Here is a 57,671-nt window from a genome sequence, read left to right on the forward strand (position 1 = left end):
GTAACGTGTATGGCGCAACAAAAGCGTTTGTTCGCCAGTTTAGCCTGAACTTACGTACCGACCTGCATGGCACAGCCGTGCGCGTGACCGATATTGAACCGGGCCTGGTTGGCGGTACGGAGTTCTCTAACGTGCGTTTCAAAGGCGACGATGATAAAGCCGTCAAAGCCTACGAAAACACCACCGCGCTGACGCCGGAAGATGTCACTGAAGCCGTGTGGTGGGTGGCGTCATTACCTGCGCATGTCAACATTAACACCCTTGAAATGATGCCTGTTGCACAGTCTTTTGCAGGCTTGAGCGTCCACCGGGGTTAATTTTTATACCCGGCCTTGTGCCGGGTATAGATACCACCGAATAAGTGATAAAGTATTCGGGTTAACTCTCTAAAAAGTAAGAATGAATGACCGTAGAAACGCAACTCAACCCTACACAGCCGGTAAATCAGCAGATTTATCGTATTCTTCGTCGCGACATCGTGCAGTGTCTGATTGCGCCCGGTACGCCGCTTTCGGAGAAAGAGGTTTCCGTCCGCTTTAATGTATCACGCCAGCCAGTACGCGAAGCATTCATCAAACTGGCTGAGAACGGCCTGATTCAGATCCGTCCTCAGCGTGGCAGTTACGTGAACAAGATTTCGCTGTCGCAGGTGCAAAATGGGTGTTTTGTTCGCCAGGCAATTGAATGCGCGGTTGCCCGTCGCGCCGCGTCGATGATCACTGACAACCAGTGTTATCAACTCGAGCAGAATCTGCATCAGCAGCGCATCGCTATTGACCGTAAACAGCTTAACGATTTTTTCCTGCTGGACGATGAGTTTCATCAGAAGCTGGCGTTAATAGCGGATTGTCAGCTCGCCTGGGACACCGTGGAAAACATCAAGGCAACCATCGATCGCGTTCGCTATATGAGCCTCGATCACGTCTCCCCGCCGGAAATGCTCCTGCGTCAGCATCACGACATTTTTGCCGCGCTGGAGAAGCATGACAGCGATGCCGTTGAGCGCGCGATGATGTTGCACCTGCAGGAAATCGGTGAATCTGTTCAGCTGATTCGTCAGGAAAATAGCGACTGGTTTAGCGAAGATTAATCACTCCCTCACCTCGTTCCGGGGTGAGTTTATGCATCCCTTTATCTCCCCCTCTGAACCGCCAAAAAAAAGCTGTGATTTTGATCGAAAACAAAAAAATTCTTTAACGAGAAGCGTATTTATATTGCGCCCGTTACGTGGGTCTAAAAGCCCACGGGCTTTGACGGTAAGTTGGAGAGGAGAAACCACCATGAAAACATACGATCGTAACCGTAACGCAATCACCACCGGCAGCCGCGTCATGATCAGTGACACTGGCATTACTGGCCGCATCAAGGCTATTGATTCCGATGGCCTGACCGCAGAGCAAATTCGCCGCGGGAAAACAGTGGAAATCGAGGGTTGTGAAGGTAAATACGCCCCTCTGGAATTGATTCGTCTGGGTATGAACTGATTGGTGTGAGTACCAGCATATAATTCGCCATCTGGCTGCAGTATGAGCCGGATGGCGACCTCATGAACACCTAACGTCCTGAACGCCCCCTTACCCGCTGACAGATACAAAATCTAAAGGCTTGCATGCTCTCGCTGTAACAGCCCCCCTTTAACCTCGAACTTGTTGAAGTTTACACCTCGCTCACTGTGTGGTTTTCCAAAAAAAATCCAATAATAGACAACTTGTCTATTATCGTATGATTCCAGAAAAAGCATCGCAATATAAAATACTATTTCTACAAGGACTGGAACATGTACCTAATAAAGGAGCAACATGGTGCGCACACTGATAATTTCGGATAATCGATTCGAACGCGAAGGCATTTATAATGCACTCACAAACAAGCATCCCGGTTACACGCGTTGCCAGGCTATGGGTTATCAAGAAGCTATGCGTAGCCATTTAATCACTGAGGCCAGCATGCTTTTCATCTGCATGCCAGAATCAGGCAGTGCCGCTGCTAATTCCATCGACTTTATGCTGTGGTTAAAAAATATTGTTGGCAGTAAAAAGATCGTTATAATCGGTGCTGCAGGAATTGATTATCAATTTCTATTTAAAATAAGAATAGGATGCGTCATCCTGCAAAAAGACTCCGTTGAGAACATAATAACAAAAATGGGGAATTTTCTGTTCCCTCAAACACCTTCATCAAATGAGTTAACCGAACGCAGTGTCCTGACATACAGCGAACAGAAGTTATTTTTCGCGCACATAAAATCAACAAGCAACATTACTCACCTAAGAAAAACAAATACAGTTAAAAACCATGTTTGCTCGGCAATTAGAAAACTTGGTTTGACAAAGAAATCTTATGTACAACTTCTCAGACTATCCAATATGAGATATCTGAATGAAAGTCTCAAATAGAGAGATAGTTTAGCAATGCATATCACTAACAACAAACCATCAGCAGTCATTCAGAAAATAATTGATGCCTGTACCTGCGCGTCAAAAAAAATCATCGTTAATGAAAATGAAGTTATACACTTTAACAATAAAAACAATGAATGCTATTTTCTAACATCTGGTGAAGTAACCATCAGGAAAAGTGGAACGGGGAAAATGATCACCAAAATTAAATCTCCATATATTTTTGGCTTTAACTACTACCCTGATTCCTATATTCACACCTTTTCCGATGCTGAATTTTTTGTTATCTCAACCAATAAGGCCATTGACATTATTGAGACAAAAAAACTATGGAAAGACATGTATTATATTGCAAACTGGCATGCTAACCGCTGCTATACCATGGTGCATATTCTGAATCAAAAATCATCGAAAATGATAATTATTAATTTATTAAAAAAACTCTATCTGGAGCCTGTTGAGTACCGGTATACCATCACTGCATTACAGTATGTGCAGGAGAACTCCTCCCTTTCCCGAAGCTGTATTTACAGTACACTGGCAGAGTTAGGGAGTAAGGGGACTATCTTCATCAGAAGAGGCATACTAATCTCAATGCACAACTTATAGCTAAACAATCACACAAAAAGAGAGTTGCACCACAGCAAAAACTTGTTTCTAGAATTTTTCTGGTAGCTTATTAAGTTTTATCAAGATACCGCGTTTAACTTCAATATACTGTCCATTTTTTAATTCTGAAATGATGTTATAAATAGCACTTCGAGAAAGCGATGAATTATCCTGGATATAGGTAACCACTGGTGTGGTGTAACGCACATCGTCTCGCTCTTCGTCGAGCGAATGTAGTAACGCGCTGATTATTTGATATGCAGAGGACGCATTTAATATTCTTTCACGTCTAAAGACATAATATGCGTAGCGCCTTAAAATATAATACATGTGTTCCCATAGATTTTTTTCTTTGATTATCGACATCATGGTTGTTGCTGGAATTATATTGAAAATTGTCTCCGATGTTGTCTGCAAATAAATATCCTGATTCATGTTAAGACCAAAAATAAATGGAGCATCTACGCGGGCAATTATTTTTTGACTGGTAACTGAACAGATAACGGCCTCACCTTCTGTCATTAGATAACAATTATTATCATCATTAAAGTAGATCTTACTGTTTCTCACAAACACCGACTGTTTTGAGTGAGGAAGCATAGCATCAATAATAGCAGTTATATGCATAATGGGTTTTTCATTGCTAAAAGAGTCCATGATATTTCCTTTGTATCCTTTTGAATATACTGAACAAGTATAGCTCAGATTTCAAATTTTACAAATGGAATTAAATAGTAACATTTTCCCGACATGAGTTGTAAGCACTCATGTTTTTTCAGATGCCCGACAAACAAGGTCCATTATTGGACAACATGACCAAAAAAGAACAGAAGCGGTAACAAGCGCAGGGAGTGACATATAATGAAACCCACATCCAATTAATATGAGATGTTAGTTTCAATATCATAAAAGGAAACTGAAAATATGGCGCATCAACATCAATAAGTGTTTAACGGGATGTTATTTTATTTACCTCCCCCCTTAAAATTATGCTGGATAGATATATTTAAACACGCAATTATATGGAGACTTATATATGAAATCAACAACAGCTATGTGCATTGGCACGGTTCTGGCACTAAACATAGTTAACCTGCCTTATGCCTCGGCAACGAATACCATTACGTTTAACGGGCAGATCACGGACGCAACGTGTAATGTTTCGCTTGAATACAAAGGAGCTGCAGTCGGCACTGACGGTACGGGTAGTATTGCGCTTGATGAAGTATCTATGGGAGCACTTGCAGGTGCCGGATCATCAGCTGGACAAGTCCCGTTCTATATAGTGGCAAAAGATTGTACGCTGGGAACGCCGGCAAAAACCAAAATTGCAGCCGATTTTAAAAGCGAACATGGCGATAACCAGGGTAATCTGAATAACATAGCAGCAAACCCAGCAGAGAACGTGCAATTACGTCTTCTGGATTCCGCCCGCAAACCAATCAGAGTCAACGACCCAATGCAGACGGCAACAACAGCTTTTACGGATATTAATAGTGATTTAACAAAAGATACAAAAATGCTTTATTTTGTTGAGTATTATTCATCAGCGGGTACTGCAGGTTCAGGTGCGGTATCGAGCGATGTTCAATATGAGTTAATGTACCAATAAGACTTTTATTACCTCCTGTTTTAAACTTAGGTATTCTCTATATGAAATTTTGTAGCAAAAAAAAAGCACTGGCATATTGCATGCTTAGCATCAGCATGCTGATGAGTCAGGAAAATCATGCAAGCATCATCATGGATGGAACCAGAGTTATATACCAGGGCGGTAAAAATGAAGTCACTATTGGTTTAACAAATAAAAATGCAAGGCCAGTATTGATTCAAAGTTGGATCGATACTGGCAATGAAGGTGAAACACCGGAAAAAATATCGGTACCCTTTGTTTTAACACCACCGATTAACCGTGTAGATCCCAATAAAGGACAAACGATACGAATCAGTTACACGGGTATTCCTGCTCTGCCCACTGACAAAGAGTCGGTGTACTGGCTCAATGTACTTGAAGTTCCGGCAAAAGACAAAAACAGTGGCTACAACCAGCAGAAACTGAATGTTGTGTTTCGCACCCGAATTAAATTATTTTACCGGCCGGAAGGTTTACCAGGTAACAGCAACGATGCACCTGACGAATTGCACTGGCATTTAAATGGTCAGAATATCACCGCACAAAACAGTTCAAAATATAACATCACTATTTTTACGATCAGGTATCAGGGAAATGGTACCTCCTCTGAGGTTAACGGCAGGATGATCGCCCCTGGCGAGTCTCAACAATTTCCCCTGAAAAATTCGGGTAATATCGATGGACTGTCCTTTAGCACCATCAATGACTATGGAGCGCTTATTAATCATAAAGCAAAAAACTAACGTCCGCAGAGGGTAATAGCTGTGTCTATAAAGAATGTTTTTCTTCCTTGCATCTATTTATATGGTTTTGCGTCATGTGTGTTTTTTACCCCCTTCATTGTCCGTGCCAGTGAAACAACGAGTAACGTCACAGATGCTAAACCAGCCTCATCTGAGGATACTGCAATAGAATTTGACACACAGCTATTACGCCAGCAGGGGCCGAACCAAATCGACGTCAGCCGCTTCGCCTATGGTTCAAACGTGATGCCCGGCAAGTACCGCATTGACATTATGGTTAATGAGAAACTGGTTTCGCATGAGGAGGTGACGTTTAAAGACAGTAACAAACACGGGGCTGAACCCTGTTTAACACCTGACATTATTAAAGGCATAAACCTCAGTATCGAGAAGGTCCCTTTCGATGCCCGCAAAGACCTGACTCAATTAGCCACCTGTAACGATCTTGTGCATATCATTCCGGATGCCACGGTTACATTTGATGCGGATAAACAGCAACTCAATATTACGGTGCCACAGATCTATCTGCAGCATACCGCGCAGGGAAATATTGACCCCGCCCTGTGGGACAGCGGCGTTCCTGCATTAATGCTCGGTTATTATATGAATGGCTATGACTCGCATTACAGCGATGCAGGGACGTCTCGTTCCTTCTACTCTTCACTGAATGCCGGATTAAATATTGGCAAATGGTATTTCCGCCACAGTGGCTCTTATAACTGGGATCAGGACAATGGTGGCGGCTATCAGAGTACCAACACCTATGTGCAAAGAGACACCGAATTTGTGCGCGGCCATCTTTACCTTGGGCAATACTATACCTCCGGCCAAATGTTTAATTCGGTGTCGTATACCGGCGCACAACTGGCCAGTGACGATCGCATGCTGCCAGCATCCCAGCGCGGCTACGCCCCTGAAATCCGGGGCGTCGCAAAAACAAATGCTAAAGTGACGGTCCGTCAGTCGGGGAATATTCTTTACCAGACTACCGTCGCGCCCGGTGCGTTCCTGATTGACGATCTCGGCCCCACGGGTTATGGCGGCGATCTGGATGTCACTATTGAAGAAGCGGATGGCAGCATCCAGCAATATTCACTGCCCTATTCATCACTGGCGCAATCCTTACGTCCCGGAACCCAGCAGTTCACCGCCACGGCAGGCAAGCTGCGCGATTACGGCGCATCCGAAAAACCGCTGTTCTATGAAACAACCTATATGCGGGGGTTAACTAACATCCTGACAGCTTACGCGGGGGCGCAGTACAGCCAGAATTATCAGTCTGCTCTCGCGGGGGTGGCTGTGGGTACCCCGGTCGGGGCAATCAGCGCGGATGTGACACAATCCCGAAGCCATATTGGCGGTAAAACCGGTGATTTAACGGGTCAAAGCTATCGCCTTAGTTACAGTAAACTCATTGATGCAACGAACAGTAATATATCGATCGCGGCGTATCGCTACTCCAGTTCCGGATATATGGATTTACAAACTGCCGTGCAGACACGCGATGCGGTTGAGCATGAAGACGACCCTGATACCGTCTGGCGCTCAAAGAACCAGTTTTCCCTCAGCCTGAACCAGGGCTTGCCCGCAGGTTTGGGTAATATTTACATCAGTTCATCGATGCAAAACTACTGGAATAACGGCAACGGCTATAACACGCAGTATCAGGTTGGGTATTCCAATAGCTATAAATGGCTGAACTACAGCATTAATGCCAGCAGGAACAAATCTGGCAATGGTCAGGATCAAACGAGCTGGTATCTCACCCTTTCCATGCCGTTGTGGCCGGAGCATGCTGGCAAAACACCGTACGTCAGCATGCGTTATAACCAGGATAGCGGCGGCGGGCGCGGCGAACAGGCCAACATTTCCGGTTCGTTTGGTGACGACAGCCAGTACGGCTATAACGTCAGCGGAGCACATGATAACTTTGCCGGAAGCTCCGGTAGCGTGAGTGGTTCATGGGAAAACAGCAAAGCGACGGTGAACGGGAGTTACAGCACCGGTCAGGGTTATAACAGTTCCTCCTTTGGTATGACCGGAGGGGTCGTCGCGCACTCCGGCGGGGTCACCTTCTCGCCGTATAACAGCGATAACTATGCCCTGATTGAAGCCAAAGGGGCCGAAGGCGCTAAAGTATCTGGTTTTGCAGGTACGGCTGTCGATTCTTCGGGCTATGCCTTGTCTCCTTCCTTGGTGCCCTACCAGCAAAACCATGTGGCGATTGATCCAGAAGGCTCAGACCTGGGCGTAGAGTTTGAAAACACCGCGCAGGATGTTGTTCCGCGGGCCGGCTCCGTAGTGAAAGTAACATTTACGACCCATACGGGCACCCCGCTGCTGATCGTTTCCAGCTGGAAAGGCAAGCCATTACCCTTTGGTGCCGATATTTTTGATGATGACGGCACCCATATTGGTGAGGTGTCTCAGGGCAGCATCATTTACGTCAAAGTCAGTAAAGCGAAGGGAATATTAACTGTTAAATGGGGTGACGATGCGACCAATCAATGCCGGGTTGCTTATCAATTAAAACCCAATGCATCCGCTGGAAAGAATACAAATACTATCCAGCGTTTTACCAACATTTGCCAATAGGTACGAAATGTCCATTTCGATATATTTCATTAAAAGTCGTAACGTATTTTTTTATATTATGTTTTTAGTTTTAATTTATTCATTATCATTTGCAGCTCATGCCAAAACAATCACCTGCAGCCCTAGCACCGAAACAGGAGGAAATAATTATGGTCAATGGTCAGAATATCATATTCCTTTTGAATTAAGCCCTTCCAACGTACATGTAACCACAGGTTCGGGATTGGGTGACTGGGCCATCATCTATACCATTACACGGATAAATATCGGTGTGTCATCAGGTGGATGCTCTCCCAAGAGCGGTGGGCAGGGCGATATGTCAATGAATTTTTCCATTATCAACTCTCCCAGCATTGCAGGTAAGCAAGGTAATGATATAATCTATAAAACGAATACTCCGGGAATAGGAGTGTCAATACTTCAGACAGTTAATAATTTAGGTTCCATGCCAACCTATCCTTCAGTGCTGTATTATGCAAATGGAGAAAATCATGGCATAGGTTCTTGGGTAACAATAAAGTTCTGGAAAATCCCTGGTGAAAACATACCAGTTACAAACGGTGTCATTTCAGTTATTGGACCAGAGGTTGCAATGTTATTCATGCCTCATTCTGGTGATAACATAACATCAAATGATTTAGGGCGAGTGATAGGGGGTAATGCAGCCTATATTGATGGTTCTCGAATTATTCAGGCTACACTTATGTTTCAGAGTGGCACTTGTAATATTGAAGGTGATAATATCCGTGTAGATATGGGGAATTACAACGCTGATGATAAAAATTCAGCCCCATGGAAAGATGCACGCTTCAAATTAGTATGCCCAGATGGGTATGGATATGGTGGTACTGCCCATAATGATACAGGTTATAAATACCCATACGGGATTGGGCCTAATTCAGGAGTTTCCGCCAATAGTAACAAAAATGGTCGCGTCACAATCAGCATTGTCCCCTATACTGAAGTCATTGACGCCAACAGGGGTATTATTGCGCTGGATGGCACAGGTGCACAAGGTTATGGTATTCAACTTGCCTGGGGTGACTACAGCAGCCAAAACGCAGTTGAACCTGCAAACCCTGTGATATTAAACAGCTATGTTGATGCCAATAGCCTTAACTCGGGATTCGGGGCGGGTGATACACCAATTGGTAGCAACGCGTTTACCGGCACAGATAACACCATAAAAATGGCAGCCCGTTACATTCGTACCACGGGTGACACCGCTCCGGGGCCGGCGAATGCGGTGGTCCAGGTAATTGCCAACTATCAATGAACCTTTCTTTACACGTGTTGAGATGGCAACTCAAGCCTGATGTCATTAGCCTGACGTTATACTTTTTCATGTCCACGACATATGCTCAGACAATAACCTGTACACAGCCCGACGATCCCTGGCCGAGTGTTAACACTTCTATTGAATTAAAACCGTCAGGTGTAACCATTACCGTGGGTTCAAAGATACCTGATTATACAGTCCTCTATACGCAAAATAATGTCACCCTGGGGAAAAGCCTGACAGCATGCGACTCGTCGGTATTTTTATATGAAACGATAGTAGACCAGGGAATTTTACCGGTTAAGACTATTGCGAATGACAAAATTTATCCTACTGATGTTCCCGGCATTGGCATTTCAATTTATAGCCTTGAAGCCAACGCCTCGTTTCCTGTCTTTCCAAATACGCTAATAAATGGATGGCTGGGTGCGCATGTCGGTGACGCCATAATAACAAACGTTAAACTCTGGAAGATTCCTGGTACTATTCCAATGACATCTGGCACGTTATCAGTGAACGGTCCTACCGTTGGCCAGTTATTGAATAATACGCCCAGCACCTTTGTCAGTTCTGATGGACATACCGACAGGATTTATTCAGATGGCAGGAACTACCTCGCCAGCTCCCGCAAGCTACACGCGACGTTAATCTTTAAACCCGGCACCTGTGAGATTCAGGGAGGGAGCATAACCATACAAATGGGCGAGCATCCCGGCGTTAATGGCAAAAACTCATCGTGGAAAGATGCCAGCTTCAGGCTCATTTGTCCGGATGCGCACGGTTACGGCGGTACATCAGCAATGAATAACGAAGGGGAATCGCCTTTTGGTCCTGGTCCCTCAGCATCCGTTACATCGAATAACAGTAATCAAAATGGCCGGGTCAGGGTAACTATCGAGCCTTATACCGCCATCGTTGACGCAGGAAAGGCCATCATCGCACTGGACGGAACCGGTGCAACGGGATATGGCATCCAGTTAGCCTGGGGGGATTATTCGTCGCAAAGTGAAGGCGCCCCTGTCAAGCCCGTGAGATTTGGCAGCGGCAACGCCATTTATGTCAGTGACCTGAACGCCAATTTCCGCACCACACCCACGCCGATTGATGGCAATGCGTTTACCGGCGGCGACAACACGATCCTTATGGCAGCTCGCTATATCCGTACAAGTGGTGACATAACACCAGGCCCGGCTAACGCATCAGTAGAAGTCATTGCGAGCTACGAATAATCAATATTCGCCGGCCCACATGGGAATTAGCCTGGCGGTGGATATATCCCCTTTCCAGGCGAATCTGTTTTACTCCATTACTTCAATTTCGCGGCATACTTCGCCACCGTCGTCTTCGCCCCTTCTGCCAGCAACGTAAGATACGCTTCGGTAACGTTGATTCTGAACAACTCAACCTGCGGCAGTTCGTGGCCAAAGATGGCGTCGATTGCCAGCAGCGCCTGAACACGTTCTTCGCCTTCTTTACTGCCCTGCACTGCAGTCTGGATAACCGGCAGCAGCGGATCGCTAATCTCGATCGCGTTACCCTGCTCATCCACTCCGCCCACGTAGCGCATCCAGCCCGCTACACCCAGCGCCAACAGGTCAAAACGACTGCCTTGCACAATGTGCCAACGTACGGAATCGAGCATACGCTGCGGGAGTTTTTGGCTGCCGTCCATCGCAATTTGCCAGGTACGGTGACGCAGTGCCGGGTTGCTGTAACGTTCAATCAAACGATCGGCATACTGCTGTAAATCAACGCCTTTCACTTTCAGCGTCGGGGCCTGCTCCTGCAACATCAGCGCACGGGCGGCAACACGATAATTGTCGTCCCCCATACAGTCGTTAATGTGTTGGTATCCCGCCAGATAGCCGAGATAGGCGAGGAAAGAGTGGCTGCCGTTAAGCATACGCAGCTTCATCTCTTCGAACGGGATAACATCGGCTACCAGCTCAGCTCCTGCTTTTTCCCATTGTGGACGACCGGCAACAAAGTTGTCTTCAATCACCCACTGACGGAACGGTTCACACGCCACGCCCGCCGGATCGCGCACGCCGGTAAGCTGTTCAATTTTATCCAGTGTATCAGGCGTTACAGCAGGAACAATACGGTCAACCATGGTCGACGGGAACGTCACATGCTGTTCGATCCAGTCTGCCAGCCCGGCATCCACCGCACGCGCGTACGCAGTAACCACGTTACGCATGACATGACCGTTTTCAGGCATGTTATCGCAGGACATCACGGTAAATGCGGCCAGACCGGCAGCTTTGCGGCGAGCAAGCGCTTCAACAATGACGCCCGGCGCAGATTTGGGCTGATGCGGATTTTGCAGATCGGCGGCGATCAGCGGGTTTTCCAGCATCAGTTGTCCAGTTGCCGGGGAGTGGCAGTATCCTTTCTCGGTAATAGTGAGAGAAACGATAGCCACCTGCGGTTCGCACAGGGCGGCAAGAACAGCCTCAAGACCATCAACCTGCGCATGCAGCGCGTTTTTGACAACGCCAACCACTCTCGCCGTCCAGGCATCGGCCGACATTTCCGCGACGGTATACAGATTATCCTGCTGTTTCAGGTCGGTAATCTGCTGCTCGCCGCCGATCAGGTTAACTTCGCAATATCCCCAGTCACTGTTGTGCTCGACCGCCAGGATATCTGCGTAAACGCCCTGATGCGCACGGTGAAACGCACCAAACCCCAGATGAACAATACGTGGGACCAGTTTGCTACGATCGTAGTCAGGAAGTGCAGCCTTAGCTGCCAAGAGTTTGTTTTGCATGGTATGACCTACTTATCAATGAAATCAGGACTGTCTCAGAGTAACGCCTGTATGGTTGTATGTTTTGATTTGCATTAAACTTTTTACTATTGGTATGACATCATTTGAAGTTATGTGACAGCATGGCCGAATTCCCGACCATGCTGATTAGCGCATCAACTGACCTGAGTCGCACCGGCACGGATCTTCTCGGTTTTACTCACCTCAGCCGCATCTTCCAGAACACTCAGGTCACGATCTTTAACTTCAGGCATCAGGAGTGCTGAAACTAAACCGATCAGTGAGTAGATAATGACCATCACTAAAATAGGCCACCAGGACTGGGTCATGTTACAGAAAATACCGGCTAACACGGGACCAAAACCAACGGCCACTAATCCGCCAGCCTCTTTTGAAATGGCCATGCGCGTAAATCGATTACGAGCACCGAACATTTCAGCCATGGTGATATTTTCGAGGGCAAATAACCCCAATACGGCAAAGTTATGGATAACAATCAGCGCGGTCATGATGACGCCAGGACTATACGAATTATCAACCACAATAGACAGCATTGGATAAGCCAGAATGATGGCTGATATATTCAGGATGATATAAGGCAAACGACGACCATATTTATCAGACAACCACCCCAGAAGCGGTATAGTAATAAATCCAATAACCGAACTTATCATCAACGCATCGGTGGGTATTGATTTATTAAATAACAACGTCTGTACCAGATAACCGGCAAGAAAGGTCTGAATTAAACCTGAGTTACCCGCCTGACCAAAGCGTAATCCGGTTGCCAACCAGAAAGATTTACTGCTGAACATCGCACCCAGCGAACTCTCTGAAGGGTCATTCAATGCAGGTGCATTTTCCCCATCATTTACTTTCTCAAATACCGGGCTTTCTTTGAGATTCATACGTAACCAGATGGCGAAAATCATCACCACCACACTAGCCAGGAACGGAATACGCCAGCCCCAGGCTAACAACTCTTCGCGATCAAGCGCGAAGAACATCACCGCCCAGATGGCCGTGGCGCTGAGCGTCCCACAGTTTGTTCCCATCGCAACAAGGGAGGAAATAATGCCGCGTTTTCCTTTTGGCGCATACTCTGCAAGCATGGTTCCCGCGCCAGAAATTTCAGCACCGGCACCCAATCCCTGCACAATACGCAGCGTCACCAGCAACACTGGCGCAAAGATACCAATCTGCGCATAGGTCGGCAGCACGCCAATTAGCGTGGTACAAATCCCCATCATGGTAATGGTAATGAACAGCACCTTTTTACGCCCGATGCTGTCACCCATTTTTCCAAATATAAATGCCCCAACGATACGAGCAATATAACCAGCTCCGTACGTGCCCATCGCTAAAATGAGCGCCATGGCGGCTGATTGTTCCGGAAAAAATATCTCATGGAATACCAGTGCGGCACCCAAAGAATATAACTGAAAATCCATAAATTCGAGAGCCGTGCCTAACCATCCTGAAACGGCGGCTCTCACCAGATCTTTCGTTGATCTTTCGTGTTTTTCTTGATTCATATTGGCTATCTCTAAGAGGTAAGATGCGTACCACTTACTCGCAGTAATTAATATTATTCAGCGAATGTGAGTAAAACTTTGCAGCAGTGCTGCTGGTCTTTCTCAAACAATTCGATTGCGTCTGTAACGTGGTGATAGTCAAAAGTGTGGGTAATCAATTTATTCGGATCGATAAGCCCTTTAACCAGCCAATCAATAACCACCGGGAATTTATTCGCGTTTAACCGTGATGAATAAATGGAAAGTTCTTTCCCGGTAATGCCCTGCTGTACAATCTGGCAAGGTTCGCTGGAGAATCCCATCAACACAATCCGTGCCGCCGGCGACGCCAGCGTAATAGCCTCCTGTAAAATAGATGGATGACAAGCTGCATCCACGATGATTGTGGGTTTTAACCCTTTTTCAGCCAGAAAATCCTGTAGCGATTGCTGACCATTATTTATGGTCCAGTCAGCACCACACTGTTTAGCCATTGCCAGACGTTCTTCAATCCTGTCGGCAATCACCACCGTTTTTACGTTATAAACACGTTTAAGTGCCTGAACGGTCGTCAGCCCCATCGGCCCCGCACCGTAAATCAGCGCAATGTCTTTTTCTGTGGGTTTAACTTGTCCGGTCACGTTTGCCGCAATAGTAAAAGGTTCAACCATAACGGCATGTTCATCTTTCACTGAGTCCGGGATCGGCCAGGCATTTTTTGCCGGTACAACAGCAAATTCACTGAAACCGCCATCACGATGGACGCCCAGCACCACCAACGACGTGCAGACGTTCGGTTTACCTATTGAGCAGGGGTAACAGTGTCCACAGCTGATCACGGGATCAACAGATACTCGCTCGCCTAAACGCGAACGATCAACACCCTCGCCTACCGCATCAATAATGCCAAAAAACTCGTGGCCGATGACGCGTGGATATTTTGCGAAGGGATTATGCCCACGATAGATATGACTATCGGAGCCACAAATGCCTGCCAGCTTAATCTTGACCCTGACTTCGCCCGACGCTGGAGTAGGAATTGCTCTTTCTTCAATCACCAGCGTATTCGCTTTTTCAATCACAATACTTTTCATAGCAAACCACTCCTTACCAGTTCCACAAAGTGCCATCTTCCAGGCGCGCAACGGGCAGATAGGCCGGATCGTACGGATATTTCGCCGCGAGTTTTTCGTCGAATTCAATACCCAGACCCGGTTTGTCGCCAGGGTGCATATAGCCGTTATCGAACGTCCAGTTATGCGGGAAGACCTCCAGCATCTGCTCGGAATACCCCATATATTCTTGTACGCCGAAATTTGGCACCCACAGGTCAAAGTGCAGCGCAGCAGCCATGCAGACAGGTGACAAATCAGAAGGTCCGTGAGAGCCAGTGCGCACCTGGTACAGCGACGCAAAATCCGCAATGCGACGCATGCCGGTGATGCCGCCCGCATGGGTAATGGTGGTGCGAATGTAGTCGATCAGCTGTTCTTCGATCAGCTGTTTGCAATCCCAGATACTGTTGAAGACTTCCCCTACCGCAATCGGCGTCACCGTGTGCTGGCGAATCAGTCGGAAACATTCCTGGTTTTCAGCTGGCGTCGGATCTTCCATCCAGAACAAACGATACTGCTCAATGCTTTTGCCAAACCGCGCGGCTTCAATCGGCGTCAGGCGATGGTGCATGTCGTGCAGCAGGTGTTCATTGAAGCCGAATTTGTTACGCACGGCGTCAAATAACTGAGGGGTAAAATCAAGGTACTTTTCCGTCGACCACAACTGCTCTTCCGGCCACTGCCCTTTGGTCGCTGGCTCATAGGCCAGGCCTTTGCCTTTTGACATACCGTAGGTGGTTTTCATACCCGGCACGCCGCACTGGACGCGAATCGCTTTAAAGCCCATCTCCTGATGGCGCGCGTAATCTTCCAGCACATCGTCAATGGTACGGCCGGTGGTGTGGCAGTAAACCATCACGCCTTCGCGGGACGCGCCACCCAGCAGCTGATAAAGCGGCATATTCGCGGCTTTCGCTTTGATATCCCACAGCGCCATATCAACGGCAGATATCGCCGACATCGTGACCGGACCACGACGCCAGTACGCGCCTTTGTAGAAGAACTGCCAGATGTCTTCAATGCGGTGCGCGTCGCGGCCAATAAGTTGCGGACACACATGGTCCTTCAGATAGGACGCAACGGATAACTCACGTCCGTTCAGCGTGGCATCACCTAACCCCGTGATCCCGTCCTCAGTGGTAATTTTTAGCGTGACGAAATTACGCCCTGGACAGGTGACAAAAACTTCAGCCCCTACAATCTTCATTCTCTATTCCTTACATCGCTATGTCTGATGCAGGAAATTTACTCAACTGAGCTACTACCATACAAGTATAATGATCGTAAAATCGCTAGCTGATCACAAAAAAAGGCGCTATGCGCGCCCCCATCCAGCCACGATGATCAACATCCCGCACAGCGCGATCAACGCGCCAGACCAGTCGTACAGGCTCAGTTTTACACCATCAACAATGCGCAGCCACATCAGTGCGGTTACCACATACACGCCGCCATACGCCGCGTATACGCGCCCGCTCGCGGTCGGGTGCAGCGTCAACAACCAGACAAACAAGGCCAGTGACACCCCTGCCGGAAGAAGCAACCAGGCCGTTGCGCCTCGCTTTAACCAGAGCCAGGGTAAAAAGCAGCCGATAATTTCGCACAGCGCGGTGATAAAAAAAAGTAATGTCGTTTTAAGCATGGACAGTATTCAGTGACGTTTGGTTTAAACATGATACGACAGAATGCGGGCAGTTTATCCATATCCGCCAGGCGGGTATGACCCGGAACAGGAATGGTGTAGAATTTAACCCTGTTTTATCGTTTTTTGCCTTTCTCATTAAAGGAATTCACCATGAACAACACACTGAGCAAACGCCTGTGCCTGACGGCCATGTTGACGCTGGCGGCGGTTGTATACACCTCCTCCGCCTTTGCTGAAACCAGCAAACTGGTCATTGAGTCCGGCGACAGCGCCCAAAGTCGTCAACAGGCGGCGATGGAAAAGGAACAGTGGAACGACACGCGCCAGTTACGCCAGAAAGTGAATACGCGCACCGAGAAAGAGTGGGATAAAGCCGACGTGGCCTTTGACAGCCGCGATAAATGCGAGCAAAGCGCCAACATTAATGCCTACTGGGAACCGAACACCCTGCGCTGCCTTGACCGCCGCACCGGCCGTACCGTCGCGCCATAATTTTTATGCCCAATAAAGGAAATGGAAAGGATACGTTATGACAAGCGCCCTCAGTGTTAAGTTGCGCCCGCTGGAGCGTGAAGATTTACGATTTGTCCATCAGCTTGATAACAATGCCAGCGTGATGCGTTACTGGTTCGAAGAACCGTACGAAGCGTTCGTTGAGCTGTCGGACCTGTATGACAAGCATATTCATGACCAAAGCGAACGCCGCTTTGTGGTGGAGTGCAACGGTGAGAAAGCCGGTCTGGTGGAACTGGTGGAAATTAACCATGTACACCGCCGTGCCGAATTCCAGATCATTATTTCGCCAGATTTCCAGGGCAAAGGTCTCGCCACACGCGCGGCAAAACTGGCGATGGATTACGGTTTCACCGTACTCAATTTATATAAGCTGTATCTGATCGTTGATAAAGAGAATGAAAAAGCCATTCACATCTACCGCAAACTTGGTTTTATGGTGGAAGGCGAGTTGATTCACGAGTTCTTTATTAACGGACAGTACCGTAACACCATCCGCATGTGTATCTTCCAGCATCAGTATCTGGCGGAACATAAAACACCCGGTTCCAACCTGTTGCAGGCTACTGCACAGTAACGCGGTTAGTAGTAATCAATGGTGTTTTTAATCGTGTAATGGTGTTCAACTGCCGGCTTCACGCTATCATCAACGATGACAAGCTGGCAGTTGAGCGGATTCGCATGATCATCGTATTCACACGTTTGCGTGACGTTTCCCAACGAACGATCGTTCAATAGACTCTCTGCCGTATAATCCAGTTTTTTCAGCGGATCGGCTGACGGTTTCGCATTAACACGTAACGTGTTGTCTTTACTGATGGTGGTTTTTCCCAGCGGATAGCCCTCCGCGTCGTACCGGTACTGCACCTGCATTTCTTTCCCTGTTCCTGAAACAACGAAGCCGTTATCATCTGTGTCCCACACCACCCCGGCAGCAGGTAATTCCGCCAACTGGCATTTCCCCTGTAAACGGATCTTTTTTTCCAGCGTCTCGGCGTCCAGGTAATAGTTAGCATCCAGCACTAACGCCATTCCGCTGTTGCTCTCAGTATCGTGTAATTCCAGCGTATCAAAGCAGCCTTCTTGCGAGAGAGTGCCACGCACACGCTTGGCCACTTCACCGTTCTCATTCAGCAGTGTCTGGCTGAAATCTTTTACCGGACCACGCAGCGGATCAAACTCGAATTCATTGGAAAAACTGGCCATTTCCGGCGTGAAGGAAACCAACTCCTTGCCGTTATCACAGCCGATCAACACGACGCACAGGAAACCTAACAAGGTCTGTTTCTTCACATTTTTCACCGGCATAAAGAGATTATTCTCAATCATATTAGCAAATACAGTTATTTACACCAGAAATGCTAATCTTAATAAATGTCTGTCATGAAAGGAGTTGGTGATGAAATTCTCTACAGGAATTGTCGCAAGTTTGCTTATCCTCGCCTCCCCACAGGTTCTGGCGGCGCCTGAATCGTGCGAGAGAGTCAGGAGCGATATTGAGCAGCGTATTATTAATAATGGCGTTGCACAAGACAGCTTCACCTTAAGTATCGTGCCAAACGACCAGGCCGATCGACCGGATTCTCTGGTCGTGGGACATTGTGCCAACGACACGCATAAAATCCTTTACGCGCGTACCAGCAGCGGCAACGCCCCCGCCAATAGTACGCCATCTCAGGACGGTCACCCCGCCGAACCGCAATAAACCTGCCCTCCGTTCGCGGAGGGTTACGCTTAATTTGATATGCATTAATAAGCCCTACCCCAGAATAGGTAAACTCAGCCCATCATTAGCATGCTATTAATTTCGTTGTGACACGTAATATATAGCGATAACTATAATGGAGTGGGTTATGTCTGAAGTTGACCAATATGGAGGTATTAGCCGCAGGACGTTAGTGAAGTCCTCGGCTATCGGTACACTCGCGCTTGCCGCAGGTGGCGTATCACTGCCTTTCGGGATGCGTACCGCCGCCGCTGCGGTACAGCAATCAATCTCGCCGGTTGAAGAAAAAATCGTCTGGGGCGCATGCTCAGTTAACTGCGGCAGTCGCTGTGCTTTGCAGTTACATGTCAAAGATGACGAAGTTTGTTGGGTAGACACCGACAATACCGGCGATGACATCTATGGTAATCACCAGGTCCGCGCCTGCCTGCGCGGTCGTTCTATCCGCCGACGTATTAATCACCCTGACAGGCTTAATTATCCTATGAAGCGTGTTGGTAAACGTGGTGAAGGTAAATTTGAACGTATTAGCTGGCAGGAAGCCCTGGACACCATCAGCGCCGGTCTAAAAAATACCATACAGAAATACGGCAATGAAGCGGTATACATTAACTACACCTCCGGCATTGTCGGTGGCAACATTACCCGTTCTTCCCCTTATGCCTCGCTAGTGGCGCGCCTGATGAACTGCTATGGCGGCTTCCTCAGCCACTATGGGACGTACAGTACGGCCCAAATTGCAGCCGCAATGCCCTACACCTACGGCTCAAACGACGGCAATAGCACTTCAGACATCGAAAACACGAAACTGGTCGTTATGTTCGGCAATAATCCTGCCGAAACGCGTATGAGCGGTGGCGGTATTACTTACTTCCTGGAGCAAGCCCGGGAACGCTCAAATGCCAGAATGATTGTTATCGACCCTCGTTATACCGATACCGCAGCGGGTCGTGAAGATGAGTGGATCCCGATTCGTCCGGGCACTGACGCCGCACTGGTGGCAGGAATTGCCTGGGTACTGATTACTGAGGAGCTTGTCGATCAACCGTTCCTCGACAAGTACTGTATTGGTTATGATGAGAAAACCCTTCCGGTCGACGCTCCCGCAAACGGACATTATAAAGCTTATATAATGGGTGACGGCGACGATGGCATTGCAAAAACACCAGAATGGGCATCGCACATCACCGGGATCCCAGCCGCGCGCATTATTAAATTGGCCAGAGAGATTGGGAGCGCCAAACCAGCGTACATCTGTCAAGGATGGGGGCCACAGCGCCAGGCAAACGGTGAGCTGACTTCCCGCGCCATTGCCATGTTACCCATCCTGACCGGTAATGTGGGCATCAACGGCGGTAACAGTGGCGCACGCGAATCCACCTATACCATTACGATTGAGCGCATGCCGCTGCCCGACAATCCCATCAAGACGCAAATATCCTGTTTTAGCTGGACCGACGCTATCGCACGTGGAACCGAGATGACTGCCACCCGCGACGGCGTGCGCGGAAAAGAGAAGCTGGATGTACCGATTAAATTTATCTGGAACTATGCGGGCAATACCATTATCAATCAGCATTCGGATATCAATAAAACGCATGAGATCCTGCAGGATGATTCGAAATGCGAAATGATTGTGGTCATTGAGAATTTCATGACCTCCTCCGCCAAATATGCCGATATTCTGCTGCCCGACCTGATGACCGTTGAACAAGAAGACATTATTCCGAACGATTACGCCGGGAATATGGGATACCTGATTTTTATTCAACCCGCGACTTCCGCAAAATTCGAGCGTAAACCCATCTACTGGATAATGAGCGAAATCGCGAAACGTCTTGGAGACGACATCCACCAACGGTTTACCGAAGGACGCACGCAAGAACAATGGCTGCAGTACCTGTATGCCAAAATGCTGGCTAAAGACCCTGCACTGCCTTCGTATGATGAGCTAAAAAAAATGGGGATCTATAAGCGTAAAGATCCTAACGGGCACTATGTCGCCTACAAGAAGTTCCGCGAAGACCCTGATGCCAATCCACTGAAGACACCGTCAGGCAAGATTGAGATCTACTCGAGTCGACTGGCAAAAATTGCCCGTACCTGGGAACTAGAGAAAGATGACGTGATTAGTCCGCTGCCTGTTTACGCATCGACCTTTGAAGGCTGGGACGATCCCAAACGCAGTCATTTCCCACTACAGCTATTTGGTTTCCACTATAAATCTCGAACCCACTCAAGCTACGGCAACATCGACGTTCTCAAAGCGTCCTGTCGCCAGGAAGTCTGGATTAACCCACTGGATGCGCAAAAGCGTGGTATTTCCAATGGCGATATGGTGCGTGTTTATAACGATCGTGGCGAAGTGCGTATTCCCGCAAAAGTGACCCCGCGTATTCTCCCCGGCGTTAGCGCAATGGGCCAGGGTGCCTGGCACGATGCCGATATGTCTGGCGACAAAATTGACCATGGTGCCTGTGTTAACACGCTGACCACCCAGCGCCCGTCACCGTTAGCCAAAGGTAACCCGCAGCACACTAACCTGGTTGAGATTGAGAAGGTTTAAGGAATAGCTCATGAATGCGCAGTACGGATTTTTTATCGACTCCGCCCGTTGCACCGGTTGCAAAACCTGCGAACTGGCCTGTAAAGACTATAAAGATTTAACCCCGGATGTTAGCTTCCGGCGTATTTACGAATACGCAGGGGGTGACTGGCAGGAAGATAACGGCGTCTGGCAGCAAAACGTCTTCGCCTATTATTTGTCGATCTCATGTAACCACTGCGAAGATCCGGCCTGCACTAAGGTGTGTCCGAGCGGAGCCATGCATAAACGTGAAGATGGCTTTGTCGTTGTTGATGAGGACGTGTGTATTGGCTGCCGCTATTGTCATATGGCCTGCCCTTACGGCGCACCGCAGTACAACGCGACCAAAGGACATATGACCAAATGTGACGGCTGCCATGACCGCGTTGCCGACGGTAAAAAACCCATCTGCGTTGAGTCCTGCCCGTTACGCGCGCTGGACTTTGGCCCCATTGATGAACTGCGCAAAAAGCACGGGACGTTGGCGGCGGTGGCTCCACTACCGGGTGCACACTTTACCAAACCGAACATTGTGATTAAACCCAACGCCAACAGCCGTCCAACCGGGGATACCACCGGTTATCTGGCAAACCCGAGGGAGGTGTAACATGGGCAATGGATGGCATGAATGGCCGCTGGTACTGTTTACGGTACTAGGACAATGCGTCGTTGGCGCGCTGATTGTGAGCGGGCTATGTTGGCTCTCCGCCAAAGATGATGCGACAAGACAGCGCCTCGTTCGCAGCATGTTCTTTCTGTGGGTGGTGATGGGCATCGGGTTTCTCGCCTCGGTAATGCACCTGGGCTCTCCACTGCGGGCACTTAATTCACTAAACCGGGTCGGTGCCTCGGCGCTGAGTAACGAAATAGCCAGCGGATCGTTATTTTTCGCCATCGGTGGCGTCTGGTGGCTGGTGGCTTTTCTCGGTAAAATGCCCGCAGCGCTGGGTAAAATCTGGCTGCTGGTGAGCATGCTCCTCGGCGTTGTATTTGTCTGGGCGATGACCCAGGTTTACCAGATAGAGACCGTGCCGACCTGGTATAATGGTTACACCACCGTGGCCTTTTTCATGACGGTGTTGCTGAGTGGCCCGCTGTTTGCTGCCCTGCTACTGCGTACCGTTCGCGTCTCATTTAACGCCGCGACATACGCCAGCATTAGCGTTCTGGCCCTGTTGGTTTGCATTGGGGTTATTGCTCTACAGGGCGTGTCGCTCGGTGAAATTCACAGTTCGGTGCAACACGCAACGGCGCTGGTACCCGAGTATGGCCGTTTGCAGGTTTGGCGCATCCTGTTGCTCGCCGCCGGTCTGGGTTGCTGGATTTGCCCCCTGATCCGCCGCAAAGAATCTCATGTTACAGGTCTGGCGCTCGGCTTAATTCTCGTGCTTGCCGGTGAAATCATTGGCCGCGGATTGTTTTACGGTCTGCATATGACAGTCGGTATGGCTGTTGCAGGTTAACTCACGAGTGCGGGGAATCCCGCACTTTTCAGGATTGTTTGCATGACCTCTTTTTCTCAACGTGACAACTTCTCCACCGCCGCGCGCGTGCTGGGTGCACTATTTTACTATGCGCCAGACAGCGCAGAAGCGGCCCCGCTCATTAGTGCGCTAAGAGCCAATGGCTGGCAGACGCAATGGCCACTGTCTGACGATACGCTGTGCGAACTGGTTAGCCAGTTTCAGATTGAAGCCGATGAATCACTCTCACAGGCCTGGCAGCGTTTGTTCGTTGGTCCGTACGCACTGCCTTCTCCGCCATGGGGTTCCGTCTGGCTGGATCGTGAAAACGTCTTGTTTGGTGAATCCACGCTGGCATTGCGTCAGTGGATGCGCGACAACGGTATCCAGTTCGACATGCAGCAAAACGAACCCGAAGATCACTTCGGCTCTCTGCTGCTATTAACCGCCTGGCTTGCTGAAAATGGCCATCACAACGCGTGCGAACAACTGCTGGCCTGGCATCTGTTACCCTGGTCGGGCCGTTTCCTCGAAGTCTTTATCGAGAAAGCCGAACATCCGTTTTATCAGGCCCTGGGGGAACTGGCCCGACTCACGCTGGCGCATTGGCAGTCGCAGTTGCTGATCCCCGTCGCTGTGAAGCCATTATTTCGTTAATGCATCATTTGCACGCCTATCCCGACCTGCGCGCAATGCTTCGCCGTCTGGTGTTCGCTGCGCTGATTGGTATCCTGGCAGCACTGGCGGTGGCCGGGTTCCGCCACGCCATGCTGCTCCTGGAGTGGCTTTTCCTGAGTAATGATACCGGCAGTCTGGTTAATGCGGCGTCCAGTCTGTCACCACTGCGACGCATGCTGACCCCGGCTCTGGGCGGCCTTACCGCAGGCTTACTGCTGTGGGGCTGGCAGAAATTTAACCGGCAGCGCCCGCAGGCGCCTACGGATTATATGGAAGCACTGCAAACTGACGGCCAGTTTGACGTTAGCGCCAGCCTGGTGAAGTCGTTGGCGTCATTGCTGGTGGTCGCCAGCGGGAGTGCCATCGGACGTGAAGGCGCCATGATCTTACTGGCGGCGCTGGCAGCATCCTGTTTTGCACAACGCTTTACCCCACGCACGGAATGGAAGTTATGGATTGCCTGCGGTGCTGCCGCCGGCATGGCCGGTGCGTACCATGCGCCACTGGCCGGCAGCCTGTTTATTGCTGAAGTCCTGTTTGGCACGTTAATTCTGGCATCGCTGGGACCGGTTGTCGTCTCCGCCGTTGTCGCCTTGCTCACCACTCATTTACTCAGTGACAGCAACGCGCTGCTTTATACCGTGCATTTGTCGCGAGAGCTGCACGCGCTGGACTATCTGATGATTGTCAGTACCGGCGTGGCGGCAGGGATCTGCGGCCCTCTCTTTATGTGGCTGATGACCACCAGCCACACCGGTTTTTTACGCCTGAAACTTTCACCACCGTGGCAGTTGGCGCTGGGGGGATTGATCGTTGGCGTGCTGTCGTTATTCACACCAACCGTTTGGGGAAATGGCTACAGCGTGGTGCAGTCGTTTTTACTCTCCCCGCCGCTGCTTTCGGTTATCTCCGGGATTTTTATCTGCAAATTACTGGCTGTACTGGCCAGCAGTGGTTCTGGCGCGCCGGGCGGTGTGTTCACACCGACCCTGTTTGTCGGCCTGTCGGTTGGTATGCTGTTGGGTCGCCTGTGGGGATTCTGGCTTCCCGATACAGATGAGATTGCGGTGCTGCTGGGATTAACCGGGATGGCGACGTTGTTGGCGGCGACAACGCACGCACCGATTATGTCTACGCTGATGGTCTGTGAAATGACCGGGGAGTATCGTCTACTCCCCGGCTTATTGATTGCTTGCGTCGTGGCTTCCGTGCTGTCGCGAACGTTACGCCATGACTCTATCTACCGACAGCACGCTGCCGAGCATTGACAGTCGGATATACTGAGACAGCTCTCGCTGCTCTGCGCGCGGCAGGTACGGTAACTCGCCGATCAACGGGGCAGGTAATTTCTTGCCGAGCACGTCGATGATTTCAGCGTAATGCGCCAATCCGGGGTTAATGCGGTTCGCTACCCAACCAATCAGCGGCAGTCCGTCACTGGCAATCGCCTGCGCCGTAAGGATGGCATGATTAATGCAGCCTTCCTGAATCCCCACTACCATCAGCACGGGTAGCTGTTCCTGAACCACCCACTCCGACAACGGACGCAAATCGTTCATCAGACTGCGCCACCCGCCGGTCCCTTCGACCACCACGTGATCAACCTTTTCGCTCAGGCTGGCGAGTCCATTGGACAACAGGGTGTAGTTGATCGGGCCGCTATGCGCCACACTACTTTCGTCTTCGCTCAGCGCAATAGGATTGACCGCCTCGTAAGGCAATTCCAGGGAAGAAACGCTTTGCAGCACCAGCGCATCTTTGTTCCGCAAGCCTTCCGGCGTCTCTTTGCTGCCTTTAGCCACGGGTTTATAACCCGCAACACATTTACCCCCTGACGCTAACGCTTGTAGTAATGCGCGGGAAACCACTGTCTTCCCAACAGAAGTGTCTGTACCTGTAATAAAGAAACGCTTCAGCATCACTAACTCCACCGTTATGCTTTGAAAATATAAGCCAGGAAAATAATACAGTGGAGAAAGTCTAAGGTAAGAGAACCTGAATCAGCTTGAGATAGCGCAATTTTTTGTACAACAGTTAAAAAATGTTAACCCTGTAATAGACGAATCAACAAAGAACCGTTATACATCGCGTCCTTCACGAGTGCGGCCCCCGCCATCGTTCCCTGATTGGTAAACTGTGTGCTCTCAACAACAATGTGCTTACTGTAGGCTGGCAACGCCTGTTGGCGAATACTGTCAGCAATGGTCGGAAACAGAATATCTGCGGCCTTGCTGAGCGGAGAACCGATCAAAATCTTTTGCGGGTTGAATAAATTCACCATGATGGCCAGGATGCGTCCCACATGCGTACCGACGCCGTTAATAATATCTTTCGCCAATAAATCGCCCTGCATGGCGGCAAGGCATATTGAATCCACCGTCAACGGTTGGCCATGCAGTGAGGAGCTCATCGACTGCTTCAGACGCACCTGTGCGAGTTCAAGAACGCTGTCTACACTGGCTATCGTTTCCAGACACCCATGATTCCCGCAGTAACAACGCTTGCCATACGGGTCCACCTGCGTATGGCCAATCTCGACCAGACTGCTGCTGCCCGCATGCAGTAAATGGCCGTCGGTGATCACCCCCGCGCCCACGTTGTGGTCAATCACTACCTGAATCACGTCGCGGGCACCGCGCGATGCACCAAAAAGCGCTTCAGCCATGGTCCAGGCGCTGATATCGTGCTGAATGTATACCGGTACCCCGGTATGACTCTCCAGCGCGTCACCCAGTGGCATCTCTTTAACGTCATCGTAAAACGGCATGCGATGAACGATGCCATTCTCGGTATCGATAATGCCCGGCATGGTGATGGCAATGGACGTTAAGCGTTCAAGCTTTTGCTGATGACGAATGAAGAATTGATCGACCTGCGCAATCACACGATCGAGCAGCGGGATCTCGGAGACCAGCGCCATTTCAAGGCAATCTTCAACCACCAGTTTGCTGCTGAGATCGCGCAGTGCGAGAAAAATTTCGCCACGACTGATACGAATAGATAAGTAGTGCCAGGCTTCCGTCTCGACAACCAGGCCAACGGCCGGACGCCCACGACTCCCGGCTTCTTTGATTTCCAGTTCTTGCACCAAATGTGCTTCGAGCATTTCGCGGACAATCTTGGTAATACTGGCAGGCGCTAATTGCGCCAGGCGAGAGAGATCAATACGCGATACCGGTCCGAGCTGATCTATCAGGCGATAAACCGCGCCCGCATTGGTCTGCTTAATTTGATCGATATGCCCAGGCTGACTATCAGCAACCACCACTTACTCCCTTTATTTTCGCGCTCCGAAATAATCTGTAGGCTATGGTGAAGTACTTCAATGGTTTCCGTCAACTTTTTACTTAGCCGTGTGATTTACCGCACATTTTCACCGGTTTTTAAACTAATTTAAGCACGCTGTACCGCCGCTAAAAGCTGCTGGCGAAAGCGTTGCGCAGCATGGCTTTGCTCGCGATGTTTAGGCCACACCAGCCACATTTCAGATACAGCATCCTCTTCTGCTATCGGTACCCAACACATTTCATACAGCTGTACCCGTTTAAAGGAGGCTGGCAGAATAGACACCCCCAACCCCGCCGCCACCAGGCCGATAATGGTCATCGCCTCCCCGACCTCCTGAGTTATAGTCGGCTTCAGGTCGTAGCGACGCATCAGGCCAAGAATATCGTCATACAATCCGGTCCCCACGTGCGGGTCAAAAAAGACAAACGGCTCGCGGGAAAGTTCCGCCAGAGTAACAACCGGCTTTTGTGCCAATGGATGCGCTCGCGGGATCATCGCCATCAGCGGTTCGTGCAGGATAACCTCCCGGTGCAGAGTGTCAGGCAGTTGCGTATTGCGCAGCAGTCCCATATCCAGCGTCCCTTCGCTTAATGGGGCAATTTGCTCGCGGGTGTTCATTTCACGGGTTTGCATATGCACATCGGGGTAAGCCTGGCGAAAAAAGGACAGCGTATCTGACACCGCCTTAATAAACGGTGCTGAGGAGGTAAATCCGATACGCAACTCACCCGCTTCGCCCAAATGCAGACGTTCAGCTCTTGCTGCGGCTTCATTCACCAGCCCGAGGATCTGCCGACTGTCGGCCAGAAACTGCCTGCCTGCGGCGGTCAGCGCCACGCTGCGGTTGGTTCGCGCCAGCAATCTGGCACCCACCTGCTGCTCGAGGATTTGGATCTGTTGGCTCAACGGAGGTTGGGAAATGTTCAGCCGCGCCGCCGCACGGCCAAAATGGAGTTCTTCCGCAACCGCCACAAAGTAGCGCAGGTGACGCAGTTCAATATTCATATTTTTAAAATATTATTTGAGATTATTAATATATTAGACAGAATATTGTGATTTTCATACTCTAAAGACTAGTCCTGTATACCCAATGGATTTCATGTGAGCCGTACAACTACTGTCGATACTGCCCCGACAAGCGATGTTGATGAACAGATTATCTCCCCGCCAGATGCGTTTATAAAACGCGGCACCGCCTCTTTTATGCGCGTCACGCTGGCTCTGTTTTCCGCCGGGCTGGCGACATTTGCCCTGCTGTATTGTGTACAACCGATCCTGCCGGTACTGTCCCATGAATTTGGCGTATCGCCTGCCAGCAGCAGTATTTCACTGTCTATCTCCACCGCCATGCTGGCAATCGGTCTCCTGTTTACCGGCCCGCTTTCCGACGCCATTGGCCGCAAGCCGGTAATGGTCACCGCGCTCCTGCTGGCTTCCTGCTGCACCTTACTTTCAACGATGATGACCAGCTGGCACGGTATCCTGATCATGCGTGCATTGATTGGCCTGTCATTAAGCGGGGTCGCCGCGGTAGGTATGACCTATCTCAGCGAGGAGATCCACCCTAGCTTTGTCGCCTTTTCGATGGGGCTGTATATCAGCGGTAACTCGATTGGCGGCATGAGTGGCCGGTTGATCAGCGGAGTATTTACCGACTTTTTTAACTGGCGTATTGCGCTGGCGGCTATCGGCTGTTTTGCGCTGGCCTCCGCGCTGATGTTCTGGAAAATCTTACCCGAATCCCGCCACTTCAGACCGACGTCACTGCGGCCTAAGTCATTGTTTATTAATTTCCGCCTGCACTGGCGTGACCCCGGATTGCCGCTACTTTTCGTGGTCGGATTCTTATTGATGGGGTCGTTTGTCACGCTGTTTAACTACATCGGCTACCGCCTGATGCTGTCGCCCTGGGAACTCAGTCAGGCGGTGGTCGGCCTGCTGTCCGTGGCTTACCTTACCGGTACCTGGAGTTCCCCCAAAGCAGGGTCAATGACCACCCGCTACGGTCGTGGCCCAGTGATGTTGTTCTCGACTGGCGTGATGCTCGTAGGCTTGTTGATGACGCTGTTCACCTCACTGTGGCTGATTTTTGCCGGGATGCTGCTCTTTTCCGCCGGTTTCTTTGCCGCACATTCGGTGGCCAGCAGCTGGATTGGTCCGCGCGCTAAACGCGCCAAAGGTCAGGCCTCGTCGTTGTATCTGTTCTGTTATTACCTGGGATCGAGCATTGCGGGTACGCTGGGTGGCGTTTTCTGGCATAACTACGGCTGGAACGGCGTCGGCGGGTTTATTGCGTTGATGCTGATCCTTGCGCTACTGGTGGGGTCCCGTTTACATCACCGTTTGCACGCCTGATTGTGATGCCCGGTATCGCCGGGCACACCGCATTACGTGGACGGCACGAATGCCTGAGCCGCGATTTGCATGCCCACCACCGTCCCGTTCATCAAGATATGCAGCATAATTGGCATCAGTATGCCGTTACTTTTAATTCGGGCATAAATCAGAACCAGTGACACGATAAACAACAGCAATAACGTCCTAAAATCCACATACTGCGTGTGCATCAGCGCGAAAATGGCGGACACCACCGCAGACGTCAACCAGGTTTTATCCTTGAACCAGTACTGAAAGGCATTGAACAGGCAGCCGCGGAAAATCATTTCCTCATAAACCGGGGCAATAAATATCAGCGACAAACTCGACAGCCACAGCGCGTAACTACGTAGTGATACCTGGGTTGTCACCCATTCTTCATTTTGTCTTATTCCCAGCAGCCAGGGCCCGGCAAACTGCACCAGCAAAAGCGCGACAAATAAAATACCAAACCACGTCACGTTAAACGTGCCCTTTCCCAGACCTGCTCTTTTGCTAAAAAAGAAATAATACAGCGGTACCAGCACAACGAACTCCGCAGCAAACAGCAGTGGGAACAGTAATCCCTGCGCCTGTAACAGCGCGCTTTCAGCAAAAAAAAAGGGGACAAACGTGAGGCCAAACATCAGAATAAACATCGAAAAACAACCGGATACTGCCCGAGTTCTGGCGATATAGTCACTACTGATTTCCTGTTGCATACCGGCTCCCTGCTAAAAGATTACGCCATAGTTTAAAACATCAAATTTTGTTTATGATAAAAAGTATCATTATCACTTACAAGCTACCAACATTTCGCATTCTCTGCCGAGGAATGGGTAAATGCGGTAAATCACGTTAGACTCACAGGTCTGGTCCAACAGAACGAGAACGAAAATAATGAGTAACAGTACGAATTACCAACAGCTCACCCGCACGTTCCAGCGGCTCTCTCGCTTCTCCCACCTCTCGGCTATCGCCAGTTGGGACATGTTCACCATGATGCCTCCTGGTGGCAGCCAGGCCCGTGGCGAAGCGCTGGCGGAACTGAACGTCCTGGAACATCAGCTGTTAACCGATCCTAAGGTCGCCACCTGGATTGCCGGCGCGCAACACGAAGAATTGAATGATGTTGAACAGGCCAATTTGCGAGAAATGTCGCGTCTGCATCATCAGGCATCATTGTTGCCGGAATCACTGGTTGAAGCCAAATCCCTTGCGGGTAGCCGCTGCGAACACGCCTGGCGCAGCCAGCGCCCGGCCAATGACTGGGAAGGTTTTGCTGAGAACCTGAAGGATGTGGTGAAGTACAGCCGCGAAGAGGCCAGGCTGCGTGTCGAGGCCAAAGGTTGTTCACCGTATGATGCGCTGCTGGATGTGTTTGAACCAGACATGACCAGCGCCCGCCTGGACGTGTTATTCGCCGACCTCAAAGGCTGGCTACCGGACCTGTTAAGCAAGGTGGTCGCCAAACAGTCCCGGCAATCGTTAATCGCGCCGGTTGGCCCTTTCCCGACGGCGGTGCAGCGCGAGTTAGGCCTTGAGACCATGGCGCAGTTGGGATTCGACTTTGCGGGCGGACGGCTGGACATTAGCGCCCACCCATTCTGCGGCGGCGTACCGGAAGATGTGCGTATCACCACACGGTATGATGAAAACGAACTGCTGAGCGCACTGTTTGGCGTTATCCATGAAACCGGCCATGCCCGCTATGAGCAGAACCTGCCGCGTAACTGGTCCGGTCAACCTATCGCCCAGGCACGCTCGACCGCGATTCATGAATCCCAAAGCCTGTTCTTTGAAATGCAGCTGGGTCGAAGCAGCGCCTTCCTGACGCGGCTAATCCCGGCGGTGAAGCGGCATTTTGGCGATCAACCCGCCTTTGAAGAAAGCAATTTTATCGCCTGGAACCAGCAGGTGAAGCCGGGCTTTATCCGCGTTGATGCCGATGAAGTGAGCTACCCCGCCCACGTGATCCTGCGCTACGAAATCGAGCGAGCGTTGATTAACGGCGACATTGAAGTCGATGATATTCCGGCCTTATGGAATGAGAAAATGCAGGCGTGGCTGGGGCTGTCAACCATCGGCAATTACCGTAATGGGTGTATGCAGGATATCCACTGGACCGACGGTGGCTTTGGCTACTTCCCTTCCTATACCCTTGGTGCCATGTATGCAGCACAGTTGTTTAGTGCGGCAAATCGCGCGTTGCCGGGGTTAGAAACGGCCATTGCTCAGGGTGATTTCAGCGCTCTGTTTGACTGGTTACGCCAGAACATCTGGCAGCACGGTAGCCGCTTTACCACCGAACAGCTGATTACGCAGGCCACCGGTGAACCACTCAGTAGCCGCTATTTCCGCGCACATCTGGAAGCCCGTTATCTATAATTGCTTACCGTGAGTCATTGTACATATGGTTACACGCCGAAACCAATGACTCACGGAAGCCTTGATATTACAGCGATATAGTTATTTCAACGGCCCCGCAGTGGGGTTGAATGAAAAACCAAATCGAGGGTATGACAATGAAAAAAGTATTAGCTCTGGTTGTTGCCGCTGCTATGGGTCTGTCTTCTGCTGCATTTGCTGCTGAAACAACGGCCACCACGACTCCGGCCGCTGCAGCCACCACCAAAGCAGCCCCGGCTAAAACCACACATCATAAAAAACAGCACAAGGCGGCACCGCAGAAAGCGCAATCTGCCAAGAAACACACCAAAAAAACCACCGCTAAACCTGCAGCAGAACAAAAAGCACCAGAGCAAAAAGCACAGGCAGCTAAAAAGCACAGCAAAAAAGCCGTAAAACACGACGCAGCTAAACCTGCGGCTCAGCCAGCGGCATAATCCGTCAGAAATAACGCTGGCGTCCCCCACGCCAGCGCCTACGGCGCTAGCTCTTGTCGGTTTAGCGCCGCGTTTCGGAGGGTAAAAGGGTGTCCCATTACCGCTTTGAGTTCATTCTTATTACACTGATAATTTGCGGCCTTATTGCCACGCACTTTTATCTTTCCTGAGTGTAGTTACCTGATTTTACTCCCACTTTCCCACCGTCCCGTCTATAGTATTCATTGAGGGTTTGCTTTTAATAATCATAATTCCCCACCAGAGTGTGATATGCATAAAACCATTGCGGTATTACTGGGTTCTATTTGTCTTTCTCCTGTCGTTGCGCATGCGGATCGGCCAGCAACGCCTGCTACTGAAGCTGAAGACATTAAAACGCTCTTCTTTGGTCATGACGATCGCGTACAGATCCCAGACCCGACTCAATCGCCCTGGGACGCCATCGGACAACTGGAAACCGCCAGCGGTAACCTGTGTACGGCCACGCTCATTTCTCCGCATCTGGCCTTGACCGCCGGGCACTGTCTGTTAACGCCCCCTAAAGGCAAGCCGGATAAAGCCGTTGCGCTGCGCTTTGTGTCAAAAAAAGGCGTCTGGCGCTATGAAATCCACGGCATTGAGGCACGGGTTGATCCTTCACTTGGCAAGCGCTTAAAAGCGGATGGCGACGGCTGGATTGTGCCCCCTTCTGCGGCACCCTGGGATTTTGGTCTGGTGGTGTTGCGTTACCCCCCATCAGGAATTACACCGCTTCCCTTGTATGAAGGCGATAAAACCGCATTAACCGCTGCGCTGAAAGCCGCCGATCGCAAAGTCACTCAGTCAGGCTACCCGGAAGACCATCTGGACGATCTGTATGCGCATCAGGATTGTGTAGTGACCGGCTGGGCGCAAAACACCGTCATGTCTCATCAGTGCGACACGCTCCCAGGTGACAGCGGTTCCCCATTGATGCTGAAGACAGATGCGGGCTGGCAATTGATTGGTGTGCAGAGTTCCGCGCCGGCGGCGAAAGATCGCTGGCGGGCCGATAACCGCGCGATTTCGGTCACCGGTTTTCGCGATAAACTGGACGCGTTAGCGAAGGGATAACAACATGCTGCCCGCAGATACAGGCAGCATTTTTATCAGGCGAGTTTAATCATTATCATACCGGCCAGCAACAATGCCACGCCGATCCAGCCTTTATTATTCAGGCGCTGACCAAAAAGCACCCAGCCTGCGGCCAACGTGGCGGCAATCCCGAATCCCCCCCACAGGGCATAAGCAACGGAAAGGTCGATGCCTTTTACCGCCTGAGACAGCGCACTAAAGGCTGCCAGCACGGCGACCAATGACAGCACGCCATAGGCTTTACGACGAAAACCATCGGAAAATTTCAAAAAAACGTTAGCGACAATTTCCAGCACAATGGCCATCCCCAACCAGGCGCCGTGAACCCATTCAAACTGCTGCATGGGTCACCTCGCCCCTCGCTTTTGCTGGCTTTCGTGTGCCTGATTTAATCAGCACGATACCGAACACTAGCGAGACTAATCCGGCCACCTTCATCGCCGACAGGGTTTCGTCAAATAACAGCACGCTAAACAGCGTAATAAATAAAATACCGATACCTTCCCATAACGCGTAGGCCACGCCGAGGGCGATTTTTTTAACGGCGAAACTGAGAAAAATATACGATAAGGCGATCATTACCAGCATTAAAATAAAGCCCGCATTACCATTACCTACGCTTGCCCATTTCATCGACAGCGTACCTGTAATTTCAGCCGCAATGGCCAGACCTAATAAAATCCAGTAAAACATGATACTTCTCCTGCTAGAGAATAAAGTCCTTTGGGCTTACTGCATGCAGCAAACCAAAAAATAAAATCAGATAGCTCAGCGCATAACGCCAGCTCAGGCAGAAGAAGGGACTAAAGCGCGTTGCGCCAGAGTTGCTCACCTGCAAGCAGGAAAGTAGAAGAGGTACGAAGAAGTGTAGGTAAACGCAAAAACATCCTGAACGTATTGTCCATAATATTACAATTATCCGCAGTGTTGCTTCTCGTCATCGCGGATGATAATTGTCCTCGGTAGTTAAACACACGCAATTTGTATCATAGGTTCAAGACGAACTCAAAATCTTTTCACTTCTTTACCTGGTTCGTTTGATTTTTGTTATAACGACTCGAGGCAGATCACACTATTATCCAGGTTCAGGATAACTCTTCAGGAATAAACATGGCGAAACCCATTATCACGCTTAGCGGCCTAAAATTAGTCATTATGTTGGGCATGCTGGTGATCATTCTGACCGGCGTCCGCTTTGCGGCCGATATCATTGTCCCCTTTATTCTGGCGTTATTTATTGCCGTGGTGCTTAATCCCGTGGTCCAGCGAATGGTCAAACTTCGCATTCCGCGAGTATTAGCCGTGTCATTGCTGGTGGTTATTATTGTGATGCTAATGGTGCTGCTTTTAGCATATTTAGGGACATCCTTAAATGAATTAGCGAGAACGCTACCGCAATACCGTTCTTCACTGGTTATCCCGCTGAAAAATATCGAACCGTGGCTGCAGCGCGCGGGAATTGGTGTTTCCGTCGACGAACTCGTGAAGTATATCGACCCTAATGCGGCGATGACGCTGGTGACCAATTTGCTGACGCAATTGTCCAATGCCATGTCATCTATCTTTTTACTGCTGCTGACCGTCGTGTTTATGCTACTGGAAGTGCCACAGTTACCCGGCAAACTCAAACAAATGATGAGCAGACCCGTTGAGGGAATGGCCGCTATTCAACGCGCAATCGACAGCGTGTCACACTACCTGGTCCTCAAAACGGCCATCAGTATTGTCACCGGTCTGGTCGCCTGGGGCATGCTGGCCGCACTGGATGTCCGCTTCGCATTTGTCTGGGGACTGCTGGCTTTCGCGCTGAACTACATCCCCAATATCGGATCCGTGCTGGCGGCGATCCCCCCTATTGCTCAGGTACTGGTGTTTAGCGGATTTTACGATGCCCTGGTGGTGCTGGCGGGCTATCTGGCGATTAACCTGATATTCGGTAACATTCTCGAACCGCGCATCATGGGACGCGGACTGGGGCTATCGACGCTGGTGGTTTTTCTGTCGTTGATATTCTGGGGCTGGTTACTGGGACCGGTTGGCATGCTGCTTTCTGTCCCACTCACCATCATCGTTAAAATTGCACTTGAGCAAACTGAAGGCGGCCAAAGCATTGCCGTTTTGCTGGGCGATCTCAATAAAGCGTGAAGCCGCCTCTCTCACTAATAAGCGGAATGTGCCATAAAAAAACGGCCTCCGAGGAGGCCGTATGACATGTTAGTAATAATTACAGCGCTTTCAGAATCGCATCCACGCTGGCTTTGGCATCGCCAAACAGCATATGGGTGTTATCTTTAAAGAACAGTGGGTTCTGCACGCCGGCATAACCGGTATTCATTGAACGTTTAAACACAATGACGTTCTGCGCCTTCCACACTTCCAGAACCGGCATACCGGCGATTGGGCTTTTCGGATCGTCCAGCGCCGCCGGGTTAACGGTATCGTTCGCGCCGATGACCAGTACGGTGTCTGTATCAGCGAAATCATCGTTGATTTCATCCATTTCCAGCACGATATCGTAAGGCACCTTCGCTTCCGCCAGCAGCACGTTCATATGCCCCGGCAGACGCCCGGCAACCGGGTGGATACCGAAACGCACCTTGATGCCGCGTGCACGCAGTTTTTCGGTGATTTCGGCCACCGGATACTGTGCCTGCGCCACCGCCATGCCATAGCCTGGAGTGATAATCACCGAGTGCGAATCCTTCAGCATTTCTGCCGTTTCTTCCGCGGAAATCTCGCGATGCTCACCCGCTTCCTGATCGTCACCAGTAGAAGAACCGTCGGTACCAAAACCACCGGCAATGACGCTGATGAAGGAGCGGTTCATCGCCTTACACATAATGTAAGACAGGATCGCACCCGAAGAACCCACCAGCGCACCGGTAACGATCAGCAGATCGTTGCTCAACATAAAGCCCGCCGCCGCTGCCGCCCATCCTGAATAGGAGTTCAGCATCGATACCACAACCGGCATATCTGCCCCGCCGATAGACGCCACCAGATGCCAGCCAAACGCCAGCGCGATAATGGTCATCACCAGCAACGCCAGAACCTGCAGACCCACGCTTTCAGTACGCACGAACAGCACCAGCAGCAGGAACGAAACCACCAGCGCCGCAAGGTTCAGCTTGTGGCGATTCGGCAGCATCAGCGGCTTAGAGGATATCTTGCCGCGCAGTTTACCAAACGCCACAATAGAACCCGTGAAGGTCACCGCACCGATGAAGATGCCAAGGAACACTTCAGTCAGGTGAATATTCACCAGAATCGGTTCCAGACCCGCTTCGTGATACAGGTAGCTGTTAAAACCAACCAGCACCGCCGCCAGGCCAACGAAGCTGTGCAGGATCGCCACCAGCTCCGGCATCTCGGTCATTTCGACTTTCTTCGCCAGACGAATACCAATCGCGCCACCGATGATCATGGCAACCAGAATCCACGCGACGTTACCGGTATCCGGACCAAAGATCGTGGCAATCAGCGCAATCGCCATCCCGGCGATACCGAAGTTATTACCCTGCTGGGACGTTTCATGCTTAGAAAGCCCCGCCAGGCTGAAAATAAACAGGATCGCGGCAACAATGTATGCAGCTGTAACTAATCCTCCAGACATGTGCTACCCCTTAGTTTTTCCGGAACATTTTCAGCATGCGCTGAGTCACGGTGAAGCCACCGAAAATATTAATGCTGGCAATAAGTACCGCGATAAAGCTCAGGAAACTCACCCAGCCACCCTGGCCAATCTGCAATAATGCCCCCACAACGATGATCCCGGAGATGGCGTTCGTCACAGACATCAGCGGCGTATGCAGCGCATGCGACACGTTCCAGACCACGTAGTAACCGACCACGCAGGAAAGCGCGAACACGGTAAAGTGGCCAAGGAACTCTTTTGGCGCCACATCGGCCAGCCAGCCAAACAGAATAACCACCAACGCCATCAGGGCATATTTACGCCACGGTGAGACTGGTTTTTTCTCTTCAACCGGTGCAGGTGCAGCTTTTGCTGCCGCCTGAGGCTGAGCGGAAACCTGGATCGGCGGCGCAGGCCAGGTGATTTCACCTTCGCGAACCACCGTCACACCGCGCACCACCACATCGTCGAAATCCACGGTGATATTGCCGTCTTTCTCTTTGCACAGCAGCTTCAGCAGGTTAACGAGGTTGGTCCCGTATAGCTGGGAAGACTGCGTCGGCAAACGGCCCGGAAGGTCGGTATAACCAATAACCTTGACGCCGTTCTCGGTCGTGGTCACCTGATTCGCCACGGTGTATTCGCAGTTACCGCCGTTTTGCGCAGCGAGATCGACAATCACGCTGCCCGCTTTCATGGAGTCAACCATTTCACGGGTGATCAGTTTCGGGGCCGGTTTACCCGGAATCAACGCGGTGGTGACGATAATATCGACGTCTTTCGCCTGCGCGGCGAACAGTTCCATTTCCGCTTTGATAAACGCTTCGGACATCACCTTGGCGTAACCATCGCCGCTGCCCGCTTCCTCTTTGAAATCCAGCTCGAGGAATTCAGCGCCCATACTTTGCACTTGTTCTTTCACTTCCGGGCGCGTATCGAAGGCGCGAACAATCGCCCCCAGGCTGTTGGCCGCACCAATGGCCGCAAGACCCGCCACCCCGGCACCGATCACCATCACTTTGGCTGGCGGGACCTTACCCGCGGCGGTAATTTGTCCGGTAAAGAAGCGACCGAACTCATGCGCCGCTTCAACAATGGCGCGATATCCGGCGATGTTGGCCATCGAACTGAGGGCATCCAGCGACTGCGCACGCGAAATACGCGGTACGGAGTCCATTGCCATCACGGTGACATTGCGCTCGGCGAGTTTTTGCAGCAACTCCGGGTTTTGCGCCGGCCAGAGGAAACTGACCAGCGTGGTCCCCGGATTCAACAACGGAATCTCAAATTCTTCTGGTGCGTTGACCTTCAGGATAATCTCTGACTGCCAGACCGCATCCCCGTCAACAATTTCCGCGCCCGCTTGCACAAACGCCTTGTCGTCAAAACTTGCCAGTTGACCCGCGCCGCTTTCAACCGCGACGCTAAAACCCAGCTTCAGCAGCTGCTCAACCGTCTTCGGTGTGGCTGCTACGCGGGTTTCATTGGTTAACCGTTCTCTTGGTATGCCAATTCGCATAATGTTCCCTTCCATCTGTATTTTTGATGATGGTTTATCAATGTTCGCAAGCGGCCTGCGCGCACTTACGTAAGAGGTAAGTGTTACCCCAACAAAATAAAACAGTAACAAACTCTGTATAACCTACTGAAATTAACGCCTGTGATCTAGCGCCAAAAAACAGTATTTATTATGAAATTCGCAAAACCGGGATGAATTAACCCGCAGACAGGGATAATGCCCTTGAAATAGCCCGCAAAGGCCGATAAATCGCTCAAGCCAAGCGGCAAAACATGATTAAGCGCCACCACGGAACAATTGATTAACATTAAATTAACTTATGAAATTCAACCGATTTATCAGTTTTAGCGCTGAAATGCCGAATTTTTAGACATATCACTAAATGTTATCGATGTTGTTACGACGGCTGGCACGATGAGTGAAAAATGACGCAGACACTGACACAATTTAAATGCAATAATCAGCCACGTTTCTAGTCAATAACAATACCAGTACCTGGTTTGCGCAAGGCGAAGGATTATTTTTATGAAGCTTAAGAACACTCTCCTGGCGTCCGCACTTCTTTCTGCGACTGCTTTTTCTGTAAATGCAGCGACAGAATTGACGCCGGAGCAAGCGGCTGCCCTGAAACCCTATGACCGCATTGTGGTGACCGGCCGTTTTAATGCTATCGGTGATGCGGTTGCCGCCGTATCCCGCCGTGCAGATAAAGACGGTGCAGCCTCCTTTTACGTTGTTGATACCTCAGATTTTGGCAGCGGCGGTAACTGGCGTGTTGTTGCCGACGTCTATAAAGCCGACGCAGAAAAAGCGGAAGCTAACAAAAATCGCGTCATCAACGGTGTTGTAGAATTACCCAAAGATCAGGCCGTGTTGCTGGAACCGTACGATACCGTCACGGTGCAGGGTTTCTACCGTAGCCAGCCTGAAGTCAACGACGCCATCACCAAAGCGGCGAGAGAGAAAGGGGCTTACTCTTTCTATATTGTCCGTCAGGTCGATGCTAACCAGGGTGGCAACCAGCGTATTACCGCATTTGTCTATAAAGCCGATGCGAAAAAACGTGTTGTACAAAGCCCTGACGCCATCCCAGCTGATTCTGATGCCGGACGTGCAGCATTAGCAGCCGGTGGCGAAGCCGCGAAGAAAGTTGAGATCCCGGGCGTAGCTACCACCGCATCTCCGAGTGCAGAAGTGGGTCGTTTCTTCGAAACGCAGTCAACCAAAGGTGGACGTTACACTGTCACGCTTCCGGACGGTACGAAAGTAGAAGAACTGAACAAAGCAACCGCCGCTATGATGGTGCCGTTTGACAGCATCAAGTTCACCGGTAACTACGGCAACATGACTGAAGTTTCTTATCAGGTTGCTAAACGTGCCGCGAAAAAAGGCGCCAAGTACTACCACATTACCCGCCAGTGGCAGGAACGTGGTAACAACGTGACCATCAGTGCCGATCTGTATAAATAACGGTCACGAGTAACAATATAAGGCGGCTTTTTGCCGCCTTTCGCATTTTTAGTCACAAATCTCCCCATGCCCATTGCATGCGCTCCCTTCTCTCCGTAAAATTCCGCGCCTTAGTGGCTTCCTCCATTTTTATGCGGTTTGCCAAAATAATTATTCTCTCACTCTCGTTTTTGTCACTGGATACAAATGGAAAAGAAATTGGGTCTGAGCGCACTGACCGCGCTGGTTTTAAGCTCAATGCTCGGCGCGGGCGTTTTCAGCCTGCCACAAAATATGGCAGCGGTTGCCAGCCCGGCCGCATTACTGATTGGTTGGGCGATTACCGGCGCGGGAATTCTCCTGCTGGCCTTTGCCATGCTCATCCTGACGCGCATCCGTCCCGATCTGGACGGCGGTATTTTTACCTACGCCCGTGAAGGTTTTGGCGAACTGATTGGTTTCTGCTCGGCATGGGGTTACTGGCTGTGCGCCGTGATCGCCAACGTTTCTTATCTGGTGATCGTTTTTTCCGCACTCAGCTTCTTCACCGATACGCCTGAATTGCGTTTATTTGGCGATGGAAATACCTGGCAGTCTATCGTCGGGGCCTCAGTGCTGCTGTGGGTGGTCCATTTTCTGGTATTACGCGGTGTACAAACCGCCGCCAGCATTAACCTGGTAGCGACACTGGCGAAATTATTGCCGCTGGGTCTGTTTGTCGTGCTGGCCTTTATGCTGTTTAAGCTTGATACCTTTACCCTGGATTTTACCGGTATTGCGCTGGGTGTTCCGGTCTGGGAACAGGTCAAAAACACCATGCTCATCACGCTGTGGGTGTTCATCGGGGTAGAAGGCGCGGTCGTAGTGTCAGCACGTGCCCGCAATAAACGCGATGTCGGTCGCGCCACGCTGTTGGCGGTATTGGCCGCACTGGGTGTTTATCTGTTGGTTACCCTGCTTTCCCTTGGCGTGGTTGCTCGCCCGGAACTGGCTGAAATCCGTAACCCGTCAATGGCCGGACTGATGGTCAAAATGATGGGGCCGTGGGGTGAAATTATTATTGCGGCCGGTCTGATAGTTTCCGTCTGCGGTGCCTATTTAAGCTGGACGATTATGGCAGCCGAAGTGCCGTTTCTGGCATCGACGCACAAAGCGTTCCCGCGCATTTTCGCACGTCAAAATGCGCAAGGTGCACCGTCGTCTTCACTGTGGCTCACCAATATCTGCGTACAGGTGTGTCTGGTGCTAATCTGGCTCACAGGCTCTGACTATAATACGCTGCTGACGATTGCCTCCGAGATGATTCTGGTGCCTTATTTTCTCGTTGGCGCATTTTTGCTGAAAATCGCCACCCGCCCGATTCATCAGGCTGTTGGTGTCGGTGCCTGCATTTATGGCTTATGGTTATTATATGCTTCTGGCCCAATGCACCTGCTGCTGTCTGTGGTGCTGTATGCGCCAGGATTATTGGTCTTTCTTTACGCCAGAAAAACGCACACGCACGATAACGTGCTGAACCGCCAGGAATTGGTTTTGATCGGCCTGCTACTGGTCGCCGCCGTTCCGGCTACCTGGATGTTGATGGGGTAAACGTCATACCCATCGTTTGATGTTAATGGAGATTACGATGGGTAAAAAGCCCCTGCCAATACTTATCACCGGCGCAGGCCGTCGCATCGGCCTCGCAATTGCATGGCATTTTTTGAATCAAAAACAGCCGGTAATTATCAGCTATCGTACGCATTATCCATCGATTGATGGTCTGCAAGAAGCCGGCGCGGTGTGCATTCAGGCCGATTTTTCGACCGATGCCGGCGTGCTGGCCTTCGCTGATGACGTAAAAAACCGAACGGATGGATTACGCGCCATCGTGCACAATGCCAGCGCCTGGGTTGCAGAAAAACCCGGTAAACCGCTGTCTGACGTGTTGTCCAGCATGATGCAGATCCATGTCAACACGCCCTACCTGCTAAACCACGCGCTGGAAGGCCTGCTGCGCGGCCACGGCCACGCCGCCGGCGACATCATCCATTTTACAGATTACGTCGTCGAGCGCGGCAGCGACAAACATATCGCGTATGCCGCCAGCAAGGCTGCACTGGACAACATGACCCGCTCATTCGCGCGTAAACTGGCACCAGAAGTCAAAGTGAACGCCATCGCCCCATCGCTTATTCTGTTTAACGAAGATGACGACGCCGAATATCGTCAGCAGGCTCTGAACAAGTCACTGATGAAAACCGCGCCCGGCGAGAAAGAGGTCATTGAGTTAATCGATTATCTGTTGACCAGCTGTTTTGTCACCGGGCGTAGTTTTGCCCTGGATGGCGGTCGCCACCTGCGTTAGTGCAGTTTTACCCAACAAATAATCAGCAACCACGCGCTCAGGCCCCAGCAGACTACCGCCCCGCCGAGCGCGACGGGCAGGCGCATAAACCCGGTGAAGTACCACAGTGAAACAAGGTAGACAAAATAGGGAATAATTGACCACATACTGAAGACAATTGTGGTGCGTAACGCTTCAATACCGCGCTCGCTGGCCACAATATAGTGAGCGATCAGCGCAAATGTCGGGAACAGTGGAATTAATCCGGCAATATAGTAATTCTTTGTTTTAGCCAGCACGCCAATCAACACCACCACCAGCGCACCCAGCGCCGCTTTTATAAGTAACCCCATCACTTTGCCTTAACACATCAATAACATCAGCCCCTAGCATAACGGAAGCGTTCTCGTTTAGAAAAGATTAATGGAAGGAAAAACAGGGGCGGTGTATGTTGGCACTTTATAATCAAAATGAATGATATGAACACCATCGTATTTGTTGAAGATGATCCTGAAGTCGGTTCGCTGATTGCCGCCTACCTGGCCCGGCACGATATAGAGGTCATCCTTGAACCGCGCGGCGATGTAGCCGAAGAGAAGGTCCTGCAGGTTCAACCCGACCTGGTGTTGTTAGACATTATGCTGCCTGGTAAAGACGGAATGACCATCTGTCGTGATTTGCGCGGGCGCTGGCGGGGTCCAATTGTTCTGCTGACGTCTCTCGACAGCGATATGAACCATATACTGGCGCTCGAAATGGGAGCCTGTGACTACATTCTGAAAACGACGCCGCCGGCGGTGCTGCTGGCCCGCCTGCGCCTGCATTTACGCCAGAACGAACATTCGACGCAGTCAAAAGGTATTCAGGCGGCCACCCTTACGCCGCATACCATACTGCGCTTTGGTACGCTAACTATCGATCCAACCAATCGTTCCGTGCTACTTGCTGGTGACCCCGTTTCGCTGTCTACCGCCGATTTCGAACTACTGTGGGAGCTGGCAACCCATGCGGGACACATTATGGATCGCGATGCGTTGCTGAAAAATCTGCGTGGTGTGAGTTATGACGGGATGGATCGCAGCGTTGATGTGGCGATTTCCAGACTGCGCAAAAAACTGCTGGATAACGCCACAGAGCCGTACCGCATCAAGACCATCCGTAATAAAGGCTATTTGTTTGCCCCGCACGCCTGGGATGATGAACCACGCAAATAACCCCGCCAGGCTGGTTTTAACCCAGCCAAATTCGCCATTTAACGTTACACTGTCACGCAAATCGTCTACAGGATAAGCATAAAGACCTCGTCTCGGTCTGAACCACACTTTTTGTGTGGCTGTCAGTGGTCCCCCTCCCTATAATCCGTCCCGGTCCTGAGCCACTATGGCTCAGCGTTTTATTTCAAAAATACACTCTCTTTCCGGCATTTCAGGTGCTGAATGAGGCAAGAGGCTACATTATGTTCGTTACTCTCGCGTATATCGCGTTATTTTTGGTTTGTTCATGGGCTGTATTCAGAATCGACCAAAAAAGTCACTCCCTGTCCAAAAGCGTCTTCATTGCCATTTTTATCGGTGCCGTTATTGGCTTATCCCTGCATTTTATTGCAGCCGACAACAGCAAAACAATTATCGACTGGTATAACGTCATCGGTAACGGTTATGTCAATTTACTCAAACTGGTTGCGGTTCCGCTAATCTTTATCTCTATCCTGTCGGCGATTAATAAGCTCGAAAACAGCGCCGGAATTGGCAAAATGTCGCTCACTATTGTAGGGAGCATGCTCTGCCTGGTGATGATCGCCGGATTTGTTGGCCTGCTCACCGCCCACGTTTTAGGTCTGGATGCCAGCGCGTTTGGCCATATGCAGTCAACATTGACGGCTGAGGATGTGAGTAAAACAGCCGCCGTTTCACTGCCTAAGCTAGTCACCTCGCTGATCCCCACCAATATCTTCCTCGATCTTACCGGGGCCAGAAGCGTTTCTGTTATTGGTATTGTGATTTTCACTCTGCTTGCCGGGGTAGCATTATTAAAAGTAAAACAAGATGCACCGCAAGAAGGTGAAAAATTAAGCGCGGGCATTAACGCCATCCAGATTTGGGTGATGAAAATGGTGCGCATCGTTATTGCCCTCACCCCCTATGGCGTGATGGCATTAATGGCTGGAGTGTTTTCCGCTTATCGGTTTGAACAATTTGCCAGTTTGTTAGGTTTTATTGCCGCCTGCTACATTGCCGTGCTGATGATGTTTATCGTGCATGCGCTAATTTTGCTGCTTAGCGGAAACAATCCTGTGCGCTATTTTAAAACCGTGTGGCCGGTTTTAACCTTTGCGTTTGTTTCGCGCAGCAGCGCTGCCTCTATTCCACTGGCCATTACCGCGCAGGAAAAATTTGGCGTACAAAATACCATTGCCAATATCGCGGCTTCATTTGGTTCCAGCATGGGCCAGAATGGCTGTGCCGGGATTTACCCTGCGATTATGGTGGCAATGATTGCACCGACAATGGGCATCGATCCGCTGTCGGTACATTTTCTGCTCGCGATGCTACCGGCGATTGCGCTGGGATCGATTGGGGTGGCGGGCGTCGGTGGTGGTGGGACGTTTGCCGCACTGATTGTGCTTTCCACGCTGAATTTTCCGGTCGCGCTGGTGGGGATTTTTATTGCTATTGAGCCGATTGTCGATATGGCGAGGACTGCATTAAACGTCAACGGTTCGATGATGTCGGGCGTGCTGGCTAACCGAATATTGCGTAAAGAAACGTCCGCGCAGCAACCGTCCACATCGCTCAGCAACGCTGAATAACCGTTCAGAGCAGTGCCAGATAATAGCCTTCCCGCTGACAGGAAGGCTTTATTTAGGTTAGCTGAGCATCAACCTGTCATAGTTTTTCCAGCGATAATTCAGCGCGGAGAGGATCCAGCAACCGAGAAATACAGCAATAATCATAAAACCAACATTACCCATGTGGTCACTCATATTGCTTACCGTATCCCACATTCCGCCCTGAAGTGAAAACGCATCGGACAGTAATCCTAACGCTTCCAGCCCGCCAATAAATACCGCCACAATCACCGAGGTTCCGGTGATTGTCATATTGTAATACAGCTTTCGCTGCGGCTTATTAAAGGCCCAGCCATAGGCCTCGACCATCAGAATACTGTCGAGGCAATCAATTAACGCCATGCCACAGGTAAACAATGCCGGAAACACCAGAATGGACCAGATGGACATCCCACTGGAAGCACCTGAAGCAGAAATGCCTAACAGCGAAATTTCTGTGGCAGTATCAAAACCCAGCCCAAACAAAAAGCCGACAAAATACATATGCCAGTCTTTCCCCACCAGCCTAAAGGCCGAGCGGAAGAGCCAACTCAGAGGCCCTGAAATCGTGATTTCTTCCGCGGTTCCGTAATAGGTGCCCGTACGTTTTAAATGGCGGAATGCCTTCCATACCTGGCAGAAGATGATCAGATTGATGGTCGCCAGAATCAGCAAGAACGCAGCAGAAACGGCCGTACCGATCACGCCCCCAACATTCTGCAACCATGCCATATGATGTTTAAACACGCTGGTAGTGAGGGCGATGCCAATACTTGCCAGTACCACAATGGTGGAATGTCCGAGAGAAAACCATGCCCCGGTGGTCAATGCGCGCTTTTTTTGCTGCATCAGTTTGCGGGTTGCGCTGTCGATGGCGGCGATATGATCGGCATCCACGGCGTGGCGTAAACCGTAGCACCAGGCGACCAGGCTCAGCGCCAGAAGCGAGGTATGATGACTAAACACCGTGAAAGCCCACAGCCACGCCACAATGTTTGCCCCGACCAAAATCGCCACCAGCAGCATAATATCCGGACGTTTTTTGCACACTGAAAACAACGTGTTCATTGTTTTCGGCCCATTAACTTATTCATAAGAGACACAACCTAACCCGCCATTTACTGATTGGTAATCTAAATATTTATCAGCCTAATGATAACGGTTTAAAATTGCTGACGCGTGTCATAGATCAAAGTTGCAGAGACCCTGAGTCCAGTTCAGCAAACGCGAGATCCGCCACCCGCAGGGTTATTACCGCAGTGTCCCCGTCTTGCAGAAACCAGGCGGAAGAAAGCCCACACCATGCCGCGATCCACAGAAGAAGACGCTCGCGTTTAAGTCCGGCAGCCTCTGAAACGATGTTGACGCGCTGGGTGAACCGCGATGGATCAATGGCGATGCCAATACCAGGATCGGCAAGATCGGGATTGGTGAAAATATTGGCGTAATCAAACCCACGCTCACCCAACAACCCTTTCGGATCGATAGCCAGCCATCCAGATTCTGCAAAATCAAGCACATTACCGTGGTGTAAATCACCGTGCAGCACCACGACATCTTGCGCAGTGGAGAAAAGCACATTGGCTGCCTGCGCGCAACGAAGCATGATCCCACCAAAACGTTGCGCTGTCGGCTCAAGATCGCGAAACCAATGTTCAAGCGGCGTGAGCAGCGGTGTTGAGGTATCTGCCGCAACATGGAGTCGACGGGCAGTTTGGCAAATGATGCGGCAGGCTCGCTCATCCTGGTCTTCCCGGGACATATCCGTCAGCGATTGTGTCCCTGTGGCACGTTCTAACAGAATCGCCCCATTTTCATGAGCCAGCACCCTCCCCGCCCCTTTCCCGTTCCACCAGGTCATCAACTGACAACCGGTTCGCTCACTGTCATCATCCGTGAGTTTAAGAATGGCTTTCTTGCCACCGTGAATTGATGTCACAGGTAGCAGATACGATGTATGAGTCACGATGGGAGCACCATCAGGGATGAGTTTCCAGCGGCTTAACCAGGTACTGAACATATGCTTTCCAAAGTAATACCACCCTCTTCAGCCTGAGTGAATCGCTGGTGGAACATTAGCGAGATTTTTACCGCATTATAACGATGACGGGTCAGGGCGACACCTACATCTATACAGAATTTTATGCTAGGTTGAAAAATACAGTCCTCGAGAAAGAGCCAAACGCCAGCTTCAAAAACAGATCGTTTATGCTGCCTTACGGTCAAATGTGCCATAGCATTCAGAATAAAATAAAATCACATCATCGATAAAAACAGGGAGCGCTCAATTCTCGCCCCCTGCACTTTTTTTACCCCTCAGGCATCGCCGAAGAATGATGGGTAGAGATTTTCCACTCTTTTCCATCCCATGCGTAAGTGAACGTATATCGTGCTGAAACGGTAGATTTATCGGCGAAGGTAAATGTGTAGGTACCGGTATCTATCGCCTTGTTGCACCCCAGACGAATAGTGCGAGTATCAATTTTTCCGGTAGGTTTCTTCGCCAGAAAATGCTCAAAATAATCAATGCGTTCAGCATCCGTTAAGCGGGCTTTATTGGATACCGTTGGCAGTAACACCGCATCGCTGAGATAGTTTTCTGAAACCGTCTTCGCGTTGCCCGTTTTTAACGATGCGTTCCACTTATCAAATAGCGCTTCGATTTGAGCGTTATCGACCTTCACGCAGTCAGGTGCCGACACCGCAAAAACCGGGCCAGACAGAAGGGTCAGTGAAGCAATAAGACCAAATAATTTCTTCATTTTAATCAATCCATTCGTGGTCGTATGGCAATGCTGAACCATTGATAACCAAGCTATAAAAATCGCATGGCATGTCATTATCAATGGGAATCATCAACATACGCTGTGTGTGAAAATAAAGAATCCGTGAGGGAAAGGGTATTCAATACGAAGGAGTTATAAGAGATTTTTGTGTTATCGCCACGGGTAGAGACTGTTCAACTTCCTGGTTAATTATAGTTCAGTGATTATTGCTGAAGCATGACTTTCAGTATTTTTGCCCGCATCCAGTACGGGCTTTTTAGATGATGCTCCCCTCATATCGCGCACTCACCTTGCACAAAGACAACCGCCAGCAGCAATTACTCTGTTAAGACGAGACTGTTTACCGGGCCCAACTGCCCTCGCACGTTCCAGACATGCTGTATTTATTACGGGCCTCATGGGCCATGAGAATGCAGAAAGGGTTTATACAGTGTACTCTGCCGGGATAAGCGCGATTGACGATACTCAGACTGAATTTCTGAATCTGCGTCTCGGTGGCTACAGCAATCCCCCGCCAGCCCCGAGTGGCAAAAGCGTATTAGCTAACTTATTGAGCGTCCGGTGATTTGTTATGAAGAAGCTGTTTGTACAGTTTTACCTGTTGCTGTTCGTCTGCTTTCTGGTGATGACCCTGCTGGTCGGTTTGGTATATAAATTCACCGCAGAGCGCGCCGGCAGGCAGTCGCTTGATGATTTAATGAAAAGCTCTTTGTATTTGATGCGCAGTGAGCTTCGCGAGATCCCCCCCCATGAGTGGGGGAAGACGCTGAAAGAGATGGATTTAAACCTCTCGTTTGATCTGCGCGTGGAGCCGCTGAATAAATACCATCTGGATGCCCCTACCCAGCAGCGTCTGCGCGAGGGCGATATTGTGGCACTCGACGACCAGTACACCTTTATTCAGCGTATTCCTCGCAGCCATTATGTCCTTGCCGTCGGCCCGGTTCCCTATCTCTATTTTTTACATCAAATGCGCTTGCTGGACGTCGCGCTGATGGCGTTCATCGCCATTTCGCTGGCCTTCCCGGTGCTTATCTGGATGCGTCCGCACTGGAAGGAGATGTTGAGGCTGGAAGCGGCGGCGCAACGTTTTGGTGAAGGACACCTGAGTGAACGGCTGCATTTTGACAGCGGTTCCAGTTTTGAGCGGCTCGGCGTGGCGTTCAACCAAATGGCGGACAATATCAATGCGCTCATTGCCAGCAAAAAACAGCTGATTGATGGCATCGCCCATGAGCTGCGCACACCGCTGGTGCGTTTACGCTACCGGCTGGAGATGAGCGATAACCTCAGCGAACAGGAATCCCAGGCGCTGAATCGTGATATTAGCCAGTTGGAAGCGCTCATCGAAGAGTTACTCACCTATGCGCGACTCGACCGGCCACAGAATGAGTTAAACCTCACGGAACCAAACCTACCGGTATGGCTCACCACCCATCTGGACGATGTACAAAGCGTTAATCCTGACCGCACGGTGCGCCTGCGCCATCTAACCTCCGGTGATTACGGTGCGCTGGATATGCGCCTGATGGAGCGCGTCCTGGATAATTTACTCAACAACGCCCTGCGCTACTGCCAGTCTACGGTTCACGCCAGTCTGCTGCTTCAGGGTAATCAAGCGATGCTGATCGTCGAAGACGATGGCCCCGGCATTCCACCTGACGCCCGTGCGCAAGTTTTTGAACCGTTTGTTCGTCTCGATCCCAGCCGCGACCGGGCCACGGGCGGCTGCGGACTCGGGCTGGCCATCGTCCACTCGATTGCGCAGGCCATGGGCGGTACGGTGATGTGTGACGAAAGCGAGCTCGGCGGCGCGCGTTTCACCTTTAGCTGGCCCCTCTGGCATAACATTCCTGAATTTTCCGCTGCCTGACCCCTACGGCTCGGTGGTCAGGTAACGTTGGGTGTGCTATAAAAAAGTATGTTGTAACTAAAATGGTAACTCTATGGCTCGTTACGATCTCGTTGAACGTCTGAACAGCACTTTTCGCCAGATGGAACAAGAACTGGCGCAATTCACTGAAAATCTGCAGCAGCACACGCTACTGATTGCCCGTGTGTTCTCCTTGCCAGAAATCGCAAAAGAGTCGGAGCACGCCCCGCTGGAGGCCATCGACGTAAAACAACATTTAGGTAAAGAAGCTGAAAGTCTGGCGCTGCGCCACTATCGCCACCTGTTTATTCAGCAGCAGTCCGAGAATCGCAGCAGCAAAGCTGCCGTGCGCCTACCCGGCGTGTTGTGCTATCAGGTCGACAGCCCTTCTCAGGCGACGCTAGAAGCGCAAATTCAGCGTATCAACCAGTTGAAAACAACCTTTGAGCATATTGTGACGGTGGATTCAGGTCTGCCACCCGCCGCACGTTTCGAATGGGTGCATCGCCATTTACCAGGACTCATCACCCTCAATGCTTATCGAACGCTGACGGTGGTCAGAGAACCTGCGACCCTGCGATTCGGTTGGGCCAATAAACACATTATTAAAAACCTGAAACGCGATGAGGTACTGGAACAACTGGAAAAGAGCCTGAATTCACCGCGCAGCGTACATCCATGGACGCGCGAAGAGTGGCAGGCCCGTCTGGAGCGCGAGTATCAGGACATTGCCGCCCTGCCGCAACAGGCGAAACTGAAGATAAAAAGACCGGTGAAAGTCCAGCCCATCGCCCGCGTCTGGTACAAAGGGCAGCAAAAGCAAGTGCAATATGCGTGTCCGACACCGCTGATTGCACTGATTAATAACGATAATGGTATGAGTGTGCCGGACATCGGCGAGTTGCTGAATTACGATGCCGACAACGTGCAACACCGTTTCAAACCGCAGGCGCAGCCGCTGAGGTTGATTATTCCCCGGCTGCACCTGTATGTGGCAGATTAACGTCCCGGTCGCATACTTCCGACCATCAGTTCCGGGCGCACCCAACTGTCGAACTCGGCTTCGCTAAGGTAGCCCAGCGCCAGCGCCGAGGCTTTTAACGTCAGCCCCTCTTTGTGAGCCTTTTTGGCGATCTCTGCGGCTTTATCGTACCCAATATGGGTATTCAGGGCAGTCACCAGCATCAGGGATTCGTTGAGCAACTGGTCAATGCGCTCGCGATTGGGCTCAATGCCGGTCGCGCAGTGCGCATTGAAGCTTTCCATACCATCTGCCAGCAGACGAACTGATTGCAGGAAATTATGGATAACCATCGGTCGGTAGACGTTAAGCTCAAAATTACCGGAGGCTCCGCCAATGTTGATAGCCACATCGTTGCCCATTACCTGACAGCACAGCATAGTTAAGGCTTCACATTGTGTGGGGTTGACCTTACCAGGCATGATGGAGCTGCCTGGCTCGTTTTCAGGAATCGCTATCTCGCCGATACCACAGCGCGGACCAGACGCCAGCCAGCGCACATCGTTGGCAATTTTCATTAACGATGCAGCCAGACCTTTCAGTGCACCATGGGCATGTACCAGCGCATCACAGGTGGCCAGCGCTTCGAATTTATTCGGCGCGGTGACAAACGGCGCACAGGTGATCACTCTCAGTTCATCCGCGACCCGGCGAGCATATTCAGGATGTGTATTCAGTCCGGTGCCGACGGCCGTTCCTCCCAAAGCCAGTTCAGCCACATGCGGCAGGCTGTTTTCTATGTGCTTCAGGTTATGTTCCAGCATCGCCACCCAGCCAGAAATTTCCTGACCCAGCGTCAACGGTGTAGCGTCCTGCAGATGCGTACGGCCAATTTTGACAATATCTGCAAACGCGTGGGATTTTTTACTCAGTGTTTCAATTAAAACATTCAATTGTGGAATAAGTGACTTACGCAGAGCCAGCAGTGCGGCAACGTGCATCGCCGTGGGGAACACGTCATTTGAACTTTGGCTTTTATTGACGTCATCGTTGGGGTGTATTTTACGTTCCATCCCCCGCACGCCGCCCAGCAGTTCGCTGGCCCGGTTCGCCAGCACCTCGTTCATGTTCATATTGCTTTGCGTACCGGAACCGGTCTGCCAGATAGCCAGCGGAAACTCGTCAGCGTGTTTATCAGCCAGCACTTCATCTGCCGCCTGCATGATGGCGTTCGCTTTTTCTGCCGCCAGCAGCCCGAGGTCCTGATTTACCTTCGCGGCGGCACGTTTAGTGAGCGCCAGCGCGTGGATCAGCGAGACCGGCATTTTCTCCGTAGAGATACGAAAATGCTCCAGCGATCGTTGGGTTTGTGCGCCCCAGAGTTTATCGGCCGGAACCTCAATCGCCCCCATTGAATCATTTTCGCGGCGTACCGTTACCATGACCTGCTCCTTATATTAACAATTGATTAGGTTATGTTTCGACATTGCCCATTGCCATTGGTCTTATGAGTATTGACGAGGATGGAACCCTCGTTTGGTGGTTCGTGCGGTAAAAAAAACCGCCCCGAGGGGCGGCTGACGTTACTTAACGCAGCGTGCGCACTGCGACGTCTGAATCTGTTGGAAGAAATCGTTACCTTTGTCATCCACCAGGATAAACGCCGGGAAATCTTCCACTTCAATTTTCCAGATGGCTTCCATCCCCAGTTCCGGGTATTCCACACATTCCAGACTCTTGATACTGCCTTGCGCCAGCACTGCCGCAGGACCGCCGATACTACCTAAATAGAAGCCACCGTGTTTATGGCAGGCGTCAGTAACCTGCTGGCTGCGGTTGCCTTTTGCCAGCATGATCATGCTGCCACCCGCAGACTGCAGTTGATCAACGTATGAATCCATGCGCCCGGCGGTGGTTGGGCCCAGCGAACCCGAAGCATAACCTTCCGGCGTTTTCGCCGGACCCGCGTAATAGATTGGATGATCTTTAACATACTGCGGCAAACTTTCGCCGTTATCCAGACGCTCTTTCAGTTTTGCATGCGCAATATCACGTCCGACGATGATTGTGCCATTCAGTGACAGGCGCGTGGAAACAGGATACTGCGACAACTGAGCCAGGATCTCTTTCATCGGGCGGTTAAGATCGACGCGCACCGCTTCGCCTTCACCGGCCTGACGCAACGCTTCCGGGATGTACTTGCCGGGATTATTTTCCAGCTTCTCAATCCAGATCCCCTGGCGGTTGATTTTGGCTTTGATATTACGATCCGCTGAACAGGAGACGCCCATGCCAACCGGGCATGACGCACCGTGGCGCGGCAGGCGGATCACGCGAATATCGTGGGCGAAGTATTTCCCGCCGAACTGCGCGCCCAGTCCAAGGTTTTGCGCTTCAATCAACAGCTCTTTTTCCAGCTCGACATCGCGGAACGCCTGACCATGCTCATTACCTTCAGTCGGCAATTCATCATAATATTTTGCCGACGCCAGCTTAACGGTTTTCAGCGTTGCTTCTGCCGAGGTGCCACCAATCACAAAAGCAATGTGATACGGCGGACAGGCTGCGGTTCCCAGCGTACGCATTTTCTCGACCAGATAATTTTTCAATTTACCCGGTGTGAGCAGCGCTTTGGTTTCCTGATACAGATAGGTTTTATTCGCCGATCCCCCGCCTTTGGCGATGCAGAGGAATTTGTACTCGTCACCGTCCACGGTATACAGGTCTATCTGCGCAGGCAGGTTGGTTCCGGTGTTCACCTCGTTATACATATCCAGCGCGGCGTTTTGCGAATAGCGCAGGTTATCTTCGATATAAGTGTTATACACCCCACGGGCCAGAGCGGCTTCATCACCCCCGCCGGTCCAGACACGTTGCCCTTTTTTACCGACAATAATCGCCGTACCGGTGTCCTGGCAGGTCGGTAACACGCCTTTCGCCGCGATGTCGGAGTTACGCAGGAATTGCAGGGCCACATATTTGTCGTTTTCGCTGGCATCCGGGTCGCGAAGAATATCCGCAACCTGCTGCTGATGCGCCGGACGCAGCATAAATGAGGCATCATGAAATGCCTGGCGGGCAAGGAGGGTTAAGGCTTGCGGATCAACTTTAATGATTTCGTGGCCTTCAAATTCGGAAACGGAAACATGGTCGCTGGTCAACAGATAGTATTCGGTATCATCCTTTTTGAGGGGGAAAGGATGCTGATAATGAAAGGGTTTGTTTGACATTGTGCTCTCACTTACTGCTCGGTCTGGTTATTCTCTGGGCAGATGTTCCATTGCCCTGCTTCCCTGTCGCGGGTCCGGTTGTGCCAGCAACGGCCTTTGTGCAACCAGAATTGCTCAGGGTATTAAAAGCGAGTCACCATATCCTACACAATTTTTTAACAAAAACTGAGACAAGTACGACTTTTTACATGCGCAGGTTACTTCCCCGTGGGTTTCTTGGTTTAATAGTCAGAGATAATTCCACATTGAAACAGGGCTTGATAATGCAAAAACTCATCAACTCAGTGCAGAACTATGCCTGGGGAAGCAAAACTGCCTTAACGGAACTTTATGGCATTGAAAATCCGACCCAGCAACCGATGGCAGAGCTGTGGATGGGCGCCCATCCGAAAAGCAGTTCTCGGGTTCAGAACGCCGACGGCCAGACAGTTTCCCTGCGTGACGTGATCGAGCACGATAAGTCAGCACTGTTAGGTGATGCCGTAGCACAACGCTTTGGTGAACTGCCTTTCCTGTTTAAAGTGCTCTGCGCTGCCCAGCCTCTTTCGATTCAGGTCCACCCGAACAAACACAATTCTGAGGTTGGCTTTGCCAAAGAAAACACCGCAGGGATCCCAATGGACGCCGCCGAGCGTAATTACAAAGATCCTAATCACAAGCCCGAACTGGTGTTTGCCCTGACGCCTTTCCTGGCGATGAATGCGTTTCGCGAGTTCTCCGAGATTGTGGCGCTGCTACAGCCAGTGTCTGGTGCGCATCCGGCCATCGCTCACTTCCTGCAGGAACCCAACGCCGAGCGTCTGAGCCACCTTTTCGCCAGCTTGTTGAATATGCAGGGTGAAGAGAAATCGCGTGCGCTGGCCGTACTGAAATCTGCCCTTAACAGCCAACAGGGTGAGCCGTGGCAAACTATCCGTCTGATAGCGGATGTCTATCCGGATGATAGCGGCCTGTTCTCTCCGCTGCTGCTCAATGTGGTAAAGCTGAATCCAGGCGAGGCGATGTTCTTGTTTGCCGAAACCCCACACGCCTACTTGCAAGGTGTGGCGCTCGAGGTCATGGCCAACTCCGATAACGTACTGCGCGCCGGACTGACGCCGAAATACATCGATATTCCAGAACTGGTCGCCAACGTTCAGTTTGTCGCTAAACCGGCGAATCAACTGCTGACAACCCCAGTCAAAACAGAGAGTGAACTGGATTTCCCAATCCCGGTTGACGATTTCGCGTTCTCCCTACATGAACTGTCTGCCCGTGAAGCCACTATCAGCCAGCACAGCGCCGCCATTTTGTTCTGCGTTGAGGGCGAAGCCGTGCTGAGCAAGGGCGAGCAACGCTTGGTACTGAAAGCAGGTGAATCGGCATTTATCAGCGCCAATGAGTCGCCGGTGAACGTCAGCGGCACCGGTCGTTTAGCGCGGGTTTATAACAAGCTGTAGCAAGATACTGATATTTTTAACAACTCTTGCTAAGCTAGTAGTGAGTTAAAGACATGTCACCCCTCCAGGCGTCTTCAAACGCCTGGATTTATTTTATGGATATCGAAATGAAAAAAACGCTGGTAGCTGCGGGTGTGGTGGTTGCACTGGGAATCGTCTGGACGGGCGGTGCATGGTTCACGGGAAAGAAACTGGAAACCCATCTTGCTGAGATGGTGACGCAGGCAAACGATCAGCTCAAACGCCTCTCGCCCGAGGCAGGCATTGAGCTGAGTTATGAGAACTACCAGCGCGGCGTGTTCAGCAGCCAGCTGCAACTGGTGGTAAAACCTGTTGCCGGTCAGGAAAATGCCTGGCTGAAGCCAGGGCAAAGCATCATTTTGGATGAATCCGTCGATCATGGCCCTTTCCCGCTAGCCCAGCTTAAGTCATTCAACCTGGTACCCGCGATGGCCGCAGTGAAAACCACGCTGGTGAATAATGACGTCACCAAACCGTTATTTGACATTGCCAAGGGTGAGTCTCCTTTCATCATCAATTCCCGCGTGGGCTATAGCGGCGATACCCGCTCTGACATATCTCTCAAGCCGCTGAGTTACGAAAAAGGCGATGAGAAAGTGGCCTTTAGCGGAGGCGAATTCCAGCTCAGCGCCGACAAAGACGGTAACGCGGTTTCCCTGACCGGTGAAGCGCAAAGCGGCGTGGTCAATGCGGTTAACGAGTACGATCAAAAAGTACAAGTTACCTTTAATAATCTGAAGACGGATGGCTCAAGCTCGGTTGCCAGCTTTGGTGAGCGTATTGGCGATCAGAAATTGTCCCTTGATAAGCTGTCTATTTCCGTCGAAGGCAAAGAGCTGGCGGTGCTGGAAGGCATGGGCATCGACGGTAAATCAGACCTGGTTAACGAGGGTAAAACCGTCAACAGCCAGCTGGATTACACGATCAACAGCCTGAAATTGCAGGGTCAAGATTTGGGTAGCGGTAAGCTGACGCTGAAAGTAGGCCAGATTGATGGCGAAGCATTACATCAGTTCAGCCAGCAGTATAGTGCCCAAACCAAAGCATTGATGTCACAGATTGACGTAGTGCAAAACCCGGAGCTGTATCAGCAGAAAGTGACCGAAGCGTTCTTCAGCGCTCTGCCTATTCTGATGAAGGGTGAGCCGGTTATTACCGTTGCGCCACTGAGCTGGAAAAATGCCAAGGGTGAGACCAGCTTTAATCTGTCCCTGTTCCTGAAAGACCCGAATGCGAACCAGGAAGAACCAAAAACGCTGGCCCAGGAAGTGGATCGCTCAGTGAAATCACTGGACGCAAAGCTGGCGATCCCGATGGATATGGCAACTGAGTTCATGACCCAGATTGCCAAACTGGAAGGGTATCAGCAGGAAGAAGCGGCAGGTATGGCGAAACAGCAGGTCAATGGTCTTGCTGCGATGGGTCAAATGTTCCGCATCACGACGGTACAGGACAACACCATCGGCTCCAGCCTGCAGTACGCAAATGGTCAGGTGACGCTCAACGGCCAAAAAATGCCGCTGGATGAGTTTGTCGGCATGTTTGGTATGCCAACACTTTCCGCACCAGATGCCCCGGCCATGCCGCAGCCGTAATTACCATCTGCGTGATGTCCGCCACAGCCCGATAAAGCAATTTATCGGGCTTTTTTACCTCTGGCGCATTACTTTTGCGTCACCAGTCTGGCGGATAACGTCAGATTGCGCGAATGCCCCTCATCACTGCTGATTCGCTGGAGTACGCGTTCAGCCAGTGTATATCCCATTTCACGCGCGGGCGTGCTGGCCCAAATAATCGGTAAATCATCCAGAGCGTTCTCTGCCACATCAGCAAAGGCGGCTAGCGAGATCTGCTGTTCAAAATAACGGTCAACGCCAATTTCACCACTCTGACGCCCTGCTTTCATCAGGCCAAACCAAGCCCCAACGGCGATAGTTTCGTTATAGCACACCACTGCACTGATGGTCGGGTTATGCCGTAGTAGCGCCGTCACGGCGTCTGCGGCCTGCTTCTGGCTTGAGGCGCACTCCAGTACCCAATCGCTGTGAAAAGGCAGTCCAAATTTAAGCAGCGTGGCGCAATATCCCCCCACGCGTTCTGCACGGGTCAGAGAGGAGCTCTGTCCCCCTAACCAGGCGATTCGTTGATGACCATGCCCGACAAGATGCTCAACTAACAGCTGCGCAGCCTGCATATTGTCGGGTCTGACGGTGTCAGCATCATCCAGATAGCTGGCGCGTGAAGCAAACACTACCGGAATACCCTTTTCACCGGCCAACTGCCGTAACGCGTCGCTGCTGCCTGCGGCTCCGGCGATCACCACCCCGTCAACACCCTGATTGAGTAACATCGAGAAACGCTGGGCCAGCTGTTCGCCGTCCTTACCGCCATGCAGTAAAAATACCATCCGCCCCTGAGCTTCTAAGGCTTCCGTCAGTCCTGCCGTCAGTTCGGCATAAAACGGCGTCGAGAGATCGCGAACGATTAACCCAATAACCCCACTCTGCCCGCCACGCAGCGCCGATGCCTGGCGGTTACGTACGAACCCCAGTTGTTCGATGGCAGCATTGACCCGTTCTCCGGTCGCTGATGAGATACGCCCTTTGCCGCTAAGAACCAATGAGACGGTACTGACTGAAACACCGGCCGCCAGCGCTACATCATGAATGGTTATTTTTTTGGCTATAGCCATAAAACCAGAAAGCTCCCTGATAACGTGATGGATAAAACGT

At 50.8% G+C, this 57,671-nt stretch carries 54 protein-coding genes (1 of these 54 running past the window's edge); 32 read left to right on the forward strand and 22 right to left on the reverse strand.

Annotation, left to right across the window (positions count from 1 at the left end; all coding sequences use genetic code 11):
- From ydfG to IB214_RS12190, 5 genes are all read left to right on the forward strand, one after another.
- Window positions 1-317, forward strand: the 3' end of a protein-coding gene (gene ydfG, locus IB214_RS12170; RefSeq protein WP_096757088.1) for a bifunctional NADP-dependent 3-hydroxy acid dehydrogenase/3-hydroxypropionate dehydrogenase YdfG. The gene continues 430 nt to the left of window position 1, outside the view; the window shows 317 of its 747 coding nt (coding positions 431-747); its start codon lies beyond the left edge, outside the window; it ends in the stop codon at window positions 315-317.
- A gap of 86 nt (window positions 318-403) precedes the next feature.
- Window positions 404-1,090, forward strand: coding sequence for a GntR family transcriptional regulator (locus IB214_RS12175; protein ID WP_115258527.1), 687 nt, complete (start codon window positions 404-406; stop codon window positions 1,088-1,090).
- Window positions 1,091-1,280: 190 nt separating this feature from the next.
- Window positions 1,281-1,484 (forward strand): putative selenium delivery protein YdfZ, encoded by a 204-nt coding sequence (ydfZ, locus tag IB214_RS12180; RefSeq protein ID WP_096757090.1) that lies wholly within the window; start codon window positions 1,281-1,283, stop codon window positions 1,482-1,484.
- A gap of 315 nt (window positions 1,485-1,799) precedes the next feature.
- Entirely contained in the window at window positions 1,800-2,396 is a 597-nt protein-coding gene (locus tag IB214_RS12185; protein ID WP_117343103.1) for a hypothetical protein, read from the forward strand.
- A 15-nt stretch (window positions 2,397-2,411) separates the two neighbouring features.
- On the forward strand, window positions 2,412-3,008 hold the full coding sequence (locus IB214_RS12190; protein WP_117343102.1) for a helix-turn-helix domain-containing protein: 597 nt from the start codon (window positions 2,412-2,414) through the stop codon (window positions 3,006-3,008).
- Window positions 3,009-3,056: 48 nt separating this feature from the next.
- Here the strand turns inward: IB214_RS12190 and IB214_RS12195 are convergent, their stop codons facing one another.
- Complete coding sequence (locus IB214_RS12195; RefSeq protein ID WP_117343101.1) at window positions 3,057-3,665, reverse strand: helix-turn-helix domain-containing protein; 609 nt, start codon at window positions 3,663-3,665, stop codon at window positions 3,057-3,059.
- 379 nt (window positions 3,666-4,044) lie between these two features.
- On the opposite strand from IB214_RS12195, the gene IB214_RS12200 reads away from it, so the two are divergent.
- The 5 genes from IB214_RS12200 (at window position 4,045) to IB214_RS12220 (ending at window position 10,487) form a co-directional block, all read left to right on the forward strand.
- Window positions 4,045-4,620, forward strand: a complete 576-nt coding sequence (locus tag IB214_RS12200) for a fimbrial protein (RefSeq protein ID WP_117343100.1) — start codon at window positions 4,045-4,047, stop codon at window positions 4,618-4,620.
- An 80-nt stretch (window positions 4,621-4,700) separates the two neighbouring features.
- Window positions 4,701-5,384, forward strand: coding sequence for a fimbria/pilus periplasmic chaperone (locus IB214_RS12205; protein ID WP_161959036.1), 684 nt, complete (start codon window positions 4,701-4,703; stop codon window positions 5,382-5,384).
- A 78-nt stretch (window positions 5,385-5,462) separates the two neighbouring features.
- On the forward strand, window positions 5,463-7,979 hold the full coding sequence (locus IB214_RS12210) for a fimbria/pilus outer membrane usher protein (RefSeq protein ID WP_135953062.1): 2,517 nt from the start codon (window positions 5,463-5,465) through the stop codon (window positions 7,977-7,979).
- A gap of 7 nt (window positions 7,980-7,986) precedes the next feature.
- Window positions 7,987-9,255, forward strand: a complete 1,269-nt coding sequence (locus IB214_RS12215; RefSeq protein ID WP_161959035.1) for a fimbrial protein — start codon at window positions 7,987-7,989, stop codon at window positions 9,253-9,255.
- Window positions 9,252-10,487 carry a fimbrial protein gene (locus IB214_RS12220; RefSeq protein ID WP_117343096.1) on the forward strand — a complete coding sequence of 412 codons (1,236 nt, stop codon included), beginning with the start codon at window positions 9,252-9,254 and terminating at the stop codon, window positions 10,485-10,487. Before IB214_RS12215 ends, IB214_RS12220 begins: the two co-directional genes overlap by 4 nt.
- 77 nt (window positions 10,488-10,564) lie before the next feature.
- Here IB214_RS12220 and IB214_RS12225 read toward each other — a convergent pair whose 3' ends face one another.
- From IB214_RS12225 to IB214_RS12245, 5 genes are all read right to left on the reverse strand, one after another.
- Window positions 10,565-12,031 carry a mannitol dehydrogenase family protein gene (locus IB214_RS12225; protein WP_117343095.1) on the reverse strand — a complete coding sequence of 489 codons (1,467 nt, stop codon included), beginning with the start codon at window positions 12,029-12,031 and terminating at the stop codon, window positions 10,565-10,567.
- 155 nt (window positions 12,032-12,186) lie between these two features.
- On the reverse strand, window positions 12,187-13,566 hold the full coding sequence (locus IB214_RS12230; protein ID WP_117343094.1) for an MFS transporter: 1,380 nt from the start codon (window positions 13,564-13,566) through the stop codon (window positions 12,187-12,189).
- A 53-nt stretch (window positions 13,567-13,619) separates the two neighbouring features.
- The gene (locus IB214_RS12235) at window positions 13,620-14,639 is read right to left on the reverse strand and encodes a Zn-dependent oxidoreductase (RefSeq protein WP_117343093.1); all 1,020 of its coding nucleotides are present in this window, start codon (window positions 14,637-14,639) and stop codon (window positions 13,620-13,622) included.
- A gap of 13 nt (window positions 14,640-14,652) precedes the next feature.
- Window positions 14,653-15,867, reverse strand: a complete 1,215-nt coding sequence (rspA, locus tag IB214_RS12240) for a starvation-sensing protein RspA (protein ID WP_096757093.1) — start codon at window positions 15,865-15,867, stop codon at window positions 14,653-14,655.
- 108 nt (window positions 15,868-15,975) lie between these two features.
- A complete protein-coding gene (locus IB214_RS12245; RefSeq protein ID WP_115258531.1) occupies window positions 15,976-16,302 on the reverse strand; it encodes a YnfA family protein in 327 nt (108 codons plus the stop codon).
- Window positions 16,303-16,455: 153 nt separating this feature from the next.
- Here IB214_RS12245 and IB214_RS12250 point away from each other — a divergent pair, with 153 nt between their 5' ends.
- Window positions 16,456-16,797, forward strand: a complete 342-nt coding sequence (locus IB214_RS12250; RefSeq protein ID WP_096757095.1) for a DUF1283 family protein — start codon at window positions 16,456-16,458, stop codon at window positions 16,795-16,797.
- 37 nt (window positions 16,798-16,834) lie between these two features.
- Window positions 16,835-17,395, forward strand: coding sequence for a spermidine N1-acetyltransferase (gene speG / locus IB214_RS12255; RefSeq protein ID WP_115258532.1), 561 nt, complete (start codon window positions 16,835-16,837; stop codon window positions 17,393-17,395).
- A gap of 5 nt (window positions 17,396-17,400) precedes the next feature.
- Here speG and IB214_RS12260 read toward each other — a convergent pair whose 3' ends face one another.
- Window positions 17,401-18,111, reverse strand: coding sequence for a YnfC family lipoprotein (locus IB214_RS12260; RefSeq protein ID WP_115259945.1), 711 nt, complete (start codon window positions 18,109-18,111; stop codon window positions 17,401-17,403).
- Between the two features lie 106 nt (window positions 18,112-18,217).
- Between IB214_RS12260 and IB214_RS12265 the strand changes: the two genes are divergently transcribed.
- The 6 genes from IB214_RS12265 (at window position 18,218) to clcB (ending at window position 24,540) form a co-directional block, all read left to right on the forward strand.
- Window positions 18,218-18,523 (forward strand): DUF1161 domain-containing protein, encoded by a 306-nt coding sequence (locus tag IB214_RS12265; protein WP_117343092.1) that lies wholly within the window; start codon window positions 18,218-18,220, stop codon window positions 18,521-18,523.
- Window positions 18,524-18,671: 148 nt separating this feature from the next.
- Entirely contained in the window at window positions 18,672-21,110 is a 2,439-nt protein-coding gene (ynfE, locus tag IB214_RS12270) for a selenate/tellurate reductase subunit YnfE (RefSeq protein ID WP_117343091.1), read from the forward strand.
- Window positions 21,111-21,120: 10 nt separating this feature from the next.
- Window positions 21,121-21,738 carry a DMSO/selenate family reductase complex B subunit gene (locus tag IB214_RS12275; protein WP_117343090.1) on the forward strand — a complete coding sequence of 206 codons (618 nt, stop codon included), beginning with the start codon at window positions 21,121-21,123 and terminating at the stop codon, window positions 21,736-21,738.
- 1 nt (window position 21,739) lies between these two features.
- Window positions 21,740-22,594, forward strand: coding sequence for a dimethyl sulfoxide reductase anchor subunit family protein (locus tag IB214_RS12280; protein ID WP_117343089.1), 855 nt, complete (start codon window positions 21,740-21,742; stop codon window positions 22,592-22,594).
- Window positions 22,595-22,636: 42 nt separating this feature from the next.
- The gene (gene dmsD, locus IB214_RS12285) at window positions 22,637-23,251 is read left to right on the forward strand and encodes a Tat proofreading chaperone DmsD (protein WP_117343088.1); all 615 of its coding nucleotides are present in this window, start codon (window positions 22,637-22,639) and stop codon (window positions 23,249-23,251) included.
- Window positions 23,251-24,540, forward strand: coding sequence for a voltage-gated ClC-type chloride channel ClcB (gene clcB, locus IB214_RS12290; RefSeq protein WP_117343087.1), 1,290 nt, complete (start codon window positions 23,251-23,253; stop codon window positions 24,538-24,540). Before dmsD ends, clcB begins: the two co-directional genes overlap by 1 nt.
- On the opposite strand, the gene bioD is transcribed toward clcB, so the two are convergent.
- The 3 genes from bioD to IB214_RS12305 all read right to left on the reverse strand — a co-directional run bounded on the left by bioD (window position 24,496) and on the right by IB214_RS12305 (window position 27,565).
- Window positions 24,496-25,191 carry a dethiobiotin synthase gene (gene bioD / locus IB214_RS12295; RefSeq protein ID WP_096757100.1) on the reverse strand — a complete coding sequence of 232 codons (696 nt, stop codon included), beginning with the start codon at window positions 25,189-25,191 and terminating at the stop codon, window positions 24,496-24,498. The two genes, clcB and bioD, sit on opposite strands and share 45 nt — an antisense overlap.
- 125 nt (window positions 25,192-25,316) lie before the next feature.
- Complete coding sequence (gene mlc, locus IB214_RS12300) at window positions 25,317-26,537, reverse strand: sugar metabolism global transcriptional regulator Mlc (protein WP_115259946.1); 1,221 nt, start codon at window positions 26,535-26,537, stop codon at window positions 25,317-25,319.
- A gap of 128 nt (window positions 26,538-26,665) precedes the next feature.
- Entirely contained in the window at window positions 26,666-27,565 is a 900-nt protein-coding gene (locus IB214_RS12305) for a LysR family transcriptional regulator (RefSeq protein WP_117343086.1), read from the reverse strand.
- A gap of 96 nt (window positions 27,566-27,661) precedes the next feature.
- Between IB214_RS12305 and IB214_RS12310 the strand changes: the two genes are divergently transcribed.
- Window positions 27,662-28,915 carry an MFS transporter gene (locus IB214_RS12310; protein ID WP_117343085.1) on the forward strand — a complete coding sequence of 418 codons (1,254 nt, stop codon included), beginning with the start codon at window positions 27,662-27,664 and terminating at the stop codon, window positions 28,913-28,915.
- A 32-nt stretch (window positions 28,916-28,947) separates the two neighbouring features.
- Here the strand turns inward: IB214_RS12310 and IB214_RS12315 are convergent, their stop codons facing one another.
- On the reverse strand, window positions 28,948-29,637 hold the full coding sequence (locus IB214_RS12315) for a type II CAAX endopeptidase family protein (RefSeq protein WP_117343084.1): 690 nt from the start codon (window positions 29,635-29,637) through the stop codon (window positions 28,948-28,950).
- A 178-nt stretch (window positions 29,638-29,815) separates the two neighbouring features.
- On the opposite strand from IB214_RS12315, the gene IB214_RS12320 reads away from it, so the two are divergent.
- From IB214_RS12320 to IB214_RS12330, 3 genes are all read left to right on the forward strand, one after another.
- The gene (locus IB214_RS12320) at window positions 29,816-31,303 is read left to right on the forward strand and encodes a carboxypeptidase M32 (protein WP_117343083.1); all 1,488 of its coding nucleotides are present in this window, start codon (window positions 29,816-29,818) and stop codon (window positions 31,301-31,303) included.
- Between the two features lie 137 nt (window positions 31,304-31,440).
- On the forward strand, window positions 31,441-31,761 hold the full coding sequence (gene asr, locus IB214_RS12325) for an acid resistance repetitive basic protein Asr (protein ID WP_115259947.1): 321 nt from the start codon (window positions 31,441-31,443) through the stop codon (window positions 31,759-31,761).
- Between the two features lie 270 nt (window positions 31,762-32,031).
- Entirely contained in the window at window positions 32,032-32,853 is an 822-nt protein-coding gene (locus tag IB214_RS12330) for a serine protease (RefSeq protein ID WP_117343082.1), read from the forward strand.
- A gap of 35 nt (window positions 32,854-32,888) precedes the next feature.
- On the opposite strand, the gene mdtI is transcribed toward IB214_RS12330, so the two are convergent.
- Window positions 32,889-33,218: a multidrug/spermidine efflux SMR transporter subunit MdtI gene (gene mdtI, locus IB214_RS12335; protein WP_040233868.1), complete on the reverse strand. Its 330-nt coding sequence runs from the start codon at window positions 33,216-33,218 to the stop codon at window positions 32,889-32,891.
- On the reverse strand, window positions 33,205-33,570 hold the full coding sequence (mdtJ, locus tag IB214_RS12340; protein ID WP_170972989.1) for a multidrug/spermidine efflux SMR transporter subunit MdtJ: 366 nt from the start codon (window positions 33,568-33,570) through the stop codon (window positions 33,205-33,207). The genes mdtI and mdtJ overlap by 14 nt, the downstream gene beginning before the upstream one ends.
- 414 nt (window positions 33,571-33,984) lie before the next feature.
- Between mdtJ and IB214_RS12345 the strand changes: the two genes are divergently transcribed.
- Entirely contained in the window at window positions 33,985-35,019 is a 1,035-nt protein-coding gene (locus IB214_RS12345) for an AI-2E family transporter (RefSeq protein ID WP_115258543.1), read from the forward strand.
- A gap of 79 nt (window positions 35,020-35,098) precedes the next feature.
- On the opposite strand, the gene pntB is transcribed toward IB214_RS12345, so the two are convergent.
- Window positions 35,099-36,487, reverse strand: coding sequence for a Re/Si-specific NAD(P)(+) transhydrogenase subunit beta (gene pntB / locus IB214_RS12350; RefSeq protein WP_096757109.1), 1,389 nt, complete (start codon window positions 36,485-36,487; stop codon window positions 35,099-35,101).
- Window positions 36,488-36,497: 10 nt separating this feature from the next.
- Window positions 36,498-38,027: a Re/Si-specific NAD(P)(+) transhydrogenase subunit alpha gene (pntA, locus tag IB214_RS12355; RefSeq protein WP_096757110.1), complete on the reverse strand. Its 1,530-nt coding sequence runs from the start codon at window positions 38,025-38,027 to the stop codon at window positions 36,498-36,500.
- A 525-nt stretch (window positions 38,028-38,552) separates the two neighbouring features.
- On the opposite strand from pntA, the gene ydgH reads away from it, so the two are divergent.
- From ydgH to folM, 3 genes are all read left to right on the forward strand, one after another.
- Window positions 38,553-39,497, forward strand: a complete 945-nt coding sequence (gene ydgH / locus IB214_RS12360; RefSeq protein WP_096757111.1) for a DUF1471 family protein YdgH — start codon at window positions 38,553-38,555, stop codon at window positions 39,495-39,497.
- A gap of 186 nt (window positions 39,498-39,683) precedes the next feature.
- A complete protein-coding gene (locus IB214_RS12365) occupies window positions 39,684-41,066 on the forward strand; it encodes an amino acid permease (protein ID WP_096757112.1) in 1,383 nt (460 codons plus the stop codon).
- A 37-nt stretch (window positions 41,067-41,103) separates the two neighbouring features.
- Window positions 41,104-41,823 carry a dihydromonapterin reductase gene (gene folM / locus IB214_RS12370; protein ID WP_096757113.1) on the forward strand — a complete coding sequence of 240 codons (720 nt, stop codon included), beginning with the start codon at window positions 41,104-41,106 and terminating at the stop codon, window positions 41,821-41,823.
- Here the strand turns inward: folM and IB214_RS12375 are convergent.
- Window positions 41,820-42,155, reverse strand: coding sequence for a GlpM family protein (locus tag IB214_RS12375; protein ID WP_096757114.1), 336 nt, complete (start codon window positions 42,153-42,155; stop codon window positions 41,820-41,822). The two genes, folM and IB214_RS12375, sit on opposite strands and share 4 nt — an antisense overlap.
- Window positions 42,156-42,281: 126 nt before the next feature.
- On the opposite strand from IB214_RS12375, the gene rstA reads away from it, so the two are divergent.
- Both rstA and IB214_RS12385 read left to right on the forward strand, forming a co-directional pair.
- Window positions 42,282-43,016, forward strand: a complete 735-nt coding sequence (gene rstA, locus IB214_RS12380; protein WP_167456051.1) for a two-component system response regulator RstA — start codon at window positions 42,282-42,284, stop codon at window positions 43,014-43,016.
- A 242-nt stretch (window positions 43,017-43,258) separates the two neighbouring features.
- Entirely contained in the window at window positions 43,259-44,611 is a 1,353-nt protein-coding gene (locus IB214_RS12385; protein WP_115258545.1) for an L-cystine transporter, read from the forward strand.
- Between the two features lie 57 nt (window positions 44,612-44,668).
- Here IB214_RS12385 and IB214_RS12390 read toward each other — a convergent pair whose 3' ends face one another.
- The 3 genes from IB214_RS12390 to IB214_RS12400 all read right to left on the reverse strand — a co-directional run bounded on the left by IB214_RS12390 (window position 44,669) and on the right by IB214_RS12400 (window position 47,391).
- A complete protein-coding gene (locus tag IB214_RS12390) occupies window positions 44,669-45,697 on the reverse strand; it encodes a HoxN/HupN/NixA family nickel/cobalt transporter (protein WP_115258546.1) in 1,029 nt (342 codons plus the stop codon).
- Between the two features lie 121 nt (window positions 45,698-45,818).
- The gene (locus IB214_RS12395; protein WP_117343080.1) at window positions 45,819-46,649 is read right to left on the reverse strand and encodes an aminoglycoside phosphotransferase family protein; all 831 of its coding nucleotides are present in this window, start codon (window positions 46,647-46,649) and stop codon (window positions 45,819-45,821) included.
- 289 nt (window positions 46,650-46,938) lie between these two features.
- Window positions 46,939-47,391 carry an SgcJ/EcaC family oxidoreductase gene (locus IB214_RS12400; protein WP_096757119.1) on the reverse strand — a complete coding sequence of 151 codons (453 nt, stop codon included), beginning with the start codon at window positions 47,389-47,391 and terminating at the stop codon, window positions 46,939-46,941.
- Window positions 47,392-47,986: 595 nt separating this feature from the next.
- Between IB214_RS12400 and rstB the strand changes: the two genes are divergently transcribed.
- Entirely contained in the window at window positions 47,987-49,288 is a 1,302-nt protein-coding gene (rstB, locus tag IB214_RS12405; RefSeq protein ID WP_117343079.1) for a two-component system sensor histidine kinase RstB, read from the forward strand.
- 73 nt (window positions 49,289-49,361) lie between these two features.
- Window positions 49,362-50,291 carry a DNA replication terminus site-binding protein gene (tus, locus tag IB214_RS12410; RefSeq protein WP_117343078.1) on the forward strand — a complete coding sequence of 310 codons (930 nt, stop codon included), beginning with the start codon at window positions 49,362-49,364 and terminating at the stop codon, window positions 50,289-50,291.
- Here tus and fumC read toward each other — a convergent pair.
- Entirely contained in the window at window positions 50,288-51,691 is a 1,404-nt protein-coding gene (gene fumC / locus IB214_RS12415) for a class II fumarate hydratase (RefSeq protein WP_096757122.1), read from the reverse strand. The genes tus and fumC overlap by 4 nt on opposite strands.
- Window positions 51,692-51,832: 141 nt before the next feature.
- On the reverse strand, window positions 51,833-53,479 hold the full coding sequence (gene fumB, locus IB214_RS12420) for a class I fumarate hydratase (RefSeq protein ID WP_117343077.1): 1,647 nt from the start codon (window positions 53,477-53,479) through the stop codon (window positions 51,833-51,835).
- A gap of 263 nt (window positions 53,480-53,742) precedes the next feature.
- Between fumB and manA the strand changes: the two genes are divergently transcribed.
- Together manA and IB214_RS12430 are read left to right on the forward strand one after the other, a co-directional pair.
- Window positions 53,743-54,918, forward strand: a complete 1,176-nt coding sequence (gene manA / locus IB214_RS12425; protein WP_117343076.1) for a mannose-6-phosphate isomerase — start codon at window positions 53,743-53,745, stop codon at window positions 54,916-54,918.
- 107 nt (window positions 54,919-55,025) lie between these two features.
- The gene (locus tag IB214_RS12430; protein ID WP_117343123.1) at window positions 55,026-56,534 is read left to right on the forward strand and encodes a YdgA family protein; all 1,509 of its coding nucleotides are present in this window, start codon (window positions 55,026-55,028) and stop codon (window positions 56,532-56,534) included.
- 68 nt (window positions 56,535-56,602) lie between these two features.
- Here the strand turns inward: IB214_RS12430 and IB214_RS12435 are convergent, their stop codons facing one another.
- Window positions 56,603-57,631 carry a Mal regulon transcriptional regulator MalI gene (locus tag IB214_RS12435; RefSeq protein WP_117343075.1) on the reverse strand — a complete coding sequence of 343 codons (1,029 nt, stop codon included), beginning with the start codon at window positions 57,629-57,631 and terminating at the stop codon, window positions 56,603-56,605.
- Window positions 57,632-57,671: the final 40 nt, after the last annotated feature.

This window comes from Citrobacter sp. C1, from assembly GCF_014596895.2.
GTDB lineage: Bacteria > Pseudomonadota > Gammaproteobacteria > Enterobacterales > Enterobacteriaceae > Citrobacter > Citrobacter gillenii.

Coding starts and splice junctions, on each gene's coding strand:
- IB214_RS12265 (WP_117343092.1), top strand. CDS start 18,218: ATGAAATTCTCTACAGGAATTGTCGCAAGTTTGCTTATCCTCGCCTCC.
- IB214_RS12225 (WP_117343095.1), bottom strand. CDS start 12,031: ATGCAAAACAAACTCTTGGCAGCTAAGGCTGCACTTCCTGACTACGAT.
- IB214_RS12430 (WP_117343123.1), top strand. CDS start 55,026: ATGAAAAAAACGCTGGTAGCTGCGGGTGTGGTGGTTGCACTGGGAATC.
- IB214_RS12390 (WP_115258546.1), bottom strand. CDS start 45,697: ATGAACACGTTGTTTTCAGTGTGCAAAAAACGTCCGGATATTATGCTG.
- tus (WP_117343078.1), top strand. CDS start 49,362: ATGGCTCGTTACGATCTCGTTGAACGTCTGAACAGCACTTTTCGCCAG.
- clcB (WP_117343087.1), top strand. CDS start 23,251: ATGCATCATTTGCACGCCTATCCCGACCTGCGCGCAATGCTTCGCCGT.
- fumB (WP_117343077.1), bottom strand. CDS start 53,479: ATGTCAAACAAACCCTTTCATTATCAGCATCCTTTCCCCCTCAAAAAG.
- pntB (WP_096757109.1), bottom strand. CDS start 36,487: ATGTCTGGAGGATTAGTTACAGCTGCATACATTGTTGCCGCGATCCTG.
- ynfE (WP_117343091.1), top strand. CDS start 18,672: ATGTCTGAAGTTGACCAATATGGAGGTATTAGCCGCAGGACGTTAGTG.
- IB214_RS12185 (WP_117343103.1), top strand. CDS start 1,800: ATGGTGCGCACACTGATAATTTCGGATAATCGATTCGAACGCGAAGGC.
- IB214_RS12200 (WP_117343100.1), top strand. CDS start 4,045: ATGAAATCAACAACAGCTATGTGCATTGGCACGGTTCTGGCACTAAAC.
- mdtI (WP_040233868.1), bottom strand. CDS start 33,218: ATGCAGCAGTTTGAATGGGTTCACGGCGCCTGGTTGGGGATGGCCATT.
- IB214_RS12195 (WP_117343101.1), bottom strand. CDS start 3,665: ATGGACTCTTTTAGCAATGAAAAACCCATTATGCATATAACTGCTATT.
- ydgH (WP_096757111.1), top strand. CDS start 38,553: ATGAAGCTTAAGAACACTCTCCTGGCGTCCGCACTTCTTTCTGCGACT.
- IB214_RS12435 (WP_117343075.1), bottom strand. CDS start 57,631: ATGGCTATAGCCAAAAAAATAACCATTCATGATGTAGCGCTGGCGGCC.
- IB214_RS12235 (WP_117343093.1), bottom strand. CDS start 14,639: ATGAAAAGTATTGTGATTGAAAAAGCGAATACGCTGGTGATTGAAGAA.
- IB214_RS12345 (WP_115258543.1), top strand. CDS start 33,985: ATGGCGAAACCCATTATCACGCTTAGCGGCCTAAAATTAGTCATTATG.
- IB214_RS12395 (WP_117343080.1), bottom strand. CDS start 46,649: ATGTTCAGTACCTGGTTAAGCCGCTGGAAACTCATCCCTGATGGTGCT.
- IB214_RS12190 (WP_117343102.1), top strand. CDS start 2,412: ATGCATATCACTAACAACAAACCATCAGCAGTCATTCAGAAAATAATT.
- IB214_RS12305 (WP_117343086.1), bottom strand. CDS start 27,565: ATGAATATTGAACTGCGTCACCTGCGCTACTTTGTGGCGGTTGCGGAA.
- rstB (WP_117343079.1), top strand. CDS start 47,987: ATGAAGAAGCTGTTTGTACAGTTTTACCTGTTGCTGTTCGTCTGCTTT.
- IB214_RS12220 (WP_117343096.1), top strand. CDS start 9,252: ATGAACCTTTCTTTACACGTGTTGAGATGGCAACTCAAGCCTGATGTC.
- IB214_RS12245 (WP_115258531.1), bottom strand. CDS start 16,302: ATGCTTAAAACGACATTACTTTTTTTTATCACCGCGCTGTGCGAAATT.
- IB214_RS12400 (WP_096757119.1), bottom strand. CDS start 47,391: ATGAAGAAATTATTTGGTCTTATTGCTTCACTGACCCTTCTGTCTGGC.
- bioD (WP_096757100.1), bottom strand. CDS start 25,191: ATGCTGAAGCGTTTCTTTATTACAGGTACAGACACTTCTGTTGGGAAG.
- fumC (WP_096757122.1), bottom strand. CDS start 51,691: ATGGTAACGGTACGCCGCGAAAATGATTCAATGGGGGCGATTGAGGTT.
- IB214_RS12375 (WP_096757114.1), bottom strand. CDS start 42,155: ATGGGGTTACTTATAAAAGCGGCGCTGGGTGCGCTGGTGGTGGTGTTG.
- IB214_RS12385 (WP_115258545.1), top strand. CDS start 43,259: ATGTTCGTTACTCTCGCGTATATCGCGTTATTTTTGGTTTGTTCATGG.
- IB214_RS12330 (WP_117343082.1), top strand. CDS start 32,032: ATGCATAAAACCATTGCGGTATTACTGGGTTCTATTTGTCTTTCTCCT.
- asr (WP_115259947.1), top strand. CDS start 31,441: ATGAAAAAAGTATTAGCTCTGGTTGTTGCCGCTGCTATGGGTCTGTCT.
- IB214_RS12365 (WP_096757112.1), top strand. CDS start 39,684: ATGGAAAAGAAATTGGGTCTGAGCGCACTGACCGCGCTGGTTTTAAGC.
- speG (WP_115258532.1), top strand. CDS start 16,835: ATGACAAGCGCCCTCAGTGTTAAGTTGCGCCCGCTGGAGCGTGAAGAT.
- pntA (WP_096757110.1), bottom strand. CDS start 38,027: ATGCGAATTGGCATACCAAGAGAACGGTTAACCAATGAAACCCGCGTA.
- IB214_RS12315 (WP_117343084.1), bottom strand. CDS start 29,637: ATGCAACAGGAAATCAGTAGTGACTATATCGCCAGAACTCGGGCAGTA.
- IB214_RS12280 (WP_117343089.1), top strand. CDS start 21,740: ATGGGCAATGGATGGCATGAATGGCCGCTGGTACTGTTTACGGTACTA.
- IB214_RS12230 (WP_117343094.1), bottom strand. CDS start 13,566: ATGAATCAAGAAAAACACGAAAGATCAACGAAAGATCTGGTGAGAGCC.
- rspA (WP_096757093.1), bottom strand. CDS start 15,867: ATGAAGATTGTAGGGGCTGAAGTTTTTGTCACCTGTCCAGGGCGTAAT.
- IB214_RS12215 (WP_161959035.1), top strand. CDS start 7,987: ATGTCCATTTCGATATATTTCATTAAAAGTCGTAACGTATTTTTTTAT.
- ydfZ (WP_096757090.1), top strand. CDS start 1,281: ATGAAAACATACGATCGTAACCGTAACGCAATCACCACCGGCAGCCGC.
- IB214_RS12250 (WP_096757095.1), top strand. CDS start 16,456: ATGAACAACACACTGAGCAAACGCCTGTGCCTGACGGCCATGTTGACG.
- folM (WP_096757113.1), top strand. CDS start 41,104: ATGGGTAAAAAGCCCCTGCCAATACTTATCACCGGCGCAGGCCGTCGC.
- IB214_RS12175 (WP_115258527.1), top strand. CDS start 404: ATGACCGTAGAAACGCAACTCAACCCTACACAGCCGGTAAATCAGCAG.
- IB214_RS12320 (WP_117343083.1), top strand. CDS start 29,816: ATGAGTAACAGTACGAATTACCAACAGCTCACCCGCACGTTCCAGCGG.
- IB214_RS12275 (WP_117343090.1), top strand. CDS start 21,121: ATGAATGCGCAGTACGGATTTTTTATCGACTCCGCCCGTTGCACCGGT.
- manA (WP_117343076.1), top strand. CDS start 53,743: ATGCAAAAACTCATCAACTCAGTGCAGAACTATGCCTGGGGAAGCAAA.
- dmsD (WP_117343088.1), top strand. CDS start 22,637: ATGACCTCTTTTTCTCAACGTGACAACTTCTCCACCGCCGCGCGCGTG.
- rstA (WP_167456051.1), top strand. CDS start 42,282: ATGAACACCATCGTATTTGTTGAAGATGATCCTGAAGTCGGTTCGCTG.
- IB214_RS12205 (WP_161959036.1), top strand. CDS start 4,701: ATGCTTAGCATCAGCATGCTGATGAGTCAGGAAAATCATGCAAGCATC.